52 protein-coding genes, 2 tRNA genes and 1 pseudogene (2 of these 55 only partly in view) are annotated in these 56,901 nt (G+C 70.7%); 15 read left to right on the top strand and 40 right to left on the bottom strand.

Annotation, left to right across the window (positions count from 1 at the left end; all coding sequences use genetic code 11):
- The 17 genes from OIE67_RS54070 to OIE67_RS53995 form a co-directional block, all read right to left on the bottom strand.
- Window positions 1-671 carry the 5' portion of a Bax inhibitor-1/YccA family protein gene (locus tag OIE67_RS54070; RefSeq protein WP_106240527.1) on the bottom strand. It extends 124 nt beyond the left edge of the window, so the window shows 671 of its 795 coding nt (coding positions 1-671); it begins with the start codon at window positions 669-671; its stop codon lies beyond the left edge, outside the window.
- A 669-nt stretch (window positions 672-1,340) separates the two neighbouring features.
- A tRNA-Leu gene (locus OIE67_RS54065) sits at window positions 1,341-1,413 on the bottom strand.
- 49 nt (window positions 1,414-1,462) lie between these two features.
- A complete protein-coding gene (locus tag OIE67_RS55720) occupies window positions 1,463-1,957 on the bottom strand; it encodes a peptide deformylase (RefSeq protein WP_358397553.1) in 495 nt (164 codons plus the stop codon).
- Window positions 1,958-1,983: 26 nt separating this feature from the next.
- Window positions 1,984-2,496, bottom strand: coding sequence for a glycine cleavage system protein R (locus OIE67_RS54060; RefSeq protein WP_106240523.1), 513 nt, complete (start codon window positions 2,494-2,496; stop codon window positions 1,984-1,986).
- Window positions 2,497-2,575: 79 nt separating this feature from the next.
- Window positions 2,576-3,892 (bottom strand): NAD(P)/FAD-dependent oxidoreductase, encoded by a 1,317-nt coding sequence (locus OIE67_RS54055; RefSeq protein WP_106240520.1) that lies wholly within the window; start codon window positions 3,890-3,892, stop codon window positions 2,576-2,578.
- A gap of 95 nt (window positions 3,893-3,987) precedes the next feature.
- A complete protein-coding gene (locus tag OIE67_RS54050; RefSeq protein ID WP_106240518.1) occupies window positions 3,988-4,782 on the bottom strand; it encodes a uracil-DNA glycosylase in 795 nt (264 codons plus the stop codon).
- Window positions 4,783-4,800: 18 nt separating this feature from the next.
- Window positions 4,801-5,751, bottom strand: coding sequence for a serine/threonine-protein kinase (locus OIE67_RS54045; protein WP_326635010.1), 951 nt, complete (start codon window positions 5,749-5,751; stop codon window positions 4,801-4,803).
- Window positions 5,748-6,074, bottom strand: a complete 327-nt coding sequence (locus OIE67_RS54040) for a PadR family transcriptional regulator (RefSeq protein WP_106240512.1) — start codon at window positions 6,072-6,074, stop codon at window positions 5,748-5,750. Before OIE67_RS54040 ends, OIE67_RS54045 begins: the two co-directional genes overlap by 4 nt.
- Window positions 6,075-6,200: 126 nt before the next feature.
- Window positions 6,201-7,382, bottom strand: coding sequence for a hypothetical protein (locus OIE67_RS54035; protein ID WP_326635008.1), 1,182 nt, complete (start codon window positions 7,380-7,382; stop codon window positions 6,201-6,203).
- A gap of 173 nt (window positions 7,383-7,555) precedes the next feature.
- On the bottom strand, window positions 7,556-8,503 hold the full coding sequence (locus tag OIE67_RS54030) for a Ppx/GppA phosphatase family protein (RefSeq protein ID WP_326635006.1): 948 nt from the start codon (window positions 8,501-8,503) through the stop codon (window positions 7,556-7,558).
- On the bottom strand, window positions 8,494-8,982 hold the full coding sequence (locus OIE67_RS54025; protein WP_106240505.1) for a DUF501 domain-containing protein: 489 nt from the start codon (window positions 8,980-8,982) through the stop codon (window positions 8,494-8,496). Before OIE67_RS54025 ends, OIE67_RS54030 begins: the two co-directional genes overlap by 10 nt.
- A gap of 37 nt (window positions 8,983-9,019) precedes the next feature.
- Window positions 9,020-9,595, bottom strand: a complete 576-nt coding sequence (locus OIE67_RS54020) for a septum formation initiator family protein (RefSeq protein ID WP_326635003.1) — start codon at window positions 9,593-9,595, stop codon at window positions 9,020-9,022.
- A gap of 66 nt (window positions 9,596-9,661) precedes the next feature.
- On the bottom strand, window positions 9,662-10,939 hold the full coding sequence (eno, locus tag OIE67_RS54015; RefSeq protein WP_106240502.1) for a phosphopyruvate hydratase: 1,278 nt from the start codon (window positions 10,937-10,939) through the stop codon (window positions 9,662-9,664).
- A 124-nt stretch (window positions 10,940-11,063) separates the two neighbouring features.
- Window positions 11,064-12,008 (bottom strand): MazG family protein, encoded by a 945-nt coding sequence (locus OIE67_RS54010; protein ID WP_326635001.1) that lies wholly within the window; start codon window positions 12,006-12,008, stop codon window positions 11,064-11,066.
- A 2-nt stretch (window positions 12,009-12,010) separates the two neighbouring features.
- The gene (locus tag OIE67_RS54005) at window positions 12,011-12,616 is read right to left on the bottom strand and encodes a SurA N-terminal domain-containing protein (protein WP_106240499.1); all 606 of its coding nucleotides are present in this window, start codon (window positions 12,614-12,616) and stop codon (window positions 12,011-12,013) included.
- Between the two features lie 30 nt (window positions 12,617-12,646).
- Complete coding sequence (mfd, locus tag OIE67_RS54000) at window positions 12,647-16,135, bottom strand: transcription-repair coupling factor (RefSeq protein WP_326634998.1); 3,489 nt, start codon at window positions 16,133-16,135, stop codon at window positions 12,647-12,649.
- 94 nt (window positions 16,136-16,229) lie between these two features.
- On the bottom strand, window positions 16,230-16,616 hold the full coding sequence (locus tag OIE67_RS53995; RefSeq protein WP_106240496.1) for a cupin domain-containing protein: 387 nt from the start codon (window positions 16,614-16,616) through the stop codon (window positions 16,230-16,232).
- Window positions 16,617-16,678: 62 nt separating this feature from the next.
- On the opposite strand from OIE67_RS53995, the gene OIE67_RS53990 reads away from it, so the two are divergent.
- From OIE67_RS53990 to OIE67_RS53980, 3 genes are all read left to right on the top strand, one after another.
- Entirely contained in the window at window positions 16,679-17,398 is a 720-nt protein-coding gene (locus tag OIE67_RS53990) for a methyltransferase domain-containing protein (protein ID WP_326634994.1), read from the top strand.
- 70 nt (window positions 17,399-17,468) lie between these two features.
- Window positions 17,469-18,683, top strand: coding sequence for an adenylyl-sulfate kinase (cysC, locus tag OIE67_RS53985; RefSeq protein ID WP_326634992.1), 1,215 nt, complete (start codon window positions 17,469-17,471; stop codon window positions 18,681-18,683).
- Window positions 18,671-19,570: a sulfite exporter TauE/SafE family protein gene (locus OIE67_RS53980; protein WP_407674821.1), complete on the top strand. Its 900-nt coding sequence runs from the start codon at window positions 18,671-18,673 to the stop codon at window positions 19,568-19,570. The genes cysC and OIE67_RS53980 overlap by 13 nt, the downstream gene beginning before the upstream one ends.
- On the opposite strand, the gene OIE67_RS53975 is transcribed toward OIE67_RS53980, so the two are convergent.
- Complete coding sequence (locus OIE67_RS53975; protein WP_326634988.1) at window positions 19,515-20,528, bottom strand: glycoside hydrolase family 26 protein; 1,014 nt, start codon at window positions 20,526-20,528, stop codon at window positions 19,515-19,517. The two genes, OIE67_RS53980 and OIE67_RS53975, sit on opposite strands and share 56 nt — an antisense overlap.
- A 293-nt stretch (window positions 20,529-20,821) precedes the next feature.
- Between OIE67_RS53975 and OIE67_RS53970 the strand changes: the two genes are divergently transcribed.
- From OIE67_RS53970 to OIE67_RS53945, 6 genes are read left to right on the top strand one after another with little or no spacing between them, the layout of a single operon-like run.
- Window positions 20,822-22,120 (top strand): Wzz/FepE/Etk N-terminal domain-containing protein, encoded by a 1,299-nt coding sequence (locus tag OIE67_RS53970; RefSeq protein WP_326634986.1) that lies wholly within the window; start codon window positions 20,822-20,824, stop codon window positions 22,118-22,120.
- Window positions 22,117-23,382 carry a hypothetical protein gene (locus tag OIE67_RS53965; RefSeq protein ID WP_326634984.1) on the top strand — a complete coding sequence of 422 codons (1,266 nt, stop codon included), beginning with the start codon at window positions 22,117-22,119 and terminating at the stop codon, window positions 23,380-23,382. Before OIE67_RS53970 ends, OIE67_RS53965 begins: the two co-directional genes overlap by 4 nt.
- On the top strand, window positions 23,379-24,275 hold the full coding sequence (locus OIE67_RS53960) for a hypothetical protein (protein WP_326634982.1): 897 nt from the start codon (window positions 23,379-23,381) through the stop codon (window positions 24,273-24,275). The genes OIE67_RS53965 and OIE67_RS53960 overlap by 4 nt, the downstream gene beginning before the upstream one ends.
- Window positions 24,276-24,280: 5 nt before the next feature.
- Window positions 24,281-25,126 carry a sulfotransferase gene (locus tag OIE67_RS53955; RefSeq protein WP_326645792.1) on the top strand — a complete coding sequence of 282 codons (846 nt, stop codon included), beginning with the start codon at window positions 24,281-24,283 and terminating at the stop codon, window positions 25,124-25,126.
- A complete protein-coding gene (locus OIE67_RS53950; RefSeq protein WP_326634981.1) occupies window positions 25,123-26,367 on the top strand; it encodes a lipopolysaccharide biosynthesis protein in 1,245 nt (414 codons plus the stop codon). The genes OIE67_RS53955 and OIE67_RS53950 overlap by 4 nt, the downstream gene beginning before the upstream one ends.
- Entirely contained in the window at window positions 26,364-27,257 is an 894-nt protein-coding gene (locus OIE67_RS53945; protein WP_326634979.1) for a sulfotransferase, read from the top strand. Before OIE67_RS53950 ends, OIE67_RS53945 begins: the two co-directional genes overlap by 4 nt.
- Window positions 27,258-27,270: 13 nt before the next feature.
- On the opposite strand, the gene OIE67_RS53940 is transcribed toward OIE67_RS53945, so the two are convergent.
- From OIE67_RS53940 to OIE67_RS53885, 12 genes and pseudogenes are all read right to left on the bottom strand, one after another.
- Window positions 27,271-28,047, bottom strand: coding sequence for a WecB/TagA/CpsF family glycosyltransferase (locus OIE67_RS53940; protein WP_326634977.1), 777 nt, complete (start codon window positions 28,045-28,047; stop codon window positions 27,271-27,273).
- A gap of 68 nt (window positions 28,048-28,115) precedes the next feature.
- Entirely contained in the window at window positions 28,116-29,081 is a 966-nt protein-coding gene (locus OIE67_RS53935; RefSeq protein ID WP_326634975.1) for a glycosyltransferase family 2 protein, read from the bottom strand.
- A complete protein-coding gene (locus OIE67_RS53930; RefSeq protein WP_326645790.1) occupies window positions 29,078-29,947 on the bottom strand; it encodes a sulfotransferase in 870 nt (289 codons plus the stop codon). The genes OIE67_RS53935 and OIE67_RS53930 overlap by 4 nt, the downstream gene beginning before the upstream one ends.
- Before the next feature lie 115 nt (window positions 29,948-30,062).
- A pseudogene (cysN, locus tag OIE67_RS53925) lies at window positions 30,063-31,433 on the bottom strand (sulfate adenylyltransferase subunit CysN); the annotation flags it as partial.
- Complete coding sequence (gene cysD, locus OIE67_RS53920) at window positions 31,381-32,295, bottom strand: sulfate adenylyltransferase subunit CysD (RefSeq protein WP_326634973.1); 915 nt, start codon at window positions 32,293-32,295, stop codon at window positions 31,381-31,383. The pseudogene cysN and the gene cysD, both read right to left, overlap by 53 nt.
- 20 nt (window positions 32,296-32,315) lie before the next feature.
- Window positions 32,316-33,095 carry a 3'(2'),5'-bisphosphate nucleotidase CysQ gene (locus OIE67_RS53915; protein ID WP_326634971.1) on the bottom strand — a complete coding sequence of 260 codons (780 nt, stop codon included), beginning with the start codon at window positions 33,093-33,095 and terminating at the stop codon, window positions 32,316-32,318.
- On the bottom strand, window positions 33,095-34,534 hold the full coding sequence (locus OIE67_RS53910) for a sugar transferase (protein WP_407674942.1): 1,440 nt from the start codon (window positions 34,532-34,534) through the stop codon (window positions 33,095-33,097). Before OIE67_RS53910 ends, OIE67_RS53915 begins: the two co-directional genes overlap by 1 nt.
- Window positions 34,535-34,642: 108 nt before the next feature.
- The gene (pth, locus tag OIE67_RS53905) at window positions 34,643-35,227 is read right to left on the bottom strand and encodes an aminoacyl-tRNA hydrolase (protein ID WP_106240454.1); all 585 of its coding nucleotides are present in this window, start codon (window positions 35,225-35,227) and stop codon (window positions 34,643-34,645) included.
- A 66-nt stretch (window positions 35,228-35,293) separates the two neighbouring features.
- On the bottom strand, window positions 35,294-35,905 hold the full coding sequence (locus OIE67_RS53900; protein WP_326634968.1) for a 50S ribosomal protein L25/general stress protein Ctc: 612 nt from the start codon (window positions 35,903-35,905) through the stop codon (window positions 35,294-35,296).
- A 97-nt stretch (window positions 35,906-36,002) separates the two neighbouring features.
- The gene (locus OIE67_RS53895; protein WP_326634966.1) at window positions 36,003-36,980 is read right to left on the bottom strand and encodes a ribose-phosphate diphosphokinase; all 978 of its coding nucleotides are present in this window, start codon (window positions 36,978-36,980) and stop codon (window positions 36,003-36,005) included.
- Window positions 36,977-38,425 carry a bifunctional UDP-N-acetylglucosamine diphosphorylase/glucosamine-1-phosphate N-acetyltransferase GlmU gene (gene glmU, locus OIE67_RS53890; RefSeq protein ID WP_326634964.1) on the bottom strand — a complete coding sequence of 483 codons (1,449 nt, stop codon included), beginning with the start codon at window positions 38,423-38,425 and terminating at the stop codon, window positions 36,977-36,979. The genes OIE67_RS53895 and glmU overlap by 4 nt, the downstream gene beginning before the upstream one ends.
- Window positions 38,426-38,550: 125 nt before the next feature.
- Window positions 38,551-38,622: transfer RNA gene (locus OIE67_RS53885), tRNA-Gln, on the bottom strand.
- A 299-nt stretch (window positions 38,623-38,921) separates the two neighbouring features.
- Here OIE67_RS53885 and OIE67_RS53880 point away from each other — a divergent pair.
- The 4 genes from OIE67_RS53880 to OIE67_RS53865 all read left to right on the top strand — a co-directional run bounded on the left by OIE67_RS53880 (window position 38,922) and on the right by OIE67_RS53865 (window position 44,050).
- Window positions 38,922-39,860: an acyl-CoA desaturase gene (locus tag OIE67_RS53880; RefSeq protein WP_326634962.1), complete on the top strand. Its 939-nt coding sequence runs from the start codon at window positions 38,922-38,924 to the stop codon at window positions 39,858-39,860.
- Window positions 39,861-39,915: 55 nt separating this feature from the next.
- Window positions 39,916-40,845 (top strand): TetR/AcrR family transcriptional regulator, encoded by a 930-nt coding sequence (locus OIE67_RS53875; RefSeq protein ID WP_407674820.1) that lies wholly within the window; start codon window positions 39,916-39,918, stop codon window positions 40,843-40,845.
- 118 nt (window positions 40,846-40,963) lie between these two features.
- Window positions 40,964-43,024, top strand: a complete 2,061-nt coding sequence (locus OIE67_RS53870; RefSeq protein ID WP_326634960.1) for an RNA degradosome polyphosphate kinase — start codon at window positions 40,964-40,966, stop codon at window positions 43,022-43,024.
- A gap of 183 nt (window positions 43,025-43,207) precedes the next feature.
- Window positions 43,208-44,050, top strand: a complete 843-nt coding sequence (locus OIE67_RS53865; protein WP_326634958.1) for an NUDIX hydrolase — start codon at window positions 43,208-43,210, stop codon at window positions 44,048-44,050.
- A 50-nt stretch (window positions 44,051-44,100) separates the two neighbouring features.
- On the opposite strand, the gene OIE67_RS53860 is transcribed toward OIE67_RS53865, so the two are convergent.
- From OIE67_RS53860 to OIE67_RS53850, 3 genes are read right to left on the bottom strand one after another with little or no spacing between them, the layout of a single operon-like run.
- A complete protein-coding gene (locus OIE67_RS53860; protein WP_326634956.1) occupies window positions 44,101-45,579 on the bottom strand; it encodes a CYTH and CHAD domain-containing protein in 1,479 nt (492 codons plus the stop codon).
- A gap of 53 nt (window positions 45,580-45,632) precedes the next feature.
- Window positions 45,633-45,980, bottom strand: coding sequence for a VOC family protein (locus OIE67_RS53855; protein ID WP_326634954.1), 348 nt, complete (start codon window positions 45,978-45,980; stop codon window positions 45,633-45,635).
- A gap of 7 nt (window positions 45,981-45,987) precedes the next feature.
- On the bottom strand, window positions 45,988-46,758 hold the full coding sequence (locus OIE67_RS53850) for a trans-aconitate 2-methyltransferase (protein WP_326634952.1): 771 nt from the start codon (window positions 46,756-46,758) through the stop codon (window positions 45,988-45,990).
- Window positions 46,759-46,815: 57 nt separating this feature from the next.
- On the opposite strand from OIE67_RS53850, the gene OIE67_RS53845 reads away from it, so the two are divergent.
- On the top strand, window positions 46,816-47,361 hold the full coding sequence (locus OIE67_RS53845) for a MarR family winged helix-turn-helix transcriptional regulator (RefSeq protein ID WP_326634950.1): 546 nt from the start codon (window positions 46,816-46,818) through the stop codon (window positions 47,359-47,361).
- Window positions 47,362-47,363: 2 nt separating this feature from the next.
- On the opposite strand, the gene OIE67_RS53840 is transcribed toward OIE67_RS53845, so the two are convergent.
- From OIE67_RS53840 to rsmA, 7 genes are all read right to left on the bottom strand, one after another.
- Window positions 47,364-49,217 carry an ABC-F family ATP-binding cassette domain-containing protein gene (locus tag OIE67_RS53840; RefSeq protein WP_326634948.1) on the bottom strand — a complete coding sequence of 618 codons (1,854 nt, stop codon included), beginning with the start codon at window positions 49,215-49,217 and terminating at the stop codon, window positions 47,364-47,366.
- 256 nt (window positions 49,218-49,473) lie between these two features.
- The gene (locus OIE67_RS53835; protein WP_326634946.1) at window positions 49,474-49,917 is read right to left on the bottom strand and encodes an SRPBCC family protein; all 444 of its coding nucleotides are present in this window, start codon (window positions 49,915-49,917) and stop codon (window positions 49,474-49,476) included.
- Between the two features lie 32 nt (window positions 49,918-49,949).
- Complete coding sequence (locus tag OIE67_RS53830) at window positions 49,950-50,300, bottom strand: ArsR/SmtB family transcription factor (protein WP_326634944.1); 351 nt, start codon at window positions 50,298-50,300, stop codon at window positions 49,950-49,952.
- Window positions 50,297-50,758: an SRPBCC family protein gene (locus tag OIE67_RS53825; RefSeq protein WP_326634943.1), complete on the bottom strand. Its 462-nt coding sequence runs from the start codon at window positions 50,756-50,758 to the stop codon at window positions 50,297-50,299. The genes OIE67_RS53830 and OIE67_RS53825 overlap by 4 nt, the downstream gene beginning before the upstream one ends.
- Before the next feature lie 527 nt (window positions 50,759-51,285).
- Window positions 51,286-52,188, bottom strand: a complete 903-nt coding sequence (locus OIE67_RS53820; protein WP_326634941.1) for a 4-(cytidine 5'-diphospho)-2-C-methyl-D-erythritol kinase — start codon at window positions 52,186-52,188, stop codon at window positions 51,286-51,288.
- 659 nt (window positions 52,189-52,847) lie between these two features.
- The gene (locus OIE67_RS53815) at window positions 52,848-53,642 is read right to left on the bottom strand and encodes a C40 family peptidase (protein ID WP_326634939.1); all 795 of its coding nucleotides are present in this window, start codon (window positions 53,640-53,642) and stop codon (window positions 52,848-52,850) included.
- A 306-nt stretch (window positions 53,643-53,948) separates the two neighbouring features.
- Window positions 53,949-54,788, bottom strand: a complete 840-nt coding sequence (rsmA, locus tag OIE67_RS53810; protein WP_326645785.1) for a 16S rRNA (adenine(1518)-N(6)/adenine(1519)-N(6))-dimethyltransferase RsmA — start codon at window positions 54,786-54,788, stop codon at window positions 53,949-53,951.
- Here rsmA and OIE67_RS53805 point away from each other — a divergent pair.
- On the top strand, window positions 54,676-56,901 hold the 5' portion of the coding sequence (locus tag OIE67_RS53805; RefSeq protein ID WP_407674819.1) for a protein kinase domain-containing protein. It continues 357 nt past the right edge of the window; 2,226 of the gene's 2,583 nt are visible here — the first part of the coding sequence; its start codon is at window positions 54,676-54,678; its stop codon lies beyond the right edge, outside the window. The two genes, rsmA and OIE67_RS53805, sit on opposite strands and share 113 nt — an antisense overlap.

Genomic DNA, 56,901 nt, shown 5'->3' with positions numbered 1-56,901 from the left:
TGCTCGATCGAGTCGAAGTCGAGCAGGAGGAAGAAGCAGCCGATCAGGATCATCACGACGCTGAAGATCCAGCCGATCGGGCTGTCGGTACGCAGGCCGAGACCGCCGTCGACGAAGAAGCCGACGAGCAGGTTGACCAGGATCAGCCCGAGCGCGGCGATCGCGGCGGCGACCGTGAACTTCACCAGTTTGGGGGTGACCCGCACGATGCGCAGCGAGTAGACGGTCAGCACCGCGCCGAAGGCGAACGCCGTACCGAGGACCGCCTGCATCACGATGCCGCTGATCATCCCCTCGAAGACGGCGCTGATCTTGCCGAGGAAGACGCCCTCGAAGGCGGCGTAGCCCAGGATGAGCGCCGGGTTGGTGCTCATCGTGAACGAGGCGATCAACCCGAGGATCAGCGCGACGACCGCCGCGCCGATGGCGACCATCGGGGGCACGTCGAGAATCCAGGCCGCGGCCGCGGCCACGACGAGGGTGCCCAGGGTCATGAACCCGCGGACCACGACGTCGTCGAGCGTCATGGCCCGGAACGCCGGCCGGGCCGGGGGTGCGTACGACGGGGAGTCGTACATGTTCTGCAAATGCTCGGGGGACGGGCTCGGGCCGGCCCAGCCCGTCGCGGCCTGCTGCCGCGACCTGCTGAATACGGGGTTCTTGCTCTCCATCGCTGCCTCCTGTGACGCCGAGCCTACGATGCGCGGCGGCACCTTGGTCAACTAGACGCTCAGATCGATGTTCATTCGGGACTTCGGCGTCGTTCACAACGAACCGTCCCGCCGCGAAGTTCCCCGCCGCCGTCCCCGGGGAAACCCGCCGGGAGCACGGCGGCCGGGACCGGTCCTGTCGACGCCTGGCGCGTCCGCGCGGCCGGGCGGCGACGTGCGGAGATCGGGCCGGCAGAGGGATCGGGACGGGACCGGGACGGGACCGCGGTGGAGGCGGCGATCGGGCCGGGGCGGGCCGGGGCTCACTAACCCCGTTATCCCGCGCCGAAAAGGGCCGGTTGTAAAGCGTAGTCAACCATTCACGGAAAGAAACTCCGGTGGGACCGGGAGAAAGCAGAAACCGGACAGGTTGTCAATATCGTCGTGCGTACGAAAACAGCTCGGGCGGGTAAACGCGCGCCTACATCAACAGTCAGTGAGCGAGACCTTACCCACCCGTCCGACAGGCCCCTCAGCCCCGGTGGCACCGGCTCTCCACCAGCAGTGACCGCCCGGTGACAGGCCAACTCCATAACAACTCGATATCGGCCGAGAAGGGCCGGGCGGGGCCCGTTCGACGATCGCAGTAAACCTCCAGGTCAGAGACCCAAAGGCAGGGAAGATGGCAAGTGCCCCCGGCGGGATTCGAACCCGCACGTCAACCCTTTTAAGGGGTTTGCCTCTGCCATTGGGCTACGGGGGCGCCGCAATCATACGAAACGGACCATGGTTCAGAGGAGCACAACTTCGCATCAGGCGCCACAACTGTGAAGTCTGCGGTGAAGTGATAGCGCTCCAGGGACTCTGTCCAAGAAGAGTAGACCGTCTAGATGGTCCAGTTGGTGCTGAATGCAACGAGCTTCGAACGCATCCGCTTCGATGGTGACCGCCTCGCCGCTGCCTGGCAAATGCCCATGTACGGTGATACGCGTCGCACGGCGTACGTCGGCCGTGAGCCCCTCGACGGACGCGCACCCCTCCCGGCCCTCGTCCCAGTGGGCCGCGCGCGCGAGCCGTGGATTGGCCAGGACGAGCTCTCCGGCCCAGGACCGGCTTCTAGGGTGGCGACCGGCGTCAAAGGCGATCAGGCGCAGGCTCAGGCCGATCTGGGGGGCGGCCAGCCCCGCCGTCCCCCGTTCCGCGCGCAGGGTGGCCAGGAGGTCCTCCGCGGCGGACACGACCGTGGGCTCGGTCGGGTCCACCGGTTCCGCCACGGCGGACAGGAGGGGGTGCGGGGCGCCGAGCACCGCGCGCACCGTTCCTCCCGGCCCTGTCACAGCAGTTCCGGTTCTACGGGTCTGAAGGTGATGTCGGAGTCGAGGCTCGCCCCCGTGGCCGCCAGCCGGCGCATGAGCGCCGCCACGTCCACGTCCTTGGGCAGCTCGACGTCGGCGATGAGCACGTACAGGCGTCCGCTGAGCCTGGAGCTCATGCCCGTGATGTTGCCGCCGTCGTCGGCCAGCACGGCGCTGATGGCCGAGATGATGCCCGGCCGGTCGGGACCGTGCACGGTCAGCACGTAGCCGAGCCCTCCGCCCTCGTCGCAGAAGTGCCGGCGGGCCTCCACCGCCGAGGTGCTGATCACCAGGTCAGGCGTCCCCAGACGTTTCAGCAACTCGGCGGAGTCCAGCTCGCCCGCCACCAGCAGCATCATCGCGATGTGGCCGCCGAGCAGCGTCATGGTCGAGTCCCGGATGTTCAACCCGCAGTCTGCGAGAGAACCTGTCACTGCGGCGATCACGCCCGGCCGGTCTACGCCGAGCACGGTGACCGCTGAAAGACTCACCCGTGGTACCCCTTCCGCTTGCGCCAGGGGTGCCGAAAAACGCCCCGGCGATGATCGCCGGGGCGCTGCCGTACCTGGGCTAGCGGTGAGTCGTCGCCACCGCGGCCCTGAAGCCCTCGCGCGGGTGCTCCATCTCACCCAGTGAGATCGTCTCTCGCTTGAAGAACAGGGCCAGGGTCCAATCGACGACGACACGGACCTTGCGGTTCAGCGTCGGCACCCGCGACAGATGGTAGGTCCGGTGCATGAACCACGCAGGGAATCCGCGAAGCTTGACGCCATAGACATTGGCGACACCCTGATGCAGGCCCAGACCGGCCACCGATCCGACGTACTTGTGGCGGTATTCGACCAGTTCCTGCCCGCGAAGGTGACGGACGACGTTGTCGGCCAGCACCTTGGCCTGGCGGACCGCGTGCTGGGCGTTGGGGGCGCAGTACTGGCCGGGGTTGGTCACGTCCGGCACCCCGGCGGCGTCGCCCGCCGTGAAGGCGTCCGGCGTGCCCGCCACGGTGAGCATGGCGGTCGCCTTGAGCCGGCCGCGCTCGTCGAGCGGCAGGTCGCTGTCGTTGACCACGGGGCTGGGCTTGACGCCGGCGGTCCACACCAGCGTCTCGGCGTCGAACCGCGAGCCGTCCGACAGCACCACGTGACCGTCCTCGCAGGACTCCAGGCGGGTGCCGAGCTTGACGTCGATGCCGCGCTCGCGCAGCTGCTCCAGGGTCCACTTGCCCATCTCGGGACCGACCTCGGGCAGCACCCGCTCGGTGGCCTCGACGAGCACCCAGCGGATGTCCGCGGGCGTGATGTTGCGGTAGTAGCGGGTGGAGTCCTTGGCCATGTCCTCCAGCTCGGCCAGCGCCTCCACGCCGGCGAACCCGGCTCCGACCACCACGAACGTCAGCGCCCTTCGCCTGACCTCGGGGTCGGTGGTCGACTCCGCCACGTCGAGCAGGTGCAGCACGCGGTTGCGCAGCGCGATGGCCTCGCCCACGGTCTTGAAGCCGATGCCGATGTCGGTGAGCCCGGGGATGGGCAGCGTGCGGGAGATCGAGCCGGCGGCCATCACGATCACGTCGTAGGCCACCTGGCGCGGCTCGCCCTCGGCCGGCTGGAAGGTGACCGTGCGCTCCGCGTGGTCGACCTTGGTCACCGTTCCGTTGAGGATGTGCACCTTGGGCAGGATGCGCCGCAGCGGCGCCACCATGTGGCGCGGCGACAGGTTGCCCGCGGCGGCCTCGGGAAGGAACGGCTGGTAGGTCATGTAGGACTGGGGGTCGATGACGGTGATGCGGACTTCTCCGCCGCGCAGCTCGCGGTGGAGTTTGCGCTGCAGCCGCAGCGCCGTGTAGAGGCCGACGTACCCGCCGCCGACGATCAAAATGTGCTTGTTCATCCTGAGGCCCCATCCCTCGTGGAGTGCTTGTGAAAGCATTCACAAGCATATGTCAGGGGCTCCCCGCGAATCCAATCCAGGCGTGGTGGGACGCGTCACACAGCCAGTGACCTGGCCCTTTCGAAGACGTCGTCCAGCATCTGGGCGGTGACGCGGCCGGTGAAGGTGTTCTGCTGGCTCGGGTGGTAGCAGCCGATCAGGGTGACGGGGCGCCCGTCGTGCCGGATCTCGTGCTCCACCCCGTGGCCGAACGGCGGGCGGGCGCGCGGCAGCTCGTAACCCGCGGCCTTGAGCGCCGGCCACATGGCCTGCCAGGCGTACCCGCCGAGCGCCACGATCACCTTCACGTGCGGGGCGACCAGCTCGACCTCCCTGGCCATCCACGGGAAGCAGGCGGCCTTCTCCTCCGGGGCCGGCTTGTTCGCGGGCGGCGCACAGCGCACGGAGGCCACCACGCGGGTGCCGATGAGGCGCTGGCCGTCGCCCGCGTACGTGCTGGTCTCCTGCGCGGCCAGCCCGGTGCGGTGGAGGGAGGCGAACAGCCAGTCGCCGCTCCTGTCGCCGGTGAAGATCCGCCCCGTCCTGTTGCCCCCGTGGGCGGCCGGCGCCAGGCCGACCAGCAGGATCCCCGGCCGCTCGTCGCCCCATCCGGGAACGGGACGGCCCCAGTACGTCTCGTCCGCGAACGCCCGCCGCTTCACCCGCGCGACCTCCTCGCGCCACTCCACCAGGCGGGGACACGCGCGGCAGACCGACTGCGCGGCCGTGAGCTCGGCGAGGGTGCCGGACCCGGCGGCCAGGCGGCGCACGTCCGCCGGATCGAGCGCCACGGGGGTGTCGGCGGTCGCGGGGTCGTCGGGCCAGCCGGTGCCTGGAGGTACGAAGGTCATGGCATCGATGGTGCCCGATCAGTCGCCCTTCGTTCGCGCGGGCGTCGGGCTGACCGTGGGCGCGGACGACGGGGCGGACGACGGGGCCGCCGACGGGGCGGACGACGGGGTGACCGATCCGCACGCAGGGGCCTTGGGCGCGTCCATGCCCGGCTCCTGCTCCATGGCCGCGTCACCGTCGATCAGGGGCAGCGGGTAGCGGTTGAGCACCGGGTCGCCGCACGACCTGTCCACCTGGTAGCCGTAGTCCTCCGGCTTGGTCGTGAACGGCTTGCCGTCCTGGTCGTAGAGGTAGACGTCGGTCAGCGGGGTGCCGTCCTTGGCGTACGGCCGCAGGTTGTAGACGCCGTCGGAGGAGGCCTGCCGCACATAGACCGGCTCACCCCGGCCGGCGGCGGCGACCGACTCGCTGGGCACGGGCGTCGTGAGGCCCCCCGCCTCCACCATGCCCGCGAACAACGCCAGCGCGGCCACCACGTTCGCGGCCACGGCGAGCAGCACGACCACCCGGCTCCTGGCCCGGCGCCCGAACCAGACCGAGACGAAGATCCCCGCCAGCACGACGGCCCAGTCGCCCGGGTTCATCGGGACCAGGCGCACCTGCGCCGTGAAGGACACGACGACCATGGCCAGCAGGTAGCCGCGCAGCACCCACCAGCCGGGCCGCAGCTCAGGCAGGAAGGCCCTGAAGCCGCTGTAGGGCGCGGAGACCCGGAGCAGGGCTCCGGCCCTGCGTCCCCACGCGCGCGCGGCCGTGCGGCGGCTTCCGCCGCTCTCAGGGCGATCCCCGTACGCGGCCGCCAGCTCCTCCGCGTAGACACCGGGCGGGCCGAGGCGCTCCTCCAGCGGCAGGTCCGACTCCGCCGCGATCTCGCCCAGGTGGTCGTCGAGGTCTTCGAGCAGTTCGTCCCGCTCGGGATGGTCCGCCAGGGCCTCCCGTACGGCCTGCGCGTACTGTTCGGGGGTCATGATCGCTCCTCCTTGAGCAGGGCTGCCATCGTGGCCGAGAAGGAGCCCCAGGTCTTGGCCGAGGTGGCGTACATCTGCCTGCCGACGTCGTTGAGCCCGTAGTACTTGCGGTGCGGCCCCTCGTCGGAGGCCACCACGTATGAGGTCAGGGCGCCCGCCTTGAACAGGCGGCGCAGCGTGCCGTAGACCGAGGCGTCGCCCACCTCGTCGAGCCCGGCCTCCCTGAGCCGGCGCACGACGTCGTAGCCGTAACCGTCACGTTCTTTGAGCACGGCCAGCACGGCCAGGTCGAGCACGCCCTTGAGCAGTTGGCTGCTGTCCACGCGATGCACACTACTGTGCAAAGCGCGGTAGTGGCAACAAGAGAACCGGGTGGCACCGGAGAGGTGCCACCCGGTTCCCGGGCGAACGCTCAGGCGCGCACGGCGCCCGAGGTCAGATCCCGACGACTACGCGGGAGTCGTCGGCTGCGGAGTCGGCGTCGGCGTGGGAGTCGGCGTCGGCGCCGCGAACGCGCACGCGCTGTAGGACTTGACGACGTGGTCGCGGTTGTTCGGGCCGCTGATCGACAGCGTCACCGTGCCGCCCTTGCGGGCGTCGCCGCTCAGCGGGGAGGAGAAGCCGGAGATCGACTTCGACCCGCCGTTACGACCGAAGTAGGTGTCGCCGCTGGTCACCACACTGCCGTTCAGCTTCCACACGTAGCCGACCCGTCCCGCGCCGGTCGAGGTGACGACCGCGGAGGCGTTGACCGTGCAGTTGACGTTGACCACGGTGGCACCGGCGGACACCATGGTCACCGGCTTGGGGTGATCGGGAGCCGAGTCCTTGCACCAGACCTTGTAGTAGGCCCGGTTGGAGTAGGCGCCGTCGCGACCCAGGACCTGCAGCTGGGCGTAGCCGTCACCACTGTGGCGCGGCGAGATGCCGAAGCCGACCCGGCGCGAGTCGCGCACCTTGATCTTGCCGGAGTCGACCACGTCACCGTTGAGCACCCAGCGGTAACGCACCCAGGTCGGGCGGCTGGTCTCGATGCGGCCGACGAAGTCGATCTTGTCGCCGGGGGTGCAGGGGCCGACGTACCGGCTCGGGCTCGCCCACGCGGTGGCCGAGACCGTCCGGTCGAGGTGCGTGCGCACCTTGTCGTCGTCCCGGGGCTGCTCGCACGAGACGGCGAAGCGGCCCTTCTTCGAGGTGAACTTCTTCGGACCGAGGACCTGTACGGCCTCCCAGCCCTTCACGTCCTCCTTGAAGGTGATGGACTGCTTGACCGTCACCGTCTTGGTGCCCTTGCCCTTGAGCCGGACCACCTTGACCTTGCTCTTGGAGCCGTCACCGTGCAGCCAGCGGTAGGCCAGCACGGTCTTGCCCTTGACCGGTACCCTGATCCTGGCCGAGAAGTCGACCTTGACCGGGCAGGAACCGTCGTGAGCACGGGGAGAGGCCTTCGGCGTGGAGACCGAGACCCTGAGCTTCGAGGCGGGCTTGGCCGCCGCCTTGCCCGCGGCCGAGGCCGTGGCGGTGGTAGCGGCCTGCGCCGGACTTGCGACGAGACCCGCGGCCAGGCCGGCCAGCATCGCGGCCGAAGCGCCGAACGCCGCGGCCTTACGTGCTAACCCGACAGACATCATGTGAGAGTGCTCCATTCCTTTGGGGGAAGAGACGCGCTCGGGAACGGTCGTCACGCCGGCGCCTTCCGCGCACAGCGATATGACAAAGCCCCCGTAATGCTCCTTTACTGAAGCACAATACTGATCACACACTCAACAGTGACCGTGAATCAGGAATGTCCGGATTTCTTCAGCTATGTCGCAAGAGACCAGGCGATTCCATCCAGGATGTCGTGTTCACTGACGACCACCTGCGAAAACGCGAAACGACGGACGATCCGGTCAAGAATGAGCGCGCCCGCGCCAATCACGTCGACTCTTCCCGGATGCATCACCGGAATCTCCGCGCGCTCACCATGGGTCATCGCGAGCAGCCGCCGCGTCACGTCGTGCACCTGCTCGGCGGACAGGCGCGAGTGGTGGATCCGCTCGGAGTCGTAGGCCGGCAGGCCGAGCGCGATGCCCGCCACCGTGGTCACCGAGCCCGCCAGGCCGACGAGCGTGTGCGCCCGCCTGACCGGCACCTCCGCCTCCACCCGGTCGAGCGCGGCCTCGATGTCGGCCACCACGGCCTCCAGAGCCGGCGCGGCGGGCGGGTCGCCGGCCTCGCGCAGGTGGCGCTCGGTCAGGCGGACGCAGCCGATGTCCACCGACAGCGCCGACTCGGCGTGCCCCGAGCCGACCACGAACTCCGTGGAGCCGCCGCCGATGTCCACCACGAGGTACGGAGGCAGCGGGCCCTGCGGCAGCTCCGTCTCGGGCGACAGGCGCAGCAGCCCCCTCGTCGCTCCGGTGAACGACAGCTCGGCCTCCTCCGCCCCGGTCACCACCTCGGGCTCCACCCCGAAGATCTTGCGGACGCCGTCCACGAACTCCTGCCGGTTGGCCGCGTCGCGCGTCGCGCTCGTCGCCACCACGCGCGTCGCGGTGGCGCCGTGGCGCTGGATCAGCTCCTGGTAGCCGCGCATGGCCGCGAACGTACGGTCGAGCGCCTCGGGAGCCAGCCGTCCCGTCCTGTCCACGCCCTGGCCGAGGCGGACGATCTCCATCAGCCGCTCGACGTCGGCCAGCTCGTCGTCGCCGACGTCGGCGATGAGCAGGCGGACGGAGTTGGTGCCGCAGTCGACGGCGGCTACACGCATGGTCCCTCACTCCACCAGTCGGGCAGCGCGTCCAGCGCCTCCCTGCCGAACGGGTTGGCCCCGGGCACCGCCAGCTCGTGCGCCACCAGCGCGTGCAGGCACTTGACCCGCTCCGGCATCCCGCCCGTGCTCTGCATGTCGCGCGGAAGAGGGGCCAGGCCCTCCGCCTCGGCCGCCCGGTCGCGCCTGGCCACGTAGTCGTCGTGCGCCGCCCGGTAGGACTCGGCCAGCTCGGGCTCGGTGGCCAGCCTGGCCTGCATCTCCCGCATCAGGCCGGAGCCCTCCAGCGTGCCGATGGCCGAGGCGGCCTTGGGGCAGGTCAGGTAGTAGAGGGTCGGGAAGGGCGAGCCGTCGGGCAGCCGCGGCGCGGTCTCCACCACGTCGGGGTTGCCGCACGGGCAGCGGTGCGCGACCTCGCGCAGCCCTCTCGGCGGGCGCCCGAGCTGCTTCTCGACGACCTCGACGTCCTTACTGTCCAACGCGTTCCTTCCGTGTCGCGGGATTCGTCCGGCGGGCTCATCCGGCCGGCTGCTGGGTGGGCTGTCCGATGGCCGGGCCGGTGGGCTGTTTCGTGGGCTGTTTCGACGGCTGCCCGGTCGGCTGCTTGGCAGGCTGTTTCGAGGGCTGCTTGGCAGGCTGCTTGGCGGGTGCCTCGTCGGACTCCCGCGGCTGCCCTTCGGACGGCCCCGGGGACGGGTCCGTCACGGCCCTGCGCCCCGTGCCCTTGTCGGCCGCCTCCACCGACTCCCACAGCGTCTCGTACCATGGCGGCACCACCGCGGGCTGCTTCACCGCCGCCTGCTGCCTGCCCTGGTCGGGCTCCATCACCACGTAGCACTTCTCGCCTGGCCCGCAGTAGTGGAGCCGTTCCTTGGCCGTCTTCTTGATCCAGTGGGGGTCGTCGCTCTGCCGGTCACGGGCCAGCAGGGCCTGCTTCTCCGCCTCGACCCTGGCCTTCTCCGCCCGCAGCTCGGAGATGCTGCGGCGCAGGCTGATGTACTCGCGCACCGGGTAGGCCAGGCTCATCGCGATCGCGCACACCACGACGGCCAGGATCGCGGCCCGCCCGGTCAGCTGCGGTCTCTTCGCCAAGTTGCTGCACACCCCCTCAAGTGCGGCTCGCGGCCGGGTCAGGGGCGCCGCGAGCCGTACTCGAAACTAGCGCCGAAAACGCGGGAACGCCGCGCGACCCGCGTAGCGGGCGGCGTCATCGAGGAGCTCCTCGATGCGCAGCAGCTGGTTGTACTTAGCCACCCGGTCGGAGCGGGCGGGGGCACCGGTCTTGATCTGGCCGCAGTTGACCGCGACGGCGAGGTCGGCGATCGTCGTGTCCTCGGTCTCGCCGGAACGGTGGCTCATCATGCAGCGGTAGCCGCTGCGGTGGGCCAGGTCGACCGCGTCGAGGGTCTCCGACAGCGTGCCGATCTGGTTGACCTTGACCAGCAGGGCGTTGGCGGTGCCGTCCTTGATGCCGCGCTCAAGCCGCTCGGGGTTGGTCACGAACAGGTCGTCGCCGACGAGCTGGACCTTGTCGCCGAGGGCCTCGGTGATGGCCTTCCAGCCCGCCCAGTCCTCCTCGTCGAGCGGGTCCTCGATCGACACCAGCGGGTAGTTGGCGACCAGGTCGGCGTAGAACTCGATGAGCTCCTGCGCCGACAGGCCCTTGCCGTCGATCGTGTAGACGCCGTCCTTGTGGAACTCGGAGGCGGCCACGTCGAGCGCCAGCGCGACGTCCTCGCCCGGCACGTAGCCGGCCCGCTCGATCGCGACGAGGATCAGGTCGAGCGCGTCGCGGTTGGACGGCAGGTTGGGCGCGAACCCGCCCTCGTCGCCCAGGCCGGTGGCGTAGCCCTTCTCCTTCAGCACGCCCTTGAGCGCGTGGTAGACCTCGGTGCCCACGCGCACGGCCTCGCGGAACGACTCCGCCCCGATCGGCGCGATCATGAACTCCTGGATGTCCACGTTGGTGTCGGCGTGGGCGCCGCCGTTGAGGATGTTCATCATCGGCACGGGCAGCACGTGCGCGTTGGGCCCGCCCACGTAGCGGAAGAGCGGCAGGTCGGCGCTGTCGGCGGCGGCCTTGGCCACGGCCAGGGAGACGCCCAGGATGGCGTTGGCGCCCAGCTTGGCCTTGTTGGGCGTGCGGTCCAGGTCGATCATGATCTGGTCGATGATGCGCTGGTCCTCGGCCTCGACTCCGTTGATCTCCTCGAAGATCTCGTCGGTCACGGCGAGGACGGCCTTCTCCACGCCCTTGCCGCCGTAGCGCTTGCCGCCGTCACGCAGCTCGACCGCCTCGAACTGGCCGGTCGACGCGCCGCTAGGGACGGCCGCGCGGCCGCTGCTGCCGTCGTCGAGCACGACCTCGACCTCGACCGTGGGGTTGCCCCGGGAGTCGAGGATCTCGCGCGCGTATACGACCTCGATGGTAGCCACGGGATGCGCTCCTAAATCGAAAGGTGATATGCCGTCAGAGCCTATCGGTACGGGTCAGTCGCCCGCCGACGCCCACGCGCGGAGCCGCTTCAGCCGCCCGCCGACGCCCACGCGCGGACGCGCTTCAGCCGCCCGCCGACTCCCAGGTGCGGACCCGTTCCCGGTACGACCGCGCCGCGCCGCGCAGCTCGGCCTCGGCGTCCAGCCCGGCCTCGGCGGCCCGCCGGACCAGGTCGAACAGCTCGCGCGCGACCCCCTGCCCGACCGCGGCGGCGAGCGACTCGGGCGCGCCCGCCCGCTCGGCCCTGCGCAGCAGCTGGGCGGCCAGCGACAGCGCCGGCTGGCCCATCGGCACCCCTTCGAGCACCGACTCGCGCCCCTTGGCGGCCCGCTCGGCCGCCTTGATGGCGTCCCAGTTGGCGTTGACCTCGTCGGCGCTCTCGGCCCGCACCGAGCCGAAGACGTGGGGATGGCGGCGGACGAGCTTCTCGACGATCCCGGCGGCCACGTCGTCGACGTCGAAGCTCTCGGCCACCCGCGCGTGGAAGACCACCTGCAGCAGCAGGTCGCCCAGCTCCTCGCGGAGCGCCGCGTGATCGCCCTGCTCGATGGTCTCCAGCACCTCGTAGGCCTCTTCGAGCAGGTACGGGACCAACGTCTCGTGCGTCTGCTTACGATCCCACGGGCATTCGGTACGCAGCCGGTCCATCACGCCCACCAGGTCGAGCACCCGCGCCCCCGGCAGGTCGTACGACCCCGGCACGACCTCGATCACCGGCGGCTCGTCGAGCGCGACGGCGGCGTGCCCCACGCCCCGCATGAAGTCCTCGGCCTCGCGCTCGGACACCGGCGCCAGCCACACCACGGTCTCGGTGACCGCGCGCCGCGCCAGCGCGGGCGGGTCGGGTTCGACGACCTCGGCCTCGATCCCGGCCTCGGCCAGGTAGGGCAGCTGCGGATGAGCGGCGGAGCCGGTGAGCACCGGGCCCGAGCGCAGCGCCTGCCAGGCCTGGTGGCTCAGCAGGCCCGGCGCGACCCTGGGCGAGGTGGTGACGACGATCAGCGGCACGGTCAGCCCTGCGGCTGCTGCTGCTGCGCCTGATCGGACGTCTGCTTGCCGAATCTGCCGGTGTCGAGGAACAGCGCCGGGTTCTGCTGCGAGCGCTGCGGGTTGAGCGCGCCATAACGGGGGTTGAAGACCGGCTTGATGGAGGCGAACTCCTGGCTCAGCTTCTGCTGCCCGGACTCGCCGCCGAACTGCTGCTGCAGCTTCGACAGGCCGACCATGACCCGCCCGTAGTCGCGGGCGTCGTTGGGCGAGACGCCGTTGGCCAGCAGGTTGATCTGCGGGGACTCGAACTGGCCCGGATCCTTGAGCGCGGCGTCGATCTCGGTCTCGCTCACCCGCACGTTGTAGCGCGCCATGAGCTGCCTGGAGATGCTCACGTTGACCAGGCGCTGCAGCACGACCTGCGTGGCCGGCACGCCCAGCGCCTGCTCGTCGAGCTGGTTCTGCTTCAGCGCGGCCAGGTAGGCCCGCGTGTCAGCGCTCAGCTCGCTCGTCGAGATGCGCTCGTTTCCCACCACGGCCGCGGCGCCCGCGTGCATGGGCGAGGAGCAGGCGGTCAGTCCGACGACCACCGCCGCGGCGGTCACAGCCACTCGTATCGACTTCACGTACGTCCCTTTCCGACCCGAAAACCGCCGCTAGCTTACCCGGGCGGGCTCGAGGAACATCGCCTCGACCAGATCGCCGCACCATTTGAGCAGGTCGAGGTCGCGTAGCGGCTGCCCGCCCAGCGGCTTGGTCTTGGGCACGGGCACCAGCAGCGTCTCCGCCGCCTGCTTGTATATCGCCTTCTTGTACAGCCGGTCGAGCCGGACCTGCTGCGACTCGCGCAGCCTGGCCGGGCCGAACTTGATGTTCTGGCCCTGCAGCGTGACGTCGGTGAGCCCGGCCGCGCGCGCCCTGATCCGGAACCCGGCCACCTCCAGCAGGTTCTCCACCTCCGCCGGCGGCTTGCCGTAGCGGTCGGTCAGCTCGTCGCGCACCTCGCCGATGTCGGCCGGGGTGACGATGGCCGCGATCCGCTTGTACGCCTCCAGCCGCAGCCGCTCGGAGGTCACGTAGTCGTGCGGGATGTGGGCGTTGATCGGCAGCTCGACCTTGACGTCGTGCTGCTCCTCCTGCACCTCGGCGCCGGTCAGCTTGGCCTTCTGCTCCTGCACGGCCTCGGCCATGAGCCGGACGTACAGGTCGAAGCCCACGCCCGCGATGAAGCCCGACTGCTCGGCGCCCAGCACGTTGCCCGCGCCGCGGATCTCCAGGTCCTTCATGGCGACGTACATGCCGGCGCCCATCTCGGTGTGCTGCGAGATCGTGGCCAGCCGCTCGTGGGCGGTCTCGGTCAGCGGCTTCTCCGGCGGGTAGAGGAAGTAGGCGTAGCCGCGCTCCCTGCCCCGTCCGACGCGCCCGCGCAGCTGGTGCAGCTGCGACAGGCCGTAGTTGTCGGCCCGGTCCACGATCAGCGTGTTGGCGTTGGGCACGTCGAGCCCGGACTCGACGATCGTGGTGGAGACGAGCAGGTCGTACTCGCGTTCCCAGAAACCGACCATGATCTTTTCGAGCTGGTGCTCGTTCATCTGCCCGTGCGCGACCGCGATGCGCGCCTCGGGCACCAGCTCGCGCAGCCGCGCGGCCACCCGGTTGATCGAGGCGACCCGGTTGTGCACGAAGAAGATCTGCCCGTCGCGCATCAGCTCGCGCCGGATCGCGGCCCCGATCTGCTTCTCCTCGTACGGCCCCACGAACGTGAGGATCGGATGCCGCTCCTCGGGCGGCGTGAGGATGGTGGACATCTCGCGGATGCCGGTCAAGCCCATCTCCAGCGTGCGCGGGATCGGCGTGGCGGACATGGCCAGAACGTCGACCTGCGTGCGCAGGTGCTTCATGGCCTCCTTGTGCTCGACGCCGAACCGCTGCTCCTCGTCGATGATGATCAGGCCGAGGTCCTTGAACCTGACCTCGGGGCTGAGCAGCCGGTGGGTGCCGATCACGACGTCGACCGCGCCCGAGCGCAGCCCTTCGAGCGTGCCCTTGACCTCGCCGTCGGTCTGGAACCTGGAGACCGCCCTGATCGCGACGGGAAAGCTGGAGAAGCGCTCGGCGAAGGTGGACATGTGCTGCTGCACCAGCAGCGTCGTGGGCACCAGCACCGCGACCTGCTTGCCGTCCTGCACCGCCTTGAACACCGCCCGCACCGCGATCTCGGTCTTGCCGTAGCCGACGTCGCCGCAGATCAGCCGGTCCATCGGGACGCCGCGCTCCATGTCGCGCTTGACCTCGTCGATGGCTTCGAGCTGGTCGCCGGTCTCGGCGTAGGGGAAGGCGTCCTCCATCTCGCGCTGCCAGGGCGTGTCCGTGCCGAACGCGTGTCCCGGCGAGGCCATGCGGGCGGAGTAGAGCCTGATCAGCTCGCCGGCGATCTCCTTGACCGCCTTCTTGGCGCGGGACTTGGCCTTGGCCCAGTCGGCGCCGCCCATGCGGTTGAGCGTGGGCGCCTCGCCGCCGACGTAGCGGGTGACCTCGTCGAGCTGGTCGGTCGGCACGTAGAGCCGGTCGCCCTTGGCGTACTCGATGACGAGGTATTCGCGGGTGGCGCCCTGCACCGTGCGCTGCACCATCTCGACGTAGCGGCCGACGCCGTGCTGCTCGTGCACCACGTGGTCGCCGACCTTGAGCTGCAGCGGGTCCACCATGTTGCGGCGGCGCGAGGGCAGCCGGCGCATGTCCTTGGTGGAGGCCTTCTGGCCGACCAGGTCGAGGTGGGTGAGCACGGCCAGGCCGGGGGTGATGAAGCCGTGCTCGATCAGGCCGGTCGAGACGTGGACGACCTTCGCCTCGGGCGCCTTGTCCAGGAACTGGTGCAGCCTGGCGGGCACGTCCACGCCCTTGAGCAGCTCGACCATGCGCTCGGCCGGCCCGTGGCCCTCGCTGAGCAGCACGACGGCCTTGTCCTCGGCCAGCCAGCCCTTGATGTCGGCCAGCGCCTTGGCGGTGTCGCCGCGGTAGGCCTCGGAGTCGTGGGCGTCCAGCTCGACGCCGTTGCCGAAGGGCGCGATCGTCCACCACGGCTGCCCGAGCGCGTCGGCGTGGTCGCGGATCTCCTCCAGCGAGCGGAACGCGGCCGCGCCGAGGTCGATGGGCGCCTCGCCGCCGGCCGCGGCGTTGATCCAGGAGGCTTCGAGGAACTCCTGCGAGGTGCGGACGAGCTCCTCCGCCCGGCCCCTGATCCGCTCGGGGTCGCACACGAACACGGCCGACCTGGCCGGCAGGTGGTCGAGCAGCAGGTCCATCTCGCCGGCCAGCACGGGCGCGAACGCCTCCATGCCCTCGACCGGCGTGCCGTCGGCGAGCTGGTCGAGCACCTCGGCCAGCGCCGGATGCTCCTCGGCCAGGGCGCGCGCCCGCTCCCTGACCTCGTCGTTCAGCAGCAGCTCGCGGCAGGGCGGCGCGAACAGGCCGTCCTCGGCCGCCTCAAGGGAGCGCTGGTCGGCCACCTTGAACCAGCGGATCTCCTCGACCGTGTCGCCCCAGAACTCCAGCCGCAGCGGATGCTCCTCGGTCGGCGGGAACACGTCGAGCAGCCCGCCGCGCACGGCCACCTCGCCGCGCTTCTCCACCATGTCCACGCGGTGGTAACCGTTGGTGACCAGGTTGGCGACGACCTCGTCGAGGTCGGCGTCGTCACCGGCGCGCAGCCTGATGGGCTCAAGGTCGCCGAGGCCCTGCACGATCGGCTGCAGCAATGCCCTGACCGGCGCCACGATCACGCTGAGCGGCCCGGCGGCGGTGTCGCCCTTGACCGGGTGGGCCAGCCTGCGCAGCACCGCCAGCCGCTGCCCGACGGTGTCGGAGCGCGGCGAGAGCCGCTCGTGCGGCAGCGTCTCCCAGGCCGGGAACACCGCCACGGAGCCGGGCTCGATGAGGCTGGTCAGCGCGGCGGCGAGGTCTTCCGCCTCACGCCCGGTCGCGGTGACGGCCAGCACGGTGCGCTGGTCGTGCCCGGCCAGCGCGGCCACGCCGAACGGGCGCAGCGCGGACGGCGCGATCAACGCGACGTCGCCGCCCTCTTCGAGAGCGGCGGTCAGTTTCGGGTCGGCGCGAACAAGGTCAAGTAGTCCGGAAAGACTCATCAGATACGCCCACAGCCCCACGACGGCAACACGACTACCCCCGGACGGGTCAAGTCGCGGGGGTCTCGTTCCAGACTACTCGCCGCTCCCGACCTCACTCGACCCGATAACCAGGCACGGACGGCCAGCGTACGGTCAGTACGGTAGACGGCTCCTCCGCCCGCCACGAGTGGTCCACGCCCTTGCCCCAGACCACGTAGTCGCCCGGCTCGGCCAGCAGCACGCTGCGGCCCGGCAGCTCCACCCGGAACCGGCCGCTGATGAGGACGAGCAGCGCCGTGCGCTCCTCGCCGTCGACCCATCGCGCCCGCTCGTCGCCCTGCGGGTGCACGCCCCACTTGATCTCGACGTCGTCACTGTGGCGGGGGTCACCGGGCGGTTTGAAGTGACCGAGCAGCCAGCCGCGGTCGAGCGCGCCGTCCACACCGGCGTTGCCCACATAGACATGATGGCGAGTCTGCTCGTCGAGGGGATCGCTCACGGGGCAGGACGCTAGCAGGGAAATGCCTTACCGATCCGGCTCGATTGATTACTGTAGGTCACATGTCTGAGGTGCGATCGGTCGCCCAGCGAGGCGACCTCTTCGGTGAGCGGGTCCGCGAGCACTGCGCGGGGCGGCCGAACAGGCGGCTCGACGTGCTGGTCGCCGGCTGCGCCCACGATGAGCCCCTGGTGCTCGACCACGTCGAGACGAGGGCCACGGGTGTCGACGAGAACCATCCGGCGATCAGGAGGGTGGTGGCCGAGCGGGCCGACCTGGTGGCCTGGTCGCTCGGCGACCTGCGCTCCGCGCCGCTGCCGCCGCGCGGCTTCGACGTCATCCAGCTGTCGTTCCTGCTGGAGCGCGTCAAGCACGCGGAGCTGGTGTTCGACCGGCTGCTGCTGGCGCTGCGGCCGGGCGGGCTGGTGCTGGTGCGCGTCCGCGACCGCAGGTCGGCCTACGGCCTGCTCGACCGGATCACGCCCTCATGGCTGCGCCGCCTGCTGTGGCGGGCTCTGGTGCCGCCGGGCACGCCCGGCCCGCTGCCCAAGGTGTACGAGCCGCTGGCGTCGAGCGACGGCCTGCACGCGTTCTGCCTCAGCCGCGGCCTCATGATCACCGACGACGAGCGCGGCACCAGCGGCCCGGCCCGCTCCCGCCGGCTCGGCGCCGCGGCGGTCGCGCTGATGTCGCACCTGACCCACAACCGTTACCCCGCCTCTCACGACGAGATCACGATGGTGATCAGAAAGCCCCAGCACCACTTCGCCAGGCTCATCTAGCGGCACACTGTCATATGTCGGTATGCTCCTTTCCTACCAATTCAATCGGAATAGTTGGGATGTAGGAACCGTGGAGTGGACCCCCGACCCGCGCGAGCTGGCCGACCTCGAACTGCTGCTGTCCGGCGCGTTCGAGCCGCTGACCGGGTTCCTCGGCCACGACGACCTGCACACCGTGCACGAGCGCGGCACCCTCGCCGACGGCACCCGCTGGCCCGCGCCGGTCACCCTGCACCTGCCCGCCGGCGTCTCGCCCGGCGACGAGGTCACCCTGCTCGACCCCGAGGGCCTGCCGCTGGCCGTGCTGACCGTGACCGCCCACGAGCCCGACGGGCTCACCTCGGGGCCGATCAAGGGGCTCGGCACCCCCGAACACGGGCCGTTCGCGCGCCTGCGGCGTACTCCCGCCCAGGTCAGGGAGGAGCTCGGCGGGCGGCCCGCGCTCGCCGTCACCATGCGCGGCCCGCTCGACGACCTCTCCGAGATCGCCGACACCGCCAAGGAGCTCGACGCGGTGGTCCTCCTGCTCCCCCTCGCGTACGGCGAGCCCGGCCCCGCCCTCGTCCGCGCCGCCCTGCGCGCCCAGGAGCGCCTGCCCGCCGGCACGCTCGTGGTCCCCGTCCCCCTCGCGCCGCGCGACGAGCCCGAGATCGACCTGGAGCTGCGCGAGCACGTCGCCACCGCCTACGGCGCCGCCGAACACCTGGCCGGCCCCGACCCCGTGCACATCCCCGGCCCGCCGCACCGCCGCGGCATGGTGGTCTTCTTCACCGGCCTGTCCGGCTCGGGCAAGTCCACGATCGCCCGCGGCCTGCGCGACTCCCTGCTCGAACTGGGCACCCGCACGGTGACCTACCTCGACGGCGACGTGGTGCGCCACCTGCTGTCCAAGGGCCTGACCTTCTCCAAGGCCGACCGCGACCTCAACATCCGCCGCATCGGCTTCGTCGCCGCCGAGACCGCCCGCCACGGCGGCCTGGCCATCTGCGCCCCGATCGCGCCGTACGCGGACACCCGCGAGGAGGTGCGCGAGATGGTCGAGTCGGTCGGCGCCGACTTCCTGCTCGTCCACGTCGCCACGCCGCTGGAGGAGTGCGAGCGGCGCGACCGCAAGGGCCTGTACGCCAAGGCCCGCGCCGGCCTCATCCCCGAGTTCACCGGCGTCTCCGACCCCTACGAGGAGCCCGACGACGCCGACCTGGTGATCGACACCACGCACATCTCGATCGAGGCGGCCGTGTCCCGGGTGCTCGACACCCTCAAGGGCGGAGGGTGGATCCGTTGATCGCCTGGGCCCTGATCGGGGGCTCGTTCCTGGTCGCGATCGTGGTCGGGCTGACCGGGATGGGCGGCGGGGCCCTGATGACCCCGATGATGATGCTGTTCTTCAACGTCCCGCCGCTGGCCGCGGTCTCCAGCGACCTCGTGGCCTCGGCCGTGATGAAACCGGTCGGCGGCGTCGTGCACCTGCGCCGGGGCACGGTGAACCTGCGGCTGGTCGGCTGGCTGTGCGCGGGCTCGGTCCCGGCCGCCTTCTGCGGGGTCTTCCTGGCCAGGGCGTTCGCGGTGACCGACGCGGTCAAGTACGCCCTCGGTGTCGCCCTGCTGCTGGCCGTGGCGGGCATGGCGATCAAGGCGTGGCTCGGCTCCCGCGGCGGGCCCGGCGGCACCGCGACCCCGCACGAGATCTCCGTGCGCCCAATTCCGACCCTACTGGTCGGTATGGTGGGCGGCGTGGTCGTCGGCGTGTCCTCGGTGGGCTCGGGATCCCTGATCATCGTGGCCCTGCTCGTGCTCTACCCGGCGCTCAAGGCCAACCAGCTCGTCGGCACCGACCTGGTGCAGGCCGTGCCGCTGGTCGTCTCCGCCGCGCTCGGCCACCTGCTGTTCGGCGACTTCCGGATGGACCTCACGGTGTCGCTGCTCATCGGCTCGATCCCGGGCGTCTACCTGGGCGCCAGGATCTCCTCACGGGCGCCGGGCGGCCTGATCAGGGCCGTGCTGGCGATCGTCCTGCTCGCCTCCGCGCTCAAACTCCTCGGCGCGAACGACGCGCTCACGGTCGGGGCGCTGGCGGCGGCGGCGCTGGTGACCGTCATCGGCTGGCGGCTGCGGGTCAGGGCCGCGGCACGGGCGTCGAGCGGAAGTACGGATCTCGAGCCAGCTCGCTGAACGCCCTGTCGGCCCCCTGGTCGGAGTCGAAGCTGGTGTCGCCGCGCGGGGCCTGCGGCGAGTCGAAGTAGAGCAGGGCCTTGATCTGCGGATACCGCTTGATCTGGGTCCGTACGGACTCGAAGAATCTTCGCTTGAACGCCCGGTCGCGCGGCCGCTCGAACACCCCCCACTCCGCCACCATGACGGGTTTGCCGGGGAAGCGCGCCTGCATCCACCGGTAGAAGCCGGGCCACTGCGGATATTCCTTGCGGGTCTTGTTCACGAGGCCGTCGAAGTCCTGGACGCGGTCGTCGGCGTAGGGGTCCATCGCCACCCAGTCGACCACGTCGTCACCGGGGTAGAGGTCCTCGAACCAGGTCTCGGCCGCCCAGTTGGGCGCCCCCATGTACGTCATGACGACGACGGCGTTCCTGACGCCCCCGGCCCGCAGCCGCAGCACGACATGGCGGAACATGGCGGCGTAGTCGGTGGCCTGCATGCCCGAGCCGGACGACGGGTCGACGTCGTTCTCGGGCTCGTGGTGCAGGGTGAGGAAGAACCGCTCGGGGAAGGTGCGCCGCAGGTGGGCGGCCAGCCGGTCGATCCGGCCGTCGAGGGCCCCGCCGGCGATCTCGGCCCAGGTGCGGTCGAGCGACGGCTTCCAGTTGATCATGAGCAGCCGGGGCCTGGCCGGGTCGCGGGCCAGCCGCACCTCGGCCGGGGTGGGGAACAGCTCGCTGCCCCGGTGGTAGACGTGCAGCACGTCGGCGGCCACGTCCATGCGCGACTCGGCCCCGTGCAGCGCCTGCTCCACCGGCGCGCCGGTGAACACCTCCGGCGCCATCCCCCACCACGCGCCGCACGACGGGATCAGCCTGGAGGTGGCGGTGCAGGCGGGCGAGCCCGCCTCCTTCACCGCGGGCGCCCCGGCCGGCGGCACCGCGCGTGAGCCCTCGGCGCTGGAGCAGGCGGTCAATGCCGCGACCGCGGCCAGAATGACGCCGCGGAATGTTGCGTTTCGCGAAATTCCCCGTAGCTGCAAAGCCTTCCAACCCCTTCGTCGAACGACCCCCGCCTGTCACACCTGAACCTTGCCATGTCATTCCTGGAACTTCAGCCAGTGTGGAAGTCTCTCCAGTTCATAGCCCCCAGGTGACGGTCCAAATTTCCCGATATTTCCATTTATCGGGAGGCTTCTATATGGCCTTTCCGGAGAAAATCTTGAGTATTCAGCCGGGCCGATTACCGGCCCGCCTATAGTGGGCGCTCATGAGCTCCGGCACCGACCTGGACGAGCATCTGTCGCTGCTGCGCAGGCGGTGGCTGCTCCTGGTGGGCTGCGTGGTGGTCGGCGGCACCGCGGGCCTCGCGCTCATGCGGCTCGTGCCGCCCGCCTACACCGCCACCACGCAGGTGCTGGTCATGCCGGTCGGCCCGCAGGAGCAGGCCAACCAGTTGACCAGCCGCCAGCGCGAGGCGCTCAACCTCGACACCGAGGCCCAGGTCGCGCAGTCGGCCGTGGTCGCCGCCAGGGCGGCCAGAGAGCTGGGCCTGGGCGCCGACGTGCTCGAACCGGCCGAGGTCGCCGTGCCGCCCAACTCGGCGGTGCTGTGGATCTCGGTCACCTCCACCGACCCCACCGCCGCGGCCGAGCGGTCCAAGGCGTACGCGCGGGCCTACCTCGCCAACCGGCGCGAGAGCGCGCTGACCTCCATGGCCGAGCAGCAGGAAGCGGTGCTGAGCAAGCTCAAGCAGGTCAACGCCGGCATCGACAAGGTGATCAAGCAGCTCGGCGCGCTGCCCAAGGGCGGCGCGGAGCACGCCATCGCCGCGCAGCGCCAAGGCGTGCTCAACCGGCAGGCGGCCAACCTGGCGCTCAAGTACGACGCGCTCAGGACCGTCGCCGTCACCCCCGGCTCCGTCATCAGCCAGGCCGTGCCGCCCGCCGCGCCCAGCTCCCCCAGCCTGCCGCTGCACCTCGGCACCGGGCTGATGGCCGGGCTGCTGATCGGCTCGGCCGCCGCCTACGCCCGCGACCGCCTCGACAAGCGGCTGCGCACCCCCGCCGACGTCGAACGACTCACCGGCCTGCCCGTGCTCAGCGACCTGTCGAGCCCGCGTGAGCACGGCGTGCTGCACGAGCTGGCCGGCGCCGTGGTCTCCGCGTGCCCGGGCAAGCGGCTGCTGGTCAAGGCGCTGCCCGCCGACCTGTACGCCTCCGCCCTGGCCGAGCCGCTGTCGGTCAGCGCGCCGCTGATCGTGCTCGACGGCTCCGACGTGCGCGACCTGGCCAGGGCCGACGCCGCCGTCCTGCTGGTGGGCCTCGGCCTGGTGAAGGCCGGCGAGGTCACCGCCACCGTCGCCCGGCTCGCCCGGCACGACGTGCCCGTCATCGGCGTGGTGACGGCCACCGACGCGGTGCCGTCGTTCGTGCCCCTGCTGGAGCCGCGCCCGCACACCCCGCTCGGCAAGCTCGTCGCGACCGGCGAGCTGGAGCCGGGGACGGCGGCCGAGACCACCCCCATGCAGGCCCTCCACCACCCGCGGCGGCCGGGTCATCCGACGTGACGGCGGCCGCGTGGCCCATCGCGGCGCTGCTGGTGGGCTACCCGATCTGGTGGGCGCTCGGGTTCGGCGGGCTGGCGGTGATCGTGCTGGCCGGGCCCATGGCGGTGCTGCTGTGGCGGCGCCGCCCGATCAGGGTGCCGCGCGGGTTCGGGCTGTGGGCGCTGCTGCTGGCCGGCTACCTGATCAGCGCGCTGATGCTGGCCGAGACGCCGCCGGGCACGTACGGCGAGCTCGGAGCCGGCCGGATCGTCGGCTACGGCATGCGCCTGGCGCTCTACTGCTCGGTCCTGATCATGGTGCTCTACCTGGGCAACCTCACCGAGCGGGAGCTGCCGCAGCTGCGCCTGGTCCGCCTGCTGGGCGTGCTGTTCGTCACCACGGTCGCGGGCGGGCTGCTCGGCGTGTTCTTCCCCGCCTTCTCCTTCACCTCGCCGCTGGAGCTGGTGCTGCCCGAGTGGATCAGCGGCAACTCGTTCGTCCGCAACCTCATCCATCCCACCGCGGCCCAGACACAGAAGGTGCTCGGCTTCGCCTCGCCCAGGCCGGAGGCGCCGTACGAGTGGGCCAACGCCTGGGGCAGCAACGCCTCGGTGCTGCTGGTCTGGTTCGTGGTCGGCTGGTGGGTGCACGGCAGGACGCGGCACCGGGTGTTCGTCGCGGTGGTGCTGGCCCTGGCCGCCATCCCCGTCGTGTACTCGCTCAACCGCGGCCTGTGGATCGGGCTCGGCCTGGCCGTGCTGTACGTGATCGTCCGGGTCGGCGGGCGGACCAGGATCGCGCTCTGCGGGGCCGTGCTGGCGGCGGCGCTGGCGTTCACGCTCAGCCCGCTGGCCACCCTGGTCACGCAGCGGCTGGACCGGCCCCACTCCAACGACATCCGCGCCTTCACGGTCACCTCGACGCTCACCGCCGCCGGACACTCGCCCGTCATCGGCTACGGCAACACCCGCAACGCGATGGGCAACCACCGCTCGATCACCACGGGCAAGACCGGCTGGTGCGACACCTGCGGGCATCCGCCGCTGGGCAGCGACGGGCAACTCTGGCTGCTGATCATCACGCAGGGGTTCACGGGGGCGGCCCTCTACGTGGCGTTCTTCCTGGGGGCGATCCGCCGGCACTGGCGCGACCGCAGCCCCGTCGGGCTGGCCGGGGTGCTCGTGATGGGGCTGGTGCTGCTCTACATGTTCGTCTACGACGGCCTGGTCACGCCGCTCAGCCTGTATCTCATCTCGTTCGCCCTCCTGTGGAGGAATTCATGAACGACTCCGCCGTCCGCCTCGGCTATCTGGAGGAGACCGTGCGGCTGCTGTATCCGGGGGGCGGGTCGCCGCGGGCGTACACGCTGCTGCCGCACGCCCGCGTGCCGCGCAGGCTGGCGCCGCGCCGCTGGTGGCACGTGGGGGCGCAGATCGCCGTGCCGGTCGAGGACTCGATCGCCACGTACCTGAGTGAGGTGTTCGAGCGGCCGGTGGAGACCGTGCTGCACGTACGTCCCGCGCTGCGGGCCAACCGCAAGCCCGTGCTGGAGGCCCGCTCAGGCGGGCGGCGGATCGCGTTCGTCAAGATCGGCGACAGTAAGCGGGCCCGCGCGCTGGTCACGGCCGAGGCGGCGGCGCTGCGCCGGCTGGCCGGACTGGCGCTCGACACCGTGGCCGTCCCCGCCGTGCTGCACCACGGCGACTGGCGCGGCCTGTCGGTGCTGGCCCTGTCGCCGCTGCCGGTGCGGCGCGGCCGGGTCCCGGAACGGCTGCTGCTGGACGCCGTCGAGGAGATCGCCGGCACCGGCGGCACCCGACCGGCCTGGCACGGCGACTTCTCCCCGTGGAACCTCGGCACCTCCCTCGACGGGCGGCTGCTGGTGTGGGACTGGGAGCGGTACGAGATCGGCGTCCCCTACGGCTTCGACGCCGTGCACCACTTCTTCCAGCGGGCGCTGCGCAGGATGGCGCCACCGGTCGCGGCCCGCGCGTGCGTGGCCCGTTCCGTACGGACGCTCGCGCCTCTTGGACTGGCCGCCGCGGCGGCCAAGCAGACCGCCATGCGTTACCTCATCGCCCTGGCCGACCGGCACGCCGCCGACGGCCACACCCCGCTCGGGCCGCCGGAGTCCTGGCTCAACCCGGCCGTCGACCACGAGGAGCTGCTCACGTGAAGACCATGAAGCGATCGGTGCTGTCACTGTCACTGGCCACCGGCCGGTTCACCTCAGGGGCCCGCCTGCTGCCGTCGTTCCTGATCGCGGGCGCGCAGCGGTGCGGCACCACGTCGCTCTACCGGGCCCTGGCCCAGCATCCGCTGCTGCTCAAGCCGGTGCTGCGCAAGGGGGTGCACTACTTCGACGTCGGCTACGGGCAGGGCCTGAACTGGTACCAGTCGCACTTCCCGCTGCGGATGAGCGCGGCCCTGCTCGGCCACCGGTACGGCAGCCGCGCGCACGCCTACGAGTCCTCCCCCTATTACCTGTTCCACCCGCTGGCCGGTGCGCGCATCGCGGCCGACCTGCCCGGCGTCAAGCTGATCGTGCTGGTCCGCGACCCGGTCGAACGGGCCTGCTCCGCCCACGCCCACGAGCTGGCCAGGGGCTTCGAGACGGAGTCGCACTTCGAGCGGGCCCTGGAGCTGGAGCCCGAGCGCCTGGAGGGTGCCGACGACCTGCTCAGGGAGTCGCCGCACGCGCTGCACCACTCCCACCGCCACCACGCCTACCTGGCCAGGGGCCGCTACGCCGACCAGCTCGACCGGCTGGAGCCGCTGATCGGGCACCAGCGCATCCTGGTGCTCGACAGCCACCGCTTCTTCACCGATCCCGAGGCGACCTACGATCGGGTGCTGGAGTTCCTGCGGGTGCCGCACGTGGGTTATCCCGCGTTCGAACGGCACAACGGGCGGCCGCTGCCGCGCCGGGTGCCGAAGGAGCTGGCCAGGTCGCTGCGCGAGCACTTCGAGCCGTACGACGCGCGGCTGACGCGCTGGCTGGGCGGTGAGCCCTCGTGGCGGCGGTGACCTTCCGCAGAGGGCTGGCCGGGGTCAGCGCGGCGGCGTTCAGCGCGCTCGCCCAGTTCGTGCTCGTGGTGGTGGTGACCAGGGCGTATCCGGCGGCCGAGGCGGGCGGGTTCTTCACCGCGACCGCGCTGGCGCTCATGGTGGCGGGCGTCGCCAAGCTGGACGCGGGCAACGGGCTCATCTACTTCATCGCGCGGGCGCGGACGTACGGCTATCGCGGCATCTCCGGCTACCTCAGGGCGGCGCTCGTGCCCTGCGTGCTGGTGGCGGCGGGCGCGGCGGTCGTGCTGTACCCGCGCATCGGGCCGCTGGCGGCGCTGCTGCCCGTCATGGTGGTGGTGGACGTGCTGCTGGCCGCCACCCGGGGGTTCGGCTCGCTGCGGCCCACCGTGCTGCTGGACGGGATGCTGGTGCCGGCCTGCCAGCTCGTGCTGGTGGCCACGGCCGCGCTGGCGGGGGTGGCCGCCTCGTGGCTGCCGGTGGCGTGGGGGGCTCCGTACCTGCCCGCACTGGTGCTGGCCGCGGCCGGGCTGCGCGGGCGGGCGCCGCGTACGGCGTACCTGCCGGGGACGCTCAGGGACCTGTGGCGCTACACCGCGCCCCGGTCGGCGGCCGGCGCCATCCAGGCGGTGTTCCAGCGGGTGGACATCGTGATCGTGGCCGTGCTCGCCGGGCCCGCCTCGGCCGCCGTCTACACGGCCGCGACCCGGTTCAAGGTGGTCGGGCAGCTGGCCAACCAGGGGCTGGCTCAGGCGGTGCAGACCGGGCTGGTCAGGGCGCTGGCCGAGGGCGAGCGGGAGCGGGCCGGGGAGCTGTACCAGGCGGCCACCGTCTGGCTGGTGCTGCTCACCTGGCCGGTGTGGCTGGCCTACGCGGGGCTGGCGCCGTGGGTGCTGCGGCTGTTCGGGCCCTCGTACGGCGCCGCCGTGCCGGTGGCGCTGGTGCTGGCGGGGACGATGATGGTGGCCACCGCGTGCGGGATGGTGGACGTCGTCCTTACCGCCGCCGGACATACCGGCACGAGCCTGCTCAACCTGCTGGCCGCGGTCGGCTGCACCGTGCTGCTCGACCTGACGCTGGTCCCGGCGCACGGAGCGCTCGGCGCGGTGGCGGGCTGGTCGGGAGGCGTGCTGGTGAAGAACCTGCTCCCCCTGTGGCAGCTGCACCGCCGCTACGGGCTGCACCCCTTCGGCCGCCACACCCTCGCGGCCCTGCGCGTACGCGACTGGGCGGCGGCATGACGGTGCTGGTGACGGGGCTGCCACGCAGCGGGACGAGCTGGACGGGCAAGATGCTCGCCGCCGGAGGCGACCTGGTCTACGTCAACGAGCCGCTCAACCCCCAGCACCCTCCCGGCCGCTGCCCCGGGGTGCTGTCCGCCCAGGTCACACACCGGTTCCAGTACATCTGCGACGACAACGCGGATGTCTGGCTGCCCGCCTTCCGCGACACCGCGGCCCTGCGTTACCGGTGGCTGGCCGAGCTGCGGGCTAATCGGTCTCCGTACGATCTGGCGCGGCTGCTCCGTTACGGCACCGCGTTCACGCTCGGCCGCCTGGCCGGGCGGCGGGCGCTGCTGGACGACCCGTTCGCGGTGCTGAGCGCCGGGTGGTTCGCGCGGCGGCTGGGTTGCCGGGTGATCGCCCTGGTCCGTGACCCGGTGTCGTTCGTGGCCAGCTGGGAGCGGCTGGGCTGGACGGTGTACTTCCACGAGCTGCTCGAACAGCCGCTGCTCGTCCGCGACCATCCCGAACTGCTGGAGCTGCGGGCGCTCGTCGGCTCCCAGGACCGGGTGGCCAAGGCGGCGGCGCTGTGGCGGGTGACCACGGGGATCCTGGAGCGCACGCCGGGCATCCTGCTCACGTCGTACGAGTCGCTGGCCGCCGACCCGCTGCCCGGCTTCCGGCGCCTGTACGCGTACGCGGGGCTGCGCTGGACCCCGGCCGCCGAACGCCGCATCATCCGGGCCTGCTGCCACGAGGCGGGCGACGGCGCGGGATCCGGGTTCGCCTGGTCGGGTCTGTCGCGCACGGCGTACCGTCCGATGAACTCCCGCCAGGCGCTGGCCGCGGGCCCCCGAGGCCTCACCCCGGACCAGGCGGCCCGCATCCGCGACCTCACGACCACCTGAGCCTTCCGTACTGCTACGGGGAGCTGAGGCGCTCAGGGCGGCGGCGTCGCAACGCCTGGAGACCGCTTCTGAGTCGGGTGCTCAGGCAGCCGACGAGCAGACCGGCCGCGAACGGCAGGTCGTCGATCAGGTAGCGGCGCGCCAGCCGCCCCGGCTCGGTGAGGAGCCGGAACGCCCACTCCAGCCCGATCCGCCGCAGCCACTCCGGCGCCCTGGCCACGCTGCCGGCGGCGAAGGCGATGGCCGCCCCGCAGCCCACGAACCACGCCTGCGGCAGCTCCTCCCGCAGGGAGGCGATGAGCCGGTCCTGACGCGGGAAGCCGAGCCCGACGAAGACGATCCTGGGCCGGGCGGCGACCACCTTACGGCGGGCGCGGGCGATCCCTTCGGGGGTGGCGTCGAAGCGGTACGGCGGCGCGTCCACCCCGCACACCCGTAACCCTGAGTGTCGCCGCCTGAGCGCCCCCGCCGCCTTCCTGGCCACGCCGGGCGGACCGCCGAGCAGGTAGACGGGCCAGCCGCGCCGGGCGGCGAGCCCGCTGAGCGACCAGATGAGGTCGGCGCCCGTGACCCGTTCCGGCACTGGTGTGCCCAGCAGCCTGGCGGCCCACACCAGCGGCATCCCGTCGGGGACGACGAGATCGGCGGAGCACACCAACCGCCGCAGCTGCGGATCGGCGGCGGCCGCGCGGCAGATGTCCACGTTCGGCGTGACGATTCGCCCACCCCGGCCGGCCTCCAGCGCCGTGGCCACCCGCTCGACCACCTCCGCCTCCGTCAACGCATCCACCCCGACGCCACCCACGACCACCCGCCCACCACCGGATCCCTGTCGCGGTGCGTCGCCTTGGGGCGGGGTCAAATGCCGTGTCCGCGATGGTGCAGGGCCGACAGCACCCTGGGCGCGGAGACGAGCCCGGCCGCCACCGCGAGCGCGATCGGGCCGCGCGGTTCGCGGGGGCGGGCGGCGAAGGCGCGGGCGGCCCAGCGGACGGCCGCGCGCCGCCGTCCGAGCGCGGCATGGCCGAAGGCGAGCTGGCCGTAGACCCGCGCCGCGCCGCACGGGTCCACGGCCAGTTCCGGATGCCGGGCGAGCATCCACTCCAGCCCGGCGATACGGTCCGCCCATCGGGCGGCATAGTGGGACCCGGCCCAGCGCACGAGCACAAGGGGTCGGTCGGCGTGGACGAGCGGCCGCCGCTTGGCGGCGCGTAGGGCCAGGTCCCAGTCTTCGTTCTGTCCGGCGGGGGCGCTCTCGTCGGGCCGGAGCTCGCCGCGCCGGAACAGAAAGGTCGATGAGTGCACCATCACCATCCGCGACCGGATCAGGTCGGCCGCGGTCACCACGGAGGCGCCGGCGAGGCGGGCCACCCGATGGCCGCGGTGCTCCACCTCGATGCCGCAACTGGCGAACTCGCCGCCGTCGCGCAGCGCGTGGAGCTGGGCGGCGAGCTTGCCGGGCAGCCACACGTCATCGTCATCACAGAAGGCGATCAGGTCGGTGTCACAGGCGTCGATCCCGGTGTTGCGCGCACCGGGCAGCCCGGGGGTGCGCGTGTTGGCCAGAACCCGCACGGCCTCCCACCCGCCGGCCGGTTGCCCGCCCGCCTGCCCAGCCTCTCGCAAGCCGACTTGCCCGGCCCCCCACTCGTAGGCTCGCCCGGCCAGTTGCCGGCTCACCTCACGGGGGCTGACGCCGTCCGCCACCACGACCACGTCGAGCCGCCCGGCGTGGTCCTGGGCGAGCACGGCCGCCACGGCCTCCCGCAGCGGCCCGGGCCGGTCGCCGCGAGTCGGGACGACCACCCCCACCGAGGGCGTCATGCCGCCCCCCGATATCCGTACCGCGCCCTGAGCGGCCAGGTGAGGGCGCTGACCACCCGCCGGTCCGCCGCGGCCAGCCCCGACCGCCACGAGTCGTCCCGGCGCAGCTCGATCCGCCCCACGTGGAAGCGCATCGGGTTGCCCGAGGCGGTGTGGGAGTGGCCGAGCCAGGCGGTGCGTCCGTGCAGGAAGGGCAGCTCGGGCTCGGGCAGCCCGAGCCGGAACGCCAGCGTCCGCAGGGTGTCGGCGGGGGCGGCGAGCAGGTCCTCGTACCGGATCCTGGTCACGCGCGCCCTGCGCATGGGCAGGAGTTCGAGCGCGGCGTTCTGGGCCGTCCAGTGGACGGCGGTGCGGGCCGGGCTCCAGCGGGTCATCGGCCGCCCGTCCTCGGGCCGCCGCACGGTCCTGCTCCAGGAGTGGGCCACCGCGCGCGGGTCGCGCACCACGTGCACGATCTTCAGGTCGACGCCGCCGGCGATCAGGCAGCGCGCCAGCGAGGCGTGCTTGCTGGAGTCGACGACGACCTGAGCGCCGGTCGCGTCGTAGAGCAGCCGGTACGCCCGCACGTATTCGGCCAGGTCGGGATGGCCGATCCGGGGGATTCTGCGGGTGCGGTCGATCCTGGCTCTCAACTTCAGGATCCGTTCTGCCGACCCTCGCGTCCAGCCACCAAAGGCGCGCTCCCCCACGAAGCGCCAAAATGGACACGAAGGGAAGGACGCACCGCACCCGCAGAGCTCTTCCGCGAGGACCCCGCGCTCCCAGAGGTGCACCACCTCGCCGAGCGCCACCACACCGGGAAGCTCGCCGAGGAGCCTCTCCAGCAGCGTGGTGCCGCTGCGGCCGAGACCGCCCAGGAAGATCACCTGGGCGGGCGTGCGATCTGTCACGGAGCCGGGCCTTCGCGTCGTCAACTACGGAACGCGACGACCCTAGCGCGCAGGGTAATCGTCAGGTATAGAAAACCCTAAAAGATCTACCTCAGCTGGCGTCCATGATCATGCCGGCGCCGACCGTGCCGTTCGTGGACTCGTCCACGAGGATGAAACCGCCGGTCATCCGGTTGCGGGCATAGTCGTCCACGAACATCGGCTGGGTGACCCGCAGCGACACGCGCCCGATCTCGTTGAGCCCGAGCGAGGTCGCCTCCTCGTCCCTGTGCAGGGTGTTGACGTCGAGCCGGTAGTGCAGGTCACGCACCATGGCGCGGGCCGTACGGGTGGTGTGCTTGATCGTCAGCTTCGAGCGCGGCGTCAGCTTGACCCCGTCGGCCATCCAGCAGACCATCGCCTGCAACTCCTGCGCGACCTGGGGCTGGTTGTTGGGCCTGGCGATCATGTCGCCGCGCGAGATGTCGAGGTCGTCCTCGAAGCGCAGCGTCACCGACATGGGCGGGAACGCCTCCTCCACCGGCCCGTCGAAGGTGTCGATGGAGGCGATCCGCGTGGTCAGGCCCGAGGGCAGGTGGACGACCTCGTCGCCGGGCTTGAGTACGCCGCCGGCCACCTGGCCCGCGTAGCCGCGGTAGTCGTGGAAGGCGTGGTCGGTGGCCCGCTGCGGGCGGATCACGTACTGGACGGGGAAGCGCACGTCGACCAGGTTGCGGTCGGAGGCGATGTGCACGTTCTCCAGGTGGTGCAGCAGCGAGGTGCCGAGGTACCAGGGCATGTTCTCCGAACGGGAGACCACGTTGTCGCCGTTGAGCGCGGAGATCGGGATGAAGGTGAGGTCAGTGACGTTCAGCTTGGACGCGAACGCGGTGAACTCCTCCCTGATCTCCTCGAAGCGCTCACGCGAGTAGCCGACCAGGTCCATCTTGTTGACGGCCAGCACGAGGTGCGGGACGCGCAGCAGCGAGGTCAGGAACGCGTGCCTGCGCGACTGCTCCAGCACGCCCTTGCGCGCGTCGATGAGGATGATCGCCAGGTCGGCCGTGGAGGCGCCGGTGACCATGTTCCTCGTGTACTGGATGTGGCCGGGCGTGTCGGCGATGATGAACTTGCGGCGCGGCGTCGCGAAATACCGGTAGGCCACGTCGATCGTGATGCCCTGCTCCCGCTCGGCCCGCAGGCCGTCGGTCAGCAGCGACAGGTCGGTGTATTCGGTGCCCCGGTCGCGCGAGGTGCGTTCGACGGCTTCGAGTTGGTCCTCGAAGATCGCCTTGGAGTCGAAGAGCAACCGTCCGATGAGGGTGGACTTGCCGTCGTCGACGCTTCCCGCCGTGGCAAAGCGAAGGATGTCCATTAGCTGTGACCTTCGTAAGTAGACGCCGTCTGAGCGACTGGTACGGACGGTTCCATCAGAAGTAGCCCTCGCGTTTCCGGTCCTCCATGGCGGCCTCGGAGGCGCGGTCGTCGGCCCTGGTGGCCCCGCGCTCGGTGATCCGGGTGGCCGCGATCTCCTCGATGATCTCCTCCACCGTGCCGGCGCTGGACTGCACGGCGCCCGTGCAGGTCATGTCGCCCACCGTGCGGTAGCGCACCACCGACTCGAACAGCGGCTCGTCGTCGCCGCGCCGCACGACGTCGGAGTCGGGCAGCAGCATGCCGTCGCGCTCGAAGACCTTGCGGGTGTGGGCGAAGTAGATGGAGGGGATCTCGATGCCCTCGCGCCTGATGTAGTCCCAGACGTCGAGCTCGGTCCAGTTGGACAGCGGGAAGACGCGGATGTGCTCGCCCTTGCGGATGCGGGAGTTGTAGAGGTTCCACAGCTCGGGGCGCTGGTTCTTGGGATCCCACTGCCCGAAGTCGTCGCGGAAGGAGAACACCCGCTCCTTGGCCCTGGCCTTCTCCTCGTCGCGCCGAGCGCCGCCGAACACCGCGTCGAACTCGTGCTCCTCGATCGCGTCGAGCAGCGTGGTGGTCTGCAGGCGGTTGCGCGAGGCGCGCCGCCCGGTGTCCTCCACGACCCGGCCCTGGTCGATGGACTCCTGCACGCTGGCCACGATCAGCCGCGTGCCCAGCTCGGCCGAGCGGCGGTCGCGGAACTCGATGACCTCGTCGAAGTTGTGGCCGGTGTCGACGTGCATGAGCGGGAACGGGATCGGCGCGGGCCAGAAGGCCTTCTCCGCGATGCGGAGCATCACGATCGAGTCCTTGCCTCCGGAGAAGAGCAGACACGGACGCTCGAACTCGGCCGCCACTTCGCGCATGATGTGGATGGCCTCTGCTTCGAGCACGTCGAGCTGCGACGTCGTGTAGTCGCGCTGGAGCATGGGAGCTTTCCTCCGGCGGTTCAGCGGTGCAGGTCCCGGATGCCGGCGAGCAGGGATGTCGCCAGCTCCGGTAGGGAAACCAGGATATCCGGTAGTGATGGGTCGGCTTGGTTGTAGGTCAGCTCGGAGCCGTCGATCCGGCTCGCGTGAACCCCGGCGGCCTGGGCGACGGCGACCGGCGCGGCCGAATCCCACTCGTACTGGCCACCGGCGTGTACGTACGCCTCGACCTCCCCGGTGAGCACGGCCGAGATCTTCGCGCCGGCCGAGCCGATGGGCACGAGGTCGGCCCCGAGCAGGTAGGCCAGCTTGCGCACGAACTCGGGCGGCCGGGTGCGGCTCACGGCGATGCGGAAGCGGCCCTTCTCGAAGGCGGGCGGCTTCGGCGGCTCGGCGGTGGTCAGAGTGCGGCCCTGCGCGGGCAGGGCCACGGCGCCGGCGGCCAGCCTGCCCCGCTCCCACAGCGCCACGTGGACCGCCCAGTCGGCTCTTCCCGCCTGATCGTCCAGCCGCTCGGAGAACTCGCGCGTGCCGTCCAGGGGATCGACGATCCACACCCGTTCGGCGCTCAGCCGGCGCGGGTCGAGCCGCTCCTCGCGGGTGGCCTCCTCCGACAGCACGCTGTCGGAGGGCCGCAGCCGGCCGAGGGACTCCATGAGGTAGACGTGGGAGGCGCGGTCGCCCTCCGCCCGCAGCGCGGCCGTGTCGTCGTAGCCCGTGCGCTCGCGGATCCGCAGCAGCCGCTCGCCCGCCTCGTTCGCCAGATCGGCGGCGAGGGCGTGGTCGTCGCGAATCGTCATCAATATGCTCCTTGCCCGCGGGCGACGGCCGACCAAGTCTTCCACAGGATCTGTAGGTCCAGGGTGAGGGACCAGTTCTCCACATAACGCAGGTCCAGACGTACGGATTCCTCCCAAGATAGGTCAGATCTCCCACTGACCTGCCACAGCCCGGTCAGCCCAGGGCGTACGAGGAGTCGTCTACGCACGTCGTCACCGTAGCGCGCCACCTCCTCCGGCAGCGGCGGCCGGGGGCCCACGAGCGACATGTGGCCGCGTACCACGTTGAGCAGCTGGGGCAGCTCGTCGAGAGAATGGCGGCGCATCAGCGAGCCGAGCGGGGTGACCCGCGGGTCGTTGCGCAGCTTGAACAGCAGCCCGTCGCGGTCGCTGACCAGCGTCACCTTCTGCTGCTCCGAGCCGCGCCGCATCGTACGGAACTTCACGATCGTGAACAGCCGCCCGTCCCTGCCCACCCGGGTCTGCCGGAACAGCGCCGGCCCCGGGCTGGTCAGGCGCACGGCCGCGGCCAGCCCGGCCAGCGCCGGAGACAGCAGCACCAGCAGGACGGCGGCCACCAGCCGGTCGAAGACGTTCTTGGCCAGCTGCCTGACCCCGGCCAGCTCGGGATGATCGACGTGCAGCAGCGGCATGCCGGCGATGGGCCTGATCATGGTGCGCGGCCCGGCCACGTCCATCAGCGCCGGGGCGACGACCAGCTCGGTGCGGGTGCGCTCCAGCCGCCAGGCCAGCCGGCGCAGCGCCTGGCCGTCCATCTCGGGGCAGGCCAGCACGGCCACGGTGTCGGCGTCGTACTGCTCCACCACGATCGGCACGTCGGTGAGGTCGCCCGCGACCGGGACGTCCGCCACCCGCTGGCCGGGGTGCCCGCCGGGCAGGCAGGCGGCCACCACGTCCATGCCGTGATGGTGTTCGCGGCGGAAGAGCCGGATCAGCTCCTCGATCGAGGACTCGTGACCGGCCGCGACCACCTTGCGCATGCAGGCGCCCGCGGCCCGGCGGCGGTGCAGCGAGCGGCGCAGGGCGTACCTGAAGACGAGGGTGAACAGCGTGACCAGGGGCAGGGCCAGCACGACGTAGCCGCGGGCGACGTCGGTCTTGGTCACGTAGGAGCCGATGGCCGTGCCGGCGACCAGCGCCACGCCGGTCTGCACGACGCGGCGGAACTCCTCGGAGCCGACGCCGAGCATGCGCGGCTCGTACGCCCGGTTGAGCGCCACCGCGCAGCACCACACCCCCGGCAGCACCATGCTGACCAGCAGGTACGGCAGCACATAAGGGGTGATCCCGCCGAACCTGATGGAGAAGGCGGCCCCGGCCCCGATCGCCGCCCCGCACAGGTCTCCCGCCACGGCCATCAGCCGGTAGGAGCGGACCCAGGCGAGCGTGCGCGGCCGGTCTCCCCAGCCGAGTTCATGACCCGTCCTGACGACGGCCATGACGCCATCACCGCGCACGCCTGCCTCCAGGTGACCATTCCCGCACGGACAGTCACAGATCGTAGCCGCCTGGAAGGCCACGAACCAGCGAACGGCTCTATGCGGGGATCAGCGAGGAGGGCCGGATATGTGCAGATCAGCCCGGTGGAAGTCGTTCTGCGTCGTCTCCAGGCCGCGGGCCATCAGCGACTCCACCACGTCGGCGGCCCGGTCGACCAGGAAGGGCAGGTCCTTGCGCTCCATGGTAGCGAAGTCTCTGAGCACGAAGGAGGCCGGATCCATCCGGCCGGGCGGTCGCCCGATGCCGAAGCGCACGCGCAGATAGTCGCGGGTGCCGAGGACCTTGGTGATCGACTTGAGGCCGTTGTGGCCGTTGTCGCCGCCGCCCAGCTTGGCCCGCAGCGCGCCGTAGGGCACGTCGAGCTCGTCGTGGACGACGATCAGCCGCTCGGGGCCGATCTTGTAGAAGTCGCAGAGCGCCTTGACGGGGCCGCCGGACAGGTTCATGTACGTCAGGGGCTTGGCCAGGACGGCGGCGCTCGTCTCGCACACCTCGGCCCGGCTCTTGTGCGCCTTCAGCCGCCCGCCGGCCCTCGCGGCCAGCTCGTCCAGCACCATGAAGCCGGCGTTGTGCCGGTTGCCCGCGTATTCGGGCCCTGGGTTACCCAGTCCGGCGATCAACCAGCGGTCCATGCGTTCCCCTCACAGCGGAACGGGACGGCTCGAGTCCGGCCGCCCCGTTCACGATCGAATCGTCGCTTACTCGCTGTCGGCCTGCGCGGTCTCGCCCTCGGCGGCGCCCTCGGCGGCCTCCTCGGTCTCCTCGGCGGCCTCGATCGGCTTGTTGATGACCTGGAGGATCACGGTCTCGGGGTCGGCGGTCAGCGTGCTGCCCTGCGGCAGGCGCAGGTCGGCGGCGGTGACCACGGTGCCGACCGTGAGGCCCTCGACGTCGACCTCGACGCCGGTCGGGATGTGGGTGGCCTCGGCCTCGACGCCGATGGAGACGAGCTGCTGGTCGAGCAGGCCCTCGGAGTTGACGTCGCCGACCGTGGTGACCGGGATCTCGACCGTGACCTTCTCGCCGCTCCTGACCAGGAGCAGGTCGACGTGCTCGACGAAGCCCTTGATCGGGTCGCGCTGCACGCCCTTGGGCAGCGCGAGCTCGTCCACGCCCTCACCCTTGAGGCGGATCAGCACGTTGGGCGTGCGCAGCGCGAGCAGCACCTCGTGGCCCGGCAGGGTCAGGTGCTTGGGGTCGATGCCGTGCCCGTAGAGAACGGCGGGCACCTTGTCTTCGCGGCGGATCTTGCGGGCGGCGCCCTTGCCGAACGCGGTGCGCGGCTCGGCGGCGATGCGAACTTCAGACACGACATCTCCTAGGGATGCGGTAGGCGGCTGGTGCGGCGCTCTCCCTGACCCGCCCTAGCGGGAGGCGTTACGAGCGCAACCTGTTCAGTCTACTGGCTCAGGTGTCGCCCTCGAACAAGCTCGTGACCGAACCGTCCTGGAACACCTCGGTGATCGCGCGGGCGATGAGCGGCGCGATGGACAGCACGGTGAGCTTGTCGAACCTGGCGCTCTCGGGCAGCGGCAGCGTGTTGGTGACGATGACCTCGGAGATGCGGGAGTTCTTCAGCCGGTCGACGGCCGGGTCGGAGAAGACCGCGTGGGTGGCGGCCACGATCACGTTGGTGGCGCCCTGCTCGTAGAGGGCGTCGGCGGCCTTGCAGATGGTGCCGGCGGTGTCGATCATGTCGTCGATGAGGACGCAGGTGCGGCCGCGTACCTTGCCGACGACCTCGCTGACCTTGACCGAGTTGGCCACGTCGAGGTCGCGGCGCTTGTGGATGAACGCCAGCGGCGTGCCCAGCGTGTCGGCCCAGCGCTCCGAAAGGCGCACCCGGCCGGTGTCGGGCGAGACGACCGTGGTGTTGTCCAGGTCGAGCTTGTTCTTGAGGTAGCTCTCCAGCACCGGCATGGCGAACAGGTGGTCGACCGGGCCGTCGAAGAAGCCCTGGATCTGGGAGGTGTGCAGGTCGATCGACATGAGCCGGTCGGCGCCCGCGGTCTTGAACAGGTCGGCCATCAGCCGGGCCGTGATGGGCTCGCGGCCGCGGCCCTTCTTGTCCTGGCGGGCGTAGCCGAAGAACGGCATGACCACGGTGATGCGCTTGGCGGAGGCCCGCTTGAGCGCGTCGACCATGATGAGCTGTTCCATGATCCACTTGTTGATCGGCCCGGTGTGGCTCTGGATGACGAACGCGTCGCAGCCGCGTACGGACTCCAGATAGCGGGCGTAGATCTCGCCGTTGGCGAAGTCGATGAGTTTGGTGGGGGTGAGTGAGACGCCGACGTGTTCGGCGACCTCATCGGCCAGCTCTGGGTGGGCCCGGCCGGAGAAGAGCATGAGGTTCTTCTCGCCGGGCTGCTTGATGCTGGTCACTGCTCTTTCTCCTGATCTTGCCCGGCCAGCGCCCGCTCGGCGGCCGCGGCCGACTTCGTGCCCGCGCGCCTGCGCACGACCCATTTCTCGATGTTGCGCTGCCGTGCGCGGGCCACGCCGATGGCGCCCGGGGGGACGTCGTCGGTGATGGTCGAGCCCGCCGCCGTGTAGGCGCCGTCGCCGACGGTCACCGGCGCGACCAGCATGGTGTCGCAGCCGACGAACGCGCCGTCGCGCACGGTGGTGTGATGCTTGTCGACCCCGTCGTAGTTGACGAAGACCGTGGAGGCGCCGATGTTGACGTCGTCGCCGATGGTGGCGTCTCCGGCGTAGGACAGGTGCGGCACCTTGGAGCGCTGGCCGACCTTGGTGTTCTTCATCTCGACGAACGTCCCGGCCTTGGACCGGTGTCCCAGCACGGTGCCGGGGCGCAGGTAGGCGTAGGGACCGACGTTGGCCTCCGGGCCGATCTCGGCGTGGTCGCAGACCGCGTTGCGGACCACGGCGCCCTCCCCGACGTACGTGTCGGTCAGCGTGGTGCCGGGGCCGACCTCGGCGCCGGCCTCGATGACCGTGGCGCCGTGGAGCTGGGTGGCGGGGTGGACGACCGCGTCGGGGCCGATCTTCACCCCGACGTCGATCCAAGTGGTGTCGGGGTCGATGATCGTGACGCCGGCTCGCATGTGGGCCTCCAGCAGGCGCCGGTTGAGCACCTTGCGGACGGCGGCCAGCTGCACGCGGTCGTTGACGCCCTCGACCTCGACGAAGTCGGCGGCCACGCAGGCGCCGACCCGGTGGCCGTCGCGGCGCAGGATGGACAGGACGTCGGTGAGGTATTCCTCGCCCTGGGCGTTGTCGGTGGACACCCGCTTGACGGCGTCGGCGAGCAGGAGGCCGTCGAAGGCGTAGATGCCGGAGTTCATCTCCTTGACGGCGCGCTGCTCCGGATCGGCGTCCTTCTCCTCGACGATCTCCAGGACCGCGCCGGCGTCGTCGCGGATGATCCGCCCGTAGCCGGTCGGGTCGGGGACCGCGGCCGTCAGCACGGTGACCGCGTTGCCCTCGGCGGCGTGCCGTTCGAGCAGGCCGGCCAGGGTCTCGGTGCGCAGGAGCGGCACGTCGCCGTAGGTGACCAGGACGGTGCCGGAGATCGTACCGACCTCTTCGAGCACGGTGCGGACGGCGTGGCCGGTGCCGCGCTGCTCGCGCTGGACGACCGCGCGGGCGTCGGGGCTGTTGGCGGCGAGATGGCCGCCGACCTGCTCAAGGGCGTGGCCGATGACCACGATGAGCCGCTCGGGGTCGAGGTCGCGGGCGGCGGAGAGCATGTGGTCGACCAGTGCTCGGCCGCACACCTCGTGGAGGACTTTCGGGGTCTGGCTCTTCATCCGGGTGCCCTCGCCCGCGGCGAGGACGATCACGGCTGCCGGGCGCGGCACACTCACGGACTGAGGCTCCTGTGGCTGGAAGGATCAGGGCTGTGCGGTACGTCTACCGCACCGCTACCCTCCCGACACCGTGAGGATACCTGGCCTCACCCCGGAGATTTCGCGGGGGGAACACCTCAGAGCTCCCGGAAGAGGACTCGAACCCCTACAAAGTGGACCAAAACCACTTGTCCTGCCGATTAGACGATCCGGGACGGGCCGAACACGTGATGTCCGACACCCCCTACGATACCGACCCCGCGGCCTGGCGCGCGCCCGTATATGACCTCCTGCCCGCGGCCGTTGTTGTAACAGCCCTGATAGCAGGGGTTTCGGAGCGGACGCCCCTATAACAGACCGTCCGAAACGACGCAAGCCACGATCCCCACGCACCTTGCCGGAAGCGCCGTCATCTTCCCGACATTCCCAACTTAGGTCTTCCTAACTTACGCTGGCGTAGGTTACGGTGGCGTAGCCTGGACATAAACCACATACACGTCGTTGGAGGTCGCCAGTGACCGTTATCGCCGAGCGTTCAGCCCCTTCCCCGAAGCCGGAGTTCGAATCAGAACCGAAGTCCAAGTCCGAGCTCATCACCTTCGGACTGGTCGTCGGGCTGCCCATCGTCGCGCTCGTGGCGGCCGTGCCGTTCGCGTGGGGCTGGGGGCTCGGCTGGACGGACATCGCCATCGCCTTCGTCTTCTACGTGGTCTCCGGGCTCGGCGTCACGGTGGGGCTGCACCGCTACTTCACGCACGGCTCGTTCAAGGCCAAGCGGCCGCTGAAGATCGCGCTGGGCATCGCCGGCACCCTGTCGCTGGAGATGTCCGTGCTCGACTGGGTGGCCACGCACCGCAAGCACCACAAGTTCTCCGACAAGGAGGGCGACCCGCACTCGCCGTGGCGCTTCGGCCCTGGCTTCAAGAACATGGCCAAGGGCCTGCTCTACGCCCACATGGGCTGGCTGTTCGAGAGCGAGCGGACCAACAGGGAGAAGTACGCCCCCGACCTGTGCAAGGACGAGGACGTGCTGAAGATGCACAAGTGGTTCGGCGCCATGGCGCTCACCTCGATCCTGCTGCCCGGCGTGCTCGGCCTGCTGCTCACCTGGTCCTGGCAGGGCGGCCTGACCGCGCTGTTCTGGGGCTCCATCGTCCGCATCGGCCTGCTGCACCACGTGACCTGGTCGATCAACTCGATCTGCCACGTCTTCGGCGAGGAGGACTTCCAGGTCCGCGACAAGTCGCGCAACGTGTGGTGGCTGGCCATCCCCTCCTTCGGCGAGTCGTGGCACAACCTGCACCACTCCGACCCGACCTGCGCCAGGCACGGCGTGCTCAAGGGCCAGATCGACCTGAGCGCCGGTCTGATCAGGATCTTCGAGAAGCTGGGCTGGGTGTACGACGTCCGCTGGCCGACGCCCGAGCGGCTGGCGGCGAAGCGCGTTGCCTGACCCTGCCCATGATCCGATGAGCGGCCACGGATCCGTGGCCGTCATTATGGGTACCGTGACCGAACCCCGATCCCGCAGACGCATGTCCGGCGCAGAGCGAAGAGAGCAGCTGATCAGCATCGGCCGCACGCTCTTCGCCGAGAAGGGGTTCGACGGGACCTCTATCGAGGAGATCGCCGCCACCGCACAGGTGTCGAAGCCCGTGGTGTACGAACATTTCGGTGGTAAGGAAGGCGTCTACGCGGTCGTCGTCGACCGCGAGATGCAGAAGCTGCTCGGCATGATCACTGAAGCCCTCTCCGCCTCCCACGCCCTGATCAAGCTGGAACGGGCCGCCATGGCCCTGCTCCGCTACATCGAGGAGAGCAGCGAGGGCTTCCGCATCCTGGTCCGCGACTCCCACGCCGCCTCCGGCACGGGCTCGTTCGCGAGCCTGATCAGCGAGATCGCCAGCCAGGTGGAGGACGTGCTGGCCGACGAGTTCGCGGGCCGCGGCTACGACCCCAAGCTGGCCCCGATGTACGCCCAGATGCTGGTCGGCATGGTGGCGCTGACCGGCCAGTGGTGGCTCGACGTGCGCAAGCCCGGCCGTGAGGAGGTCGCCGCCCATCTGGTCAACCTGGCCTGGAACGGCCTGACCGGGCTCAACCCGCACCCGTCGATCACCGTCACGAGCCGCAGCCAGGGCCAGCCGCCCAAGCCGCGCGTCGCCGGCGGCGATCGGACCGGCGGGGATCGGGCCGGCGGTGAGAAGGAGCTGCGCGAGTTCGAGAAAGCCAGGGAGAAGGAGTTCAAGGAGGCGGAGAAGCAGCGCCAGCGTGAGCTCAAGGAGGCCGAGAAGGCCAGGGTGCGCGAGCTGAAGGAGCGCGAGCGGCTGCTCAAGGAGGCTGAGAAGGCCCGTGAGCGGGAGGAGAAGATCCGCCAGCGGGAGGCCAGGCTGGCCGAACGGGCCGCCCGTCTCGAACAGGTAGATCATCCTGAGTGAGCCTTGAACAGGCGGGGCACACGGGGTGACGATGGGGTTGAGCTGGGCCGACCTTCCAGGTTGAGCCGTTGCGGCTACGTTAACGTTCTGTTCAACCAAACGGGGCAATATACGCCATATGTCCGCAGAACCGGTCGGAGCTACCAACGACCTGCCCCTGCCACAGGAGCGGTTCCTCAACCGCGAGGAGAGCTGGCTCCAGTTCAACGAACGGGTGCTCGACCTGGCCGAGGACCCCTCACTCCCGCTTCTCGAACGCGTGCGCTTCCTCGCCATCTTCGCCAGCAACCTGGACGAGTTCTTCCGGGTCAGGGTGGCCGGGCTGAAACGGCGCATGGCGACCGGCCTGCTGCTGCGGACCAGGAGCGGGCTCAAGCCCCGCGAAGAGCTGGTCAGGATCGCGACCGTCGCCGACCGGCTGGCCAGGCGGCACGCGGCCGCCTTCCACCAGCGGATCTCCCCCGAGCTGGCCACCGAGGGCATCGAGGTCGTCCGGTGGGACGAGCTGGGCCGCGAGGAGCGCACGGAGCTGCGCAAACTGTTCAGGGAGCGGATCAGGCCCGTGCTGACGCCCCTGGCCGTCGACCCCGCCCACCCCTTCCCCTACATCTCCGGGCTCAGCCTGAATCTGGCCGTCCTCGTGCGCAACCCGGCCACCGACCACACGGTCTTCGCCCGGGTCAAGGTGCCCTCGCAGCTCCCCCGGTTCGTCCCGGCGTCCAAGGACCGCTTCGTCCCGCTCGAAGACGTCATCGCCGCTCATCTCGGACAGCTCTTCAAGGGCATGGAGATCCTCCAGCACCACGTCTTCCGCGTCACCAGGAACGAGGACCTCGACGTGGACGAGGACGTCACCGAGAACCTCATGCAGGCCCTGGAGAAGGAGCTGCTGAAGCGGCGCTTCGGCCCGCCCGTGCGGCTGGAGGTCGAGGACACGATCACCCCCGAGGTGCTCGCGCCGCTGGTGGAGGAGCTGGAGCTGGCCACGCACGAGATCTACCGGCTGCCGGGGCCGCTCGACCTGTCGGGCCTGCACGCCATCGCCGACCTCGACCGGGGCGAGCTGAGCTACCGGCCGTTCGTGCCGGCCGAGGTGATCAACGCCGAGGACGACGTCTTCTCCATCCTGCGCGAGCGCGACGTGCTGCTGCACCACCCGTACGACTCGTTCGCCACCAGCGTCCAGCACTTCATCGAGGCCGCCGCGGCCGACCCGCGCGTCCTGGCGATCAAGCACACCCTCTACCGCACCAGCGGCGACTCCCCCATCGTGGACGCGCTGGTCGACGCGGCGGAGGCCGGCAAGCAGGTCGTGGTCGTCGTCGAGATCAAGGCCCGATTCGACGAGCGGGCCAACATCACCTGGGCCCGCAAGCTGGAGCGGGCCGGCTGTCACGTCGTCTACGGCGTGGTCGGGCTCAAGACCCACTGCAAGCTCGCCCTCGTCGTCCGCCAGGAGCCCTCGGGCGAGCTGCGCCGCTACTGCCACATCGGCACCGGCAACTACAACCCCAAGACCGCCCGCCAGTACGAGGACTTCGGCCTGCTCACCGCCGATCCGCTGGTCGGCGAGGACGTGACCGACCTGTTCATCCACCTGACCGGCTACTCCCACCACTCCGCCTACCGCCGCCTGCTGGTCGCGCCCCACTCCATGCGTGGCGGGCTGCTGGCCAGGATCGAGCGGGAGATCACCCACCAGCAGGCCGGGCGTCCTGCGCGGATCAGGATCAAGACGAACTCGCTGGTGGACGAGCCGATCATCGACGCTCTCTACCGGGCCTCCCGGGCGGGCGTCCCGGTGGATCTGTGGGTACGCGGCATCTGCACCCTCCGCCCAGGCATTCCCGACTTGTCGGAAACGGTGCGCGTACGGTCGATTCTGGGGCGCTTCCTCGAACACTCCCGCGTCTACGAGTTCGGCCTCGGCCGCCGCCCGGAGGTCTGGATCGGCAGCGCCGACCTGATGCGCCGCAACCTCGACCGCCGCGTCGAAGCCCTGGTCAAGGTCACGGCGCAGCAGCACAAGGCGTACCTGATCGAGCTGATGGACCTGGCCATGGCCGAGAGCACCAACGCGTGGTGGCTCAACTCCGACGGCACCTGGAACCGCCACCCCGGCGAGGACCTGCAGAGCCACCTCATCGGCACCCGCCGCTGGAGAACCGTTGACGACTGACCCGCTCCGCGCCACCGGAACCGTGCCCTGGAGGACCGATCTGTTCCGGGCCGCCGGGACCGTGGCCTGGAGGACTGGTCTGTTCCGGGCCGCCGGGACCGTGACCTGGAGGACCGATCTGTTCCGGGCCGCCGGAGCCGTGACCTGGAGGACCGACGGCGGCCGTGACCGGGACGACCGTTGATGACCGACCCGCTCCGGGCCGCCGGAGCCGTGATCTGGAGGGGTGAGCAGAGCCGCCCTGAGGTGGCCGTCATCCACCGGCCCGCCTACGACGACTGGACCCTCCCCAAGGGCAAGCTCAAGGCGGGAGAGCACGAGATCGCCGCCGCCCTGCGCGAGGTCCACGAGGAGACCGGCCTGACCGTCCTGCTCGGCCGCGCGCTGCCGCCGGTCCACTACATGAGCATGGGCCGGCTCAAGCGGGTCGACTACTGGGTGGCGCAGGCGGTCGCCGACGCCGGGTTCTCGCCGGGCGAGGAGGTGGACGAGCTGCGCTGGCTGCCGGTGGAGGAGGCCAGGCGGCTGCTGACGTACGAATGGGACGCCGGACTGCTGCACGCACTACGGGCCGCACCCCTGGTGACCGTACCCCTGATCCTCGTCCGCCACGGCACTGCCGGCTCCAGAAGCGAGTGGCAGGACGACGACGCCGTACGCCCCCTCGACGCCGCCGGCTTCTCCCAGGCGACGACCCTGGCCACGGCCCTGCCCGCCTACCGCCCCGAGACCCTGCTGAGCTCCCCCAGCCTGCGCTGCGTCCAGACACTGCAGCCGTACGCGAACGCCATCGAAGCCCCACTCACGACCGATCCCCTGCTCAGCGAGGAGAACCAGGACCCGCAAGCAACCCCCGCCCTGGTCGGCAGCCTCGCCGGCCCGGCGGCCGTGTGCAGCCACGGCAAGGTGCTGCCTGCCCTGATCGAGACGCTGACCAGCACGGAGGTGCACCTGCGCAAGGGCGCCTTCGCCGTCCTGCACCGAGCCGCCGGCCAGATCGTCAGCGTAGAACGCTACGAAACCTGACCCGTCCTCCTTGGCTGTCACCACCGACCAGGGGCCGATCAGCGGCACCCTCAGAGGATCTTGGCGGCTGCTTTCGCCGTCTCGGCCCAGACCTCCGGGAACTCGGCGTCGGCGCGTTCGGCGTGGCCGCGTTCGATGCCGATGAGCAGGCCGTACGTGAACGTGTCCTCGCCCGCGCGCCGCGCCCGCTCCGCCTCCCCGAGCAGGGTCTCCTGCGCGACCACCCCGTCCTGGTGCACGCCCAGGATCTCCTGGACGCGCTCGGCCAGCTTGGCGAGCTTGCCCATGCCGCCGCTGATGCTGGGTTTGAGGGCTTCTGCGGTGTAGCGGGCGCGTTTGGCGGCCTTGCGGACGTCGTGCATGGCGAGGGCGCGGCGGTCGGGGTCGTCGATGGCCTGGGCGGCTTCGTACCGCTTCGTCACCCGCTCCCAGCCGGCCACGGCGACGGCGCGCAGTTCGTCCTGTGCCGGCCTGGCCGCGGCCCTGCCCAAGGCCGGGGCCGACACAAGCTCGTCGAGCGCGCCGAGCAGCCGGTAGTAGCGGTCGCCGCTGAGCTCCTCCCTGATGCGGCCGTACGCCTCCTGCTCGCGTTCGTGCAGATCGGCGCCGAGCCGGGCGCCGATGGGGCCCGTGACCAGCTCGGGCGCCAGCCCGTCGAGCAGCTCGGCGAACCTGGCCCTGATCACCTCCAGGTCACGCGCCTCGCCGAGCACCGCGCCGAGCCGGCGCAGCTCGTCCTGGAGGTGGTCGGTGCCGGTCACGATCTTCCTGAACGCCTTGAGCGCGCTGCGCAGCCTGCGCGCCTCCACGCGCATCTGGTGCACCGCGTCGTCCTCGGCCCTGCGCACCCGTGGGTCCTGCGTGAGCAGGGCGTTCACCTGCGTCGCCAGGTAGGCGACGACGACCTCGCCCGCCGTGCCCGGTTCGGTGGGGGCGGTGGGCGGTGGGGCGGGTTCGAGGAGTTTGGCGAGTTTGCTGGTGGCCTGCGACGGTACGGCCCCGGCCTTCCGCAGGCGCTTGCCCACCTTGGCCAGCAGCTTGCCGGTGCCACCTTCGAGCAGCTCCGCCTCGACCTCGCGCCACCGGACGATCGTGGTCTCCGCGCCGTACACGGTGCCCTTGACCCGGTCGTCGGCCACCTCCAGCAGCCGGGTGTCGCCGTCGAGCAGGACGGTCACGTTCCTGCGGGTGTCGAGCTCGGCGACCAGCCGCAGCTCGGCGCCCCGGGTGTAGGCGCGGACGAGTTCGGCCAGCTCGGCGGGGACGATCTTGGTGCTGCGGGTGAGGGGGTGGTGGATCTCCTGGCGCACGCCCTTGGCCTTGGGCAGCTTCAGGTGCCAGCCCGCGTCGTCGCCGCCCCGCCTGCGCCGCAGCGTGATGCCCCGGGTGGCCAGCCGCAGGTCAGGGGTGTCGAAGTAGAGGGCCACGAGCTGGTGGCTCTTCGGGCCGACGACATCCCCCAGACCGCTCAGGTCCGGCAGCGTGAACTCCGGAGAGACGTCGAACTTGTCCTCGATCTCGATGCCCACCGCACCTCGCAAAAAGTCCGATTTCGGACAATAATGCCACCGGGCGGTGACCCTCACACCAGTTGCAGCAGCTCGATTCTGTTGCCCACCGGATCGGAGACGTAGATCCTCCGCCAGCCCGGGACCAGCTCATCAGCCACCGAGTCCGGAAATTTCGCGATATAGGGGTCGATGTCGTCCACCATGAACGCCGGGTGCGCCTTGCGGGCCGGCCGGAAGTCGTCCTCGATGCCGAGATGCACCTCCACGCCGTCGCCCCGGAACCAGGCGCCGCCGCGTCCGGCCAGGTCGGGCGGCTTGGGCACCTCGCGCAGGCCGAGCAGACCCGCGTAGAACTCCCGCAGCAGCGGCTCGCTGCCGCGCGGCGCGGCGAGCTGGACGTGGTGCAGTGCCTGGATCATGTTCCGCTCATTTCTGGACGACCACGAAGATTCTCCGGAACGGGAAGGGCGTGCCGTAACTCCTTGCCGGATACGCCTCGGCGAGTGGCTTGGCCAGGTCGCGCTTGAAGCGGCGCCGTTCGTCCGGATCGAGGCGGTCCAGGATCGGGCGCAGGGCCGTGCCGGAGACCCAGCCGAGCACCGGGTCCTCGCCCTGCAGCACGTGCACGTACGTGGTCTCCCACGCGTCCACCTGCGAACCGCCCTGGTTGAGCAGGTCGAGGTATTCCAGCGGCTCCTCCACGGGATTGCCCCTGGTGTAGTCGCCGAGCTTGTCGGACCAGGCCCGCGAGCCGCACAGCTCGCGGATCGCGACGTGACTCGGAGCGTCGAAGTTGCCGGGCACCTGGAACGCCAGCCAGCCGCCCGGGGCCAACTCCTCGATCCAGTGCTCCAGCACGGAACGGTGCTCGGGCACCCACTGCAGCACGGCGTTGGACACGATCACGTCCACGGGCCGGTCGGGGCGCCACGTGGTCACGTCGGCGACCGCGAACCTGACGTTCGACTCCAGCCGGCGGGCCTTCGTGATCATCGCCGGGGACGAGTCGAAGCCCTCGATCGTCGCCCTCGGCCAGCGACCGGCCAGCTCGACGGTGAGTTCGCCACTGCCGCAGCCCGCGTCCACGACATAATCGGGCTCGACGGCCCCCACTCTGGAGATCAGCTCGATGAACGGCCGCGAACGCTCGTCCGCGAAGACGGCGTATGTGACCGGGTCCCAGATATCTCTTGACATGAAGATAATTGATATCGAGAGAGATATCTCGATGTCAAGACAGTACACTCTTGTGTCATGACGGAGGATGCTAGAGACGAGGTCGATCGCCTTGTCGCGGCCTGGCGCGCCGAGCGCCCCGACCTCGACGTCGAGCCGCTCCAGGTGCTCTCCAGAGTGTCACGACTCGCCCGGCATCTCGACCGGGCGCGGCGGGCGGCGTTCGCCGAACACGATCTGGAGCCGTGGGAGTTCGACGTGCTGACGGCGCTGCGCCGGGCCGGAAAACCCTACGAGCTCAGCCCCGGCGCCCTGCTGCGGGCCACATTGGTGACCTCCGGGACGATGACCAACCGCATCGACCGCCTCGCCGCGGCCGGGCTGGTCCGGCGCCGGCCCGACCCCGAGGACCGGCGTGGGGTGCTGGTGTCGCTGACGGACACGGGGCTGGGACGGGTGGACGCCGCGTTCGCGGACCTGCTGCGCAGGGAGCGGGAGCTGCTGTCGGGGCTGGGGGACGAGGACCGGCGGACCCTCGCCTCACTCCTGCGCACCCTCCTCACCCCGTTCGACTCCCCACCCGAGCCACACCGCCCCGGACGGGGCCACGATCACAGCGAGTGACGTCAGTCGCCCAGGCGGTCGGCCACCTCAAGCCACTCGGCCTCGACCGTCTCCTTCTGGGCCTTGATCTCGCGCAGCTGGGCGTCCAGTGAGCCGAGCTTGGCGTAGTCGCTGGCCGCGTCCGCCATGGCGGCGTGCAGCCGGGACTCCTGGTCGCCCAGCTTGTCGAGCTGGCGTTCCAGGCGGTTGAGCTCTTTGCGGAGCTCGCGTTCCTCCTTGGCGGAGAGCCCGCCGGTCTGGCCGGCGGCGGAGGCCGGCGGCCCGGCCGGTGCGGTGGCAGCTTCCGTGATGGCGCCGATGCGGCCGGACGGCGCGGCGCCGGTCGTCGCGGCGGTGCCCAGGCGCGCGGTGACGGCCGTGCCCGCCGCGCGCCGTTCGAGGTATTCGTCCACCCCGCCGGGCAGCAGCGACAGCTTGCCGTCGCCGAGCAGCGCCACGCTGCGGTCGGTCACCCGCTCCAGGAAGTAGCGGTCGTGGCTCACCAGGATCAGCGTGCCGGGCCAGCCGTCCAGCAGGTCTTCGAGCTCGTTGAGCGTCTCGATGTCGAGGTCGTTGGTGGGCTCGTCGAGCAGCAGGACGTTGGGGTCGTCCATGAGCAGCCGCAGCAGCTGCAGCCGCCGCCGCTCACCACCCGAGAGGTCACCGACCACCTTCCACTGCGCCTCGCCCTTGAAGCCGAGCCGTTCGAGCAGCTGCGACGCGGTCCACTCGCGCTTGCCGAGCTGGAGGTACTTGCGCACCTCCTCGACCGACTCCAGCACGCGCCGCGTCGGGTCCACCTCGGCCAGCTCCTGCGACAGGTGCGCAAGACGGACGGTCTTGCCCCTGGTCACGCGGCCCGAGTCGGGCTTGATCGTGTCGGCGAGCAGCCGCAGCAAGGACGACTTGCCCGAGCCGTTGACGCCGATCAGCCCGATCCGATCCCCCGGGCCGAACTGCCACGTGAGGTGGTCGAGCACCAGCGGCCCGGTGCCGGGACCGCCCGCGTGCAGGGTGACGTCTTCGAGGTCGTAGACGGTCTTGCCGAGCCTGGCCGCCGCGAACCGCATCAGCTCCACGGTCTCACGGGCCGGCGGCTCGTTCGCGATCAGCGCCTGGGCGGCGTCGATGCGGAACTTCGGCTTGGACGTACGGGCGGGCGGGCCGCGCCGCAGCCAGGCGATCTCCTTGCGCATGAGATTCTGCCGGCGCTCTTCCGCGGCCTGGGCGATCCGGGCCCGCTCGGCCTTGGCCAGCACGTAGGCGGCGTATCCGCCCTCGTACCGCTCGACCCGCCCGTCCACGACCTCCCACGTGCGCATGGAGACGGCGTCGAGGAACCACCGGTCGTGCGTCACCACGACCAGCGCGCTCTTCCGGCCCGCCAGGTGGCCGGCCAGCCACGCGATGGCCTCGATGTCGAGGTGGTTGGTGGGCTCGTCGAGCATGATCAGGTCGTGGTCGTCGATGAGCAGGCGGGCCAGCGCCGTACGCCTGCGCTCGCCGCCCGACAGGTCCGCGGCCCTGGCGTCGAGGTCGAGGTCGCCGATCAGGTTGGCCAGGATCTCGCGTACGCGCTGATCTCCCGCCCACTCGTGCTCGGCCAGGTCGCCCAGGACGATCTCGCGTACCGGAACGCCGGGGTCGAGGTCGTCCCGCTGGGACAGGAACCCGACCCGCAGGCCCCGGTTGTGGGTGACACGACCGCTGTCGGGACGCAGGGCTCCCGCGATGACCGACAGCAGGGTCGTCTTGCCGCCGCCGTTGCGCCCGACCACACCGATGCGCTCCCCGGCTTCCACGCCGAGGGAGACGTCACTGAGGAGAGGCTTGGGCCCGTAAGCGTGGGAGACCGACTCAAGGTTGACCAGATTCATGGCCTTCCCAGGGTATCGGCGGCCCGGGGGACCTGGGTACGCGCGGACCGGTTGCCGAGCCCATGCGGGCGCGCAGGCACCACCTCGGCGCTTTCGGCGCCCGCTCCGGAGGCGCGAGGACCGGGCCCCGCCGAGTCGACAACACTCGACGCCGCAGCCGGCATGCTGTGCCCAGAGGCGGCCGGCCACTCCCGGCGACGCCGTCCCCGGGCGGCCACTCCCGGGCGAGGCCGGACAGGGCTGACCGCCTCCCGGCTCAGTGCCAGTCGCTGATCTGCACGTCCCGCGGTGCCGGCGCTCCCTCGCCAGTCTCCACCAGGGACTTCAGACTCATCAGGAACGAGCCCCACTTGGTGCTGCAATGGTGCATGAACTCCACCGGCTCCTTCCAACCCTGGTGCTTGAACAGCACGATCGTGTAATCGCCGTCCTGGCGGAGGTCCCAATCGATCGTCGTCCCGATCCATTCCTCGGGGCCGTCGACCACCCGCCACGCCACCCGCTCGGACGGCCGTAGCTCGACGACCTCCATGTCGAAGCCACCGACCGGGAACCGGAACTCGAGTACGCCGCCGACGTCGCCGTTCCCCTTCGTGTCGTCGGTCCACCAGCCGGCGAGGCCCTCGACGGTCGTCAACGCGTCGTACACCTTCTCCGGTGTCGTGGCCTTGACGCCGACCCTGTGCAAAATGTCCACCATTTCGACTCTCCTTGATCGTGTCTGTCTTGTTGTCAGTCCTGTCGGGTGCGCTGGATCCCCTCGGCGATCCGCTTGATGCGCTGCAGCCGGGCTTCCCATGCCGACCCGACCACCGACAGCTGGGCCACCGCGCGGGCGAGTTGGGCGTCGTCCACCCGGTACCGCTTCTCCCGGCCCGCCGGCGTCGCCCGGACCAGGCTGACCCGCTCGAGGACGCCTAGGTGCTTGGCCACTGCCTGGCGGGTGACCGGCAGTTGCTGGGCGAGCGTGGTCGCGGTGCCGTCGCCCTCGATGAGCAGCAGGTCGAGCATTCGGCGCCGGGTCGGGTCCCCGATCGCGGACCAGAGGTCGTCGTCGACGTGCTCTGCCACCAAGGTGCTCATGGCCGTACCTGCAGCGTCGCTACGTACGGCGCCAGTCGCGGTAGATAGAAGTCCCAGCCGGTGACATGCTCCTGGTACTGCTGCTCGAGGACGGCGATCTCCCAGCCCATCTCGCGGAAGCCGGTCTCGGTCATCTTGAGCAGCGTCCCGCGGCCCGACGGGGTCAGGTCGAAGGTGACCAGCAGCGAATTGCCCTCCGCCGCTACCTCGTCGGCGGGGTGCGTCCAGCGAAACGAGAACGTCCGCGGCGGCCGCACGTCGACGACGGTGAACGGCACCACCGCCCCGCCGGCGTCGTGGTCACCGAAGGTGATCTCCCCCGCCGACCCTGGCGTCGGCTCGTACCGGGCGTCGTCCGGCCACCACTCCTTGAGGTGGCCGGGACTGCTCACCACCTCGAAGACGATCTCGGGAGACGCCTCGATGTAGATCTCGCGCTCAATGGTTCCGAACTCCATGCCATCCTCCTGCAACGTTTGGTTGCACGTCAGACTACCTGGATGCGCCACGTTGCGCAACCATTAGTTGCACCTCCGGGGGATCCGCTGCAGGCCGATCACGTCATGCTCGTCGCTGTGCTCGACCTTGGGCTGCCAGGTCAAGGGAGCCAGCGAAGTCCTGCTCCGCCGCGAGTCTGACGATCACGCAAAGCAGTCTGACGAAAACGCGGCAAACGTTGCTTGCTGCGGCACTAGACCGTATCCGAGAGGCGGCCAGCGACATGGGCGGTTCCGCGCCTCCGCCTGCGACGCCGCAGCCGGAAAGTTGCGCCCGGAGACGGCCGGCCCCTTCCCGGCAATGCAGGTCGCGGCCGACTGCCAGGACCGGCGGTGATCGCGCCTGGGGCCAGTAGGGCTCGTACTCACGCAGGGCCTTGCTCGGTGGATCGGCCCGTCAGCTGAGTGCGACCGGGCTCGCTGTCGTGTTCCTGGAGCTCGGGTAGGCCCTCAAGGGCCCCCTTGGGCCTGCATGTGAATCGCGGGGATCAGATCAAGGTGGCGCCCTGGACGGGGCCGTGGGCGGCTACGGCGGTGTGGGCGGCGCCGGTGGTGGTCAGGCTGTGGGCCAGGTCGCGGGCGTGGGTGGCGTCGATGGCCAGGAAGGCGCAGGTGGGGCCGGAGCCGGAGACGATCGCTCCCAGAGCTCCGTGCTGGCGACCCGAGTCGAGGGTGGGGGCGAGCTCGGGGCGGAGGTTGAGGGTGGCGGTCTGGAGGTCGTTGCTCAGGTGGTTGCCCAGGGCGTAGGCGTCGCCGGTGCCGAGGGCCTCCATGAGGGAGTCGTTCAGCTGGGGCCAGGGGACTTCGGCCTGGGAAGCCTCCCTGAGGCGGTCGCATTCGGCGTAGACGCTGGCCGTGGACAGGCCACCGTTCGCCAGCGCGAACACCCAGTGGAACACGCCGCCGGTGGGCAGCTCGGTCAGCTGCTCGCCGCGGCCGGTGCCGACCGCCGTACCGCCGAGCAGGGAGAACGGGACGTCGCTGCCGAGGTCTCCGGCGATCTCCATCAGGTCCTCGAAGGGCAGCCCCAGCCCCCACAGCTCATTGCACGCCACCAGCGCGCCGGCGGCGTCGGCGCTGCCGCCCGCCATCCCGCCCGCGACCGGGATGCCCTTCTGGATGATCAGATCGGCGCCGTAGCTGCGGCCCGCGTGCTTGGCGAGCGCGCGGGCGGCCCGGATGGCCAGGTTACTGTCGTCGGTCGGCACCTGGTCGGACCACTTGCCGTTCACCTGAACGGTGATCGACTCGGACTCCTTCGCCACGACCTCATCGAAGATCGATACGGCGTGGAAGACGTTGACCAGGTCGTGGTAGCCATCATCCCTGAGCGGGCCGACAGAAAGCTGCACGTTGACCTTCGCAGGCACACGTACGGTCACCGAACTCATCGATCTTCTGCCACTCTCATCACTTGCCGGGGTCAAGGACACTCGATGTTATCGGGGCGCGCTGCCCTGACATGCGGTTCTGGGAATATGACTCTCTGGTCGGGCCGACTTCTCAACACAGAGAGTCAAGTTGGTGGGCATTTGCCGGGTTCCGTCGAGTCACCATGGGTGAGTCGGGTTCGTTGAGCCGTCGTCGGGGTGGGGCTGCGGGGCTTCAGTTGCGGCCTCGCTTCTTCGGAAGGTGGCAGCCGTGGCACCTCACACCTCGGGCGGTGGACGTGATCGGACGGGGTCGGTTCGGTTTCGTCGGGTGGTCGACGGTGAGGGCTGCGGGGGCTCCGATTGAGGCCGTGGCCAGCGGCGGCGATACGGGGCGCAGGACGAGGTCGTGGACGGCTGCGGCGGGGTGCGGAATGTAGGGCAAGGCCGTGGGCGGCTGCGGTGGGTGCGGAGTCCCAGGACTGAATCGTGGGCGGCTGCGGCGGGGTGCGGGGTCTCATGTTGAGGTCACGGGTAGCGGGGATGCGGGGTCTCAAGTTGAGGCCGTCAGTGGCGATGGAGGGCGGGGTCTCAGGGCGAGGTCGTGGGCGGTCGTGGGGTTGCTGGGCCGTCGGTGGTGGTGGGGGCGGCTGGCCGAGGGCGACCGGGGGGTAGGTGGGTCAGCCTGGGCGTACGGTGCCGCGGTAGGTGGTGCGGAAGTAGGGGGTGTTGAAGTTGGCTCGTCTGACCACGTCGCCTGTTTTGGGGGCGTGGATCATGAGGGTTCCGGTTAGGAACAGGGCCACGTGGGTGGGGGCGCCGGGGTTGCCGCCGAAGAAGAGCAGGTCGCCTGTGCGGCGGGCGCCGAGAGGGATCCTGCGGCCCTGGCGGAACTGGGCGGCCGTGTGGTGGCTCAGTCTTATGCCTGCTCTGGACCAGGCGTAGAGGGTGAGGCCGCTGCAGTCGAAGCCTCTGGTGGTGGCGCCTCTGCCTATCCCCAGGGTTGGGCCCTTCGCTGAGCCTCCGCCCCAGGAGAAGGAGACGCCCAGTTGGGTCAGGGCCGCCGCTGCGGCGATCTGGCCTCTTGTGAGGGGGCCCTTGAGCTTGGGGAGCTTGCTGGCGGGCGAGGGGATGGGGAGGGTGGCGACGGCCGCGGCAGCGGCAACTCGGGCAGGGGTGGCCTGGTCTCGGGTGGCCCGCTCTGGGGTCGCCTGGTCGGGGGTTACCTGCTCTGGGGCTGCCTGGTCTGGGATCGCCTGGTCGGGGGTTACCTGCTCTGGGGCTGCCTGCTCTGGGGTCGCCTGGTCGGGGGTTGCTCGGGTGGAGACGGCTCGGGCAGCGGCAGTGTGGGCGTAGGTGGATCGGGCGGCGGGGGTGGCTTGAGCGGGGGTGGTGTTGATGATCAGCGTGGTGAGGAGTGCCGAGAGGAGTGCTCCGCCGATGGCGAGCCGCAGGAAGGTGATGCGGGTGGTCATGGTGGCCTCCGGGTCATCGGGGGTGGGAGGCCAGGATCTGGGAATGCGGGGTCACGCGAAGCGGCCGAACGCGGTTCTGTGGAAAAGGGAAGGAGGAGTAAGGGGGTTGTGGACGAAGGGCGGCGTTGGTGGTGCGGGACGCCCCAGGTGGCGGGCGCCGGTGTCGGGCTGTCGTGATTCGTCGGGATCTTGGTGGCGGTAGCGGCGCCGGTCGATCTTGTGGAATCGGGTGGGCTGACGGGCGTCGGAGTGCCGGAGAGCTCACGTAGTCCGCGGTGGGGGGTGCCGCCCGGGGAGGGCTGGGGGTCAGGGTTTGTGTTCGGCTATGCGGGTGAAGGCGTGGATGTCGAGTTGTTCGCCTCTCGCCGAGGGGTCCACGTCGGCCGCGCGCAGCGTGCGTTCCGCGGCGGCGGGGGTGCCGGCCCAGGTGGAGAGGGCGGCTCTCAGGGTTTTGCGGCGTTGGGCGAAGGCCGCGTCCACCACCTCGAACACCTGCTCGCGCGTCGCCGTCGTGGACGGGGGGTCGCGGCGGAGCAGGGAGACGAGGCCCGAGTCGACGTTGGGGACGGGCCAGAAGACCGTGCGGCCCACGGGGCCCGCCCGGCGGACGTCCGCGTACCAGGCCGCCTTGACCGACGGCACCCCGTACACCTTCGAGCCGGGGCCCGCGGCGAGACGGTCGGCCACCTCCGACTGGACCATCACCAGGCCCTTGCGCAGGGACGGGAGCACCTCCAGGAGGTGCAGCAGCACCGGGACGGCCACGTTGTACGGCAGGTTGGCCACCAGCGCCGTCGGCACGTGGCCGGACAGGTCGTCGAGGGTGATCTTCATCGCGTCGGCGTTGACGACTGTGAGCTTGTCGGCGGCGTCGCGTTCGGCCACCGTGACGGGGAGTTGGCCGGCCAGCACCGGATCGATCTCGACGGCGACCACGTGGGCGGCCGGCGGCAGGAGCGCCAGGGTGAGCGAGCCGAGCCCCGGGCCCACCTCTATGACCACGTCATCGGGGGTGAGATCGGCCACACGGACGATGCGCCGGACGGTCCCCGCGTCGATCACGAAGTTCTGCCCTAGTTTTTTTGTGGGACGAAGATCTAGCTTGTTCGCCAAAATACGTATTTCTGCAGGGCCCAACAGCCTCATCATCCAATCAGTCTCTCGCATCGAAGAACGTGTGATGGCGGATGGGGAGACCAAAGGAGAGGATGGCGTGGAACAGGAAGGAACGTCCCTCATGGAGCCAACGGGCGCCGCGCCGCTACGGCCGACCGACTTAAGGGAGATCGGGCCGTACCGGTTGCTGGGCCGGTTAGGCGAGGGCGGGATGGGGACGGTGTTCCTCGCGCGGGCACCGACGGGGCGTTTCGTCGCGCTCAAGGTGGTGAAGGCGGAGTTCGCCAACCAGGAGGGGTTCGCGGCCAGGTTCCACGCGGAGGTCGACAACGCGCGGCGGGTGGCCTCCTTCTGTACGGCCCAGGTACTGGACAACGGCAACACCGGGGACGGCCGGCCGTACATGGTGACCGAGTACATCGCGGGCACGCCGCTGTCCGACCAGATCTCGACCTACGGGGCTCTGGAGCCGGGCCCGCTGCACGGCGTCGCGCTGGGAGTAGCGGCGGCGCTGGCGGCGATCCACGTGGCGGGGCTGGTGCACAGGGACCTGAAGCCCGCGAACGTGATCCTCTCGCTGTCGGGGCCGCGGGTGATCGACTTCGGCATCGCCAGGGCCCTCGACCGGGAGACGGGGTTCACGATGTCCGGCGAACTGCTGGGCAGTCCCGGGTGGTGGGCTCCTGAGCAGGTACGCGGCGAGGTCGTCAACCCGGCGGCCGACATCTTCGCCTGGGGCTGCCTCGTGGCCTACTCCGGGAACGGACGGCATCCGTTCGGCCGCGGCGACCCCATCACGCTGGCCACGCGCGTGCTGAACACGCCGCCCGACCTGGGTGCGCTGCCCGCCCCGCTCGACGAGCTGGTCCGGCGGGCCACCTCCATGGACGTCGCGTCGCGTCCGACCGCGCAGGATCTGCTGATCGCACTGGTGGGCGGCAGCGCGCCGGCGCCGGTCGCCGCGGCCGATCCGCCGACGCTGGTCGCGACGGAGATGCTGAACGAGTGGGAGCCGCCGCAGAACGTGGTGGACGAGCCGGACATCACGGCCACCTTCACCACGCCTCCGCCCAGCGATGCCACGGGGCGGGGGCCGGTCCCGGGACGTGACTCCGCACCGGGGCAGGGGAACGCCTCTGGACGGGCGGGGCAGGGTGACGCCGCCGGGCGGGTGCCCAGTGCGCCGCCTTCCGGGGCGCGGACCGCGAGTCCGATGGCCGGAGGTCCGGCGACCGCCGAGCCTTCGGTGGGCGCCGGCACCGGGTCTGACAGCTTGGGGAGCGCGGATTCGGCGGCCGGGCCGAGTTCGCCGTCGGGTGCGGTCGGTGCTCCGGGAGCCCCTGGTGCCTCGGGATCCGTCTCGTCGGGTGGGTCGGGCAGTGGTTCGTCCTCGTCCCCCGGCGTGCCGTCTCAGGGATCGTCGTACGGGCCGGCGCAGGGGTCGTCGCCCGGATCGTCACCTGGTGGCCTGTCGGCGGAGGAGCTGGCCCGGCGCGAGGAGGACGCGGCCAAGGAGGAGCTGGCTCGGTGGAAGGTGCCCGACCAGGCGCCCGCGGAGCGGCCAGGACGGTTGCGCGCCCTATTCGGCTTCGGTACGTCGTCCAAGACGGACGGGTCCGGGACGGAAGCACCGCCGCCCTCGTCGTCGGGGGCGGTGGCACCGGTGCAGCCGCACCCCGAGCAGGCCCGGCCACAGCAGGGATCGCCGCAGCAGGCGCCGTCTCAGCAGGCGCCGTCTCAGCAGGCATCGCCGCAGCAGGGCCCGGTCGAGCAGGTACGGCCTCAGCAGCCTGATCAGTCCGGCCCAGGACGCCAGCAGGACCGTCCCGGGTGGGCCGGAGGACCGTCGGCTCCGGGGTGGCGGCAGGAGCAGGCCGCCCCCGTGCGGCAGGCCGCCGCACTGAGCACCGAGACCCAGCCCGGCGGCAGGACCTCCCCCGCCGTGCCGGGTGACGATTCCGACACCATCGGCGGTACGCGTACGACCGGCACCCGCTGGCTCATCGCCGCCGCCGCGGCCGTGCTGGCCATCGTGGTGACGGCGGGGGTGCTGATCATGACCTCCGCGCGCAACACCGCCGTCACCGGAACTCCGGGCACCCCGTCCCAGGTCGCCGGCAGCGCCAAGCCGAACGACGTGGGC

Origin of the sequence: Nonomuraea fuscirosea, from assembly GCF_035917475.1 — a bacterium.
Classification (GTDB): Bacteria; Actinomycetota; Actinomycetes; order Streptosporangiales; family Streptosporangiaceae; genus Nonomuraea; species Nonomuraea fuscirosea.
This window is presented reverse-complemented; position numbering and strand designations above follow the sequence as displayed.

What these genes read in the sequence shown, in the direction of transcription:
- cysD (WP_326634973.1), bottom strand. Translation starts at nt 32,295, where the DNA reads ATGCTCCAGCGCGACTACACGACGTCGCAGCTCGACGTGCTCGAAGCA.
- mfd (WP_326634998.1), bottom strand. Translation starts at nt 16,135, where the DNA reads ATGAGTCTTTCCGGACTACTTGACCTTGTTCGCGCCGACCCGAAACTG.
- OIE67_RS53970 (WP_326634986.1), top strand. Translation starts at nt 20,822, where the DNA reads ATGAGCTCCGGCACCGACCTGGACGAGCATCTGTCGCTGCTGCGCAGG.
- OIE67_RS53945 (WP_326634979.1), top strand. Translation starts at nt 26,364, where the DNA reads ATGACGGTGCTGGTGACGGGGCTGCCACGCAGCGGGACGAGCTGGACG.
- OIE67_RS54050 (WP_106240518.1), bottom strand. Translation starts at nt 4,782, where the DNA reads ATGACCTTCGTACCTCCAGGCACCGGCTGGCCCGACGACCCCGCGACC.
- OIE67_RS54030 (WP_326635006.1), bottom strand. Translation starts at nt 8,503, where the DNA reads ATGCGTGTAGCCGCCGTCGACTGCGGCACCAACTCCGTCCGCCTGCTC.
- OIE67_RS53840 (WP_326634948.1), bottom strand. Translation starts at nt 49,217, where the DNA reads ATGAATCTGGTCAACCTTGAGTCGGTCTCCCACGCTTACGGGCCCAAG.
- OIE67_RS53935 (WP_326634975.1), bottom strand. Translation starts at nt 29,081, where the DNA reads ATGACGCCCTCGGTGGGGGTGGTCGTCCCGACTCGCGGCGACCGGCCC.
- OIE67_RS53990 (WP_326634994.1), top strand. Translation starts at nt 16,679, where the DNA reads ATGTCTGAGGTGCGATCGGTCGCCCAGCGAGGCGACCTCTTCGGTGAG.
- OIE67_RS53870 (WP_326634960.1), top strand. Translation starts at nt 40,964, where the DNA reads ATGTCCGCAGAACCGGTCGGAGCTACCAACGACCTGCCCCTGCCACAG.
- OIE67_RS54055 (WP_106240520.1), bottom strand. Translation starts at nt 3,892, where the DNA reads ATGAACAAGCACATTTTGATCGTCGGCGGCGGGTACGTCGGCCTCTAC.
- OIE67_RS53865 (WP_326634958.1), top strand. Translation starts at nt 43,208, where the DNA reads ATGACCGACCCGCTCCGGGCCGCCGGAGCCGTGATCTGGAGGGGTGAG.
- OIE67_RS53960 (WP_326634982.1), top strand. Translation starts at nt 23,379, where the DNA reads ATGAACGACTCCGCCGTCCGCCTCGGCTATCTGGAGGAGACCGTGCGG.
- OIE67_RS53915 (WP_326634971.1), bottom strand. Translation starts at nt 33,095, where the DNA reads ATGACGATTCGCGACGACCACGCCCTCGCCGCCGATCTGGCGAACGAG.
- OIE67_RS53910 (WP_407674942.1), bottom strand. Translation starts at nt 34,534, where the DNA reads ATGGCCGTCGTCAGGACGGGTCATGAACTCGGCTGGGGAGACCGGCCG.
- OIE67_RS53830 (WP_326634944.1), bottom strand. Translation starts at nt 50,300, where the DNA reads ATGAGCACCTTGGTGGCAGAGCACGTCGACGACGACCTCTGGTCCGCG.
- OIE67_RS53855 (WP_326634954.1), bottom strand. Translation starts at nt 45,980, where the DNA reads ATGATCCAGGCACTGCACCACGTCCAGCTCGCCGCGCCGCGCGGCAGC.
- OIE67_RS53955 (WP_326645792.1), top strand. Translation starts at nt 24,281, where the DNA reads ATGAAGCGATCGGTGCTGTCACTGTCACTGGCCACCGGCCGGTTCACC.
- OIE67_RS53835 (WP_326634946.1), bottom strand. Translation starts at nt 49,917, where the DNA reads ATGGTGGACATTTTGCACAGGGTCGGCGTCAAGGCCACGACACCGGAG.
- OIE67_RS53825 (WP_326634943.1), bottom strand. Translation starts at nt 50,758, where the DNA reads ATGGAGTTCGGAACCATTGAGCGCGAGATCTACATCGAGGCGTCTCCC.
- OIE67_RS53850 (WP_326634952.1), bottom strand. Translation starts at nt 46,758, where the DNA reads ATGTCAAGAGATATCTGGGACCCGGTCACATACGCCGTCTTCGCGGAC.
- pth (WP_106240454.1), bottom strand. Translation starts at nt 35,227, where the DNA reads ATGGACCGCTGGTTGATCGCCGGACTGGGTAACCCAGGGCCCGAATAC.
- OIE67_RS54045 (WP_326635010.1), bottom strand. Translation starts at nt 5,751, where the DNA reads ATGACCCCCGAACAGTACGCGCAGGCCGTACGGGAGGCCCTGGCGGAC.
- rsmA (WP_326645785.1), bottom strand. Translation starts at nt 54,788, where the DNA reads ATGAGGCTGTTGGGCCCTGCAGAAATACGTATTTTGGCGAACAAGCTA.
- OIE67_RS53845 (WP_326634950.1), top strand. Translation starts at nt 46,816, where the DNA reads ATGACGGAGGATGCTAGAGACGAGGTCGATCGCCTTGTCGCGGCCTGG.
- OIE67_RS53815 (WP_326634939.1), bottom strand. Translation starts at nt 53,642, where the DNA reads ATGACCACCCGCATCACCTTCCTGCGGCTCGCCATCGGCGGAGCACTC.
- OIE67_RS53820 (WP_326634941.1), bottom strand. Translation starts at nt 52,188, where the DNA reads ATGAGTTCGGTGACCGTACGTGTGCCTGCGAAGGTCAACGTGCAGCTT.
- OIE67_RS54035 (WP_326635008.1), bottom strand. Translation starts at nt 7,382, where the DNA reads ATGATGTCTGTCGGGTTAGCACGTAAGGCCGCGGCGTTCGGCGCTTCG.